The 55,204-nt window shown below is 73.3% G+C and carries 51 protein-coding genes (1 of these 51 only partly in view); 14 read left to right on the top strand and 37 right to left on the bottom strand.

All coding sequences use genetic code 11. The annotated features are described in order from the left end of the window. Window positions 1–568, top strand: partial view of a dTDP-4-dehydrorhamnose 3,5-epimerase family protein gene (locus ACH4OW_RS37695; RefSeq protein WP_360137340.1) — the 3' portion only. Its footprint begins 38 nt before the window's first position; the window shows 568 of its 606 coding nt (coding positions 39–606); its start codon lies off the left edge, out of view; it ends in the stop codon at window positions 566–568. Between the two features lie 74 nt (window positions 569–642). Here the strand turns inward: ACH4OW_RS37695 and ACH4OW_RS37690 are convergent, their stop codons facing one another. Genes ACH4OW_RS37690 through ACH4OW_RS37670 form a run of 5 tightly spaced genes read right to left on the bottom strand, consistent with a single transcriptional unit; the run spans window position 643 to window position 6,203 of the window. Further along, on the bottom strand, window positions 643–2,304 hold the full coding sequence (locus ACH4OW_RS37690; protein WP_398033168.1) for an FAD-dependent oxidoreductase: 1,662 nt from the start codon (window positions 2,302–2,304) through the stop codon (window positions 643–645). After that, window positions 2,301–3,341, bottom strand: coding sequence for a dTDP-glucose 4,6-dehydratase (gene rfbB / locus ACH4OW_RS37685; RefSeq protein ID WP_360137334.1), 1,041 nt, complete (start codon window positions 3,339–3,341; stop codon window positions 2,301–2,303). The genes ACH4OW_RS37690 and rfbB overlap by 4 nt, the downstream gene beginning before the upstream one ends. After that, the gene (locus ACH4OW_RS37680; protein ID WP_360137331.1) at window positions 3,338–4,405 is read right to left on the bottom strand and encodes a glucose-1-phosphate thymidylyltransferase; all 1,068 of its coding nucleotides are present in this window, start codon (window positions 4,403–4,405) and stop codon (window positions 3,338–3,340) included. Before ACH4OW_RS37680 ends, rfbB begins: the two co-directional genes overlap by 4 nt. Window positions 4,406–4,451: 46 nt before the next feature. Next, window positions 4,452–5,015 (bottom strand): NADPH-dependent FMN reductase, encoded by a 564-nt coding sequence (ssuE, locus tag ACH4OW_RS37675; RefSeq protein WP_398033164.1) that lies wholly within the window; start codon window positions 5,013–5,015, stop codon window positions 4,452–4,454. Between the two features lie 27 nt (window positions 5,016–5,042). Then, window positions 5,043–6,203: a MupA/Atu3671 family FMN-dependent luciferase-like monooxygenase gene (locus ACH4OW_RS37670; RefSeq protein WP_360137325.1), complete on the bottom strand. Its 1,161-nt coding sequence runs from the start codon at window positions 6,201–6,203 to the stop codon at window positions 5,043–5,045. A 209-nt stretch (window positions 6,204–6,412) separates the two neighbouring features. Between ACH4OW_RS37670 and ACH4OW_RS37665 the strand changes: the two genes are divergently transcribed. Together ACH4OW_RS37665 and ACH4OW_RS37660 are read left to right on the top strand one after the other, a co-directional pair. Beyond that, window positions 6,413–7,957 (top strand): class I adenylate-forming enzyme family protein, encoded by a 1,545-nt coding sequence (locus ACH4OW_RS37665; RefSeq protein ID WP_360137322.1) that lies wholly within the window; start codon window positions 6,413–6,415, stop codon window positions 7,955–7,957. A gap of 36 nt (window positions 7,958–7,993) precedes the next feature. Further along, a complete protein-coding gene (locus ACH4OW_RS37660; RefSeq protein ID WP_360137319.1) occupies window positions 7,994–8,266 on the top strand; it encodes a phosphopantetheine-binding protein in 273 nt (90 codons plus the stop codon). 199 nt (window positions 8,267–8,465) lie between these two features. On the opposite strand, the gene ACH4OW_RS37655 is transcribed toward ACH4OW_RS37660, so the two are convergent. The 10 genes from ACH4OW_RS37655 to ACH4OW_RS37610 all read right to left on the bottom strand — a co-directional run bounded on the left by ACH4OW_RS37655 (window position 8,466) and on the right by ACH4OW_RS37610 (window position 22,093). After that, complete coding sequence (locus tag ACH4OW_RS37655) at window positions 8,466–9,632, bottom strand: nucleotide disphospho-sugar-binding domain-containing protein (RefSeq protein WP_398033162.1); 1,167 nt, start codon at window positions 9,630–9,632, stop codon at window positions 8,466–8,468. Then, complete coding sequence (locus tag ACH4OW_RS37650) at window positions 9,520–11,247, bottom strand: MFS transporter (protein ID WP_398033159.1); 1,728 nt, start codon at window positions 11,245–11,247, stop codon at window positions 9,520–9,522. The genes ACH4OW_RS37655 and ACH4OW_RS37650 overlap by 113 nt, the downstream gene beginning before the upstream one ends. After that, window positions 11,244–12,413 carry a nucleotide disphospho-sugar-binding domain-containing protein gene (locus tag ACH4OW_RS37645; RefSeq protein ID WP_398033156.1) on the bottom strand — a complete coding sequence of 390 codons (1,170 nt, stop codon included), beginning with the start codon at window positions 12,411–12,413 and terminating at the stop codon, window positions 11,244–11,246. The genes ACH4OW_RS37650 and ACH4OW_RS37645 overlap by 4 nt, the downstream gene beginning before the upstream one ends. Next, window positions 12,401–13,567, bottom strand: coding sequence for a nucleotide disphospho-sugar-binding domain-containing protein (locus ACH4OW_RS37640; RefSeq protein WP_398033154.1), 1,167 nt, complete (start codon window positions 13,565–13,567; stop codon window positions 12,401–12,403). Before ACH4OW_RS37640 ends, ACH4OW_RS37645 begins: the two co-directional genes overlap by 13 nt. Beyond that, window positions 13,555–16,716 carry an amino acid adenylation domain-containing protein gene (locus ACH4OW_RS37635; protein WP_398033151.1) on the bottom strand — a complete coding sequence of 1,054 codons (3,162 nt, stop codon included), beginning with the start codon at window positions 16,714–16,716 and terminating at the stop codon, window positions 13,555–13,557. Before ACH4OW_RS37635 ends, ACH4OW_RS37640 begins: the two co-directional genes overlap by 13 nt. Window positions 16,717–16,718: 2 nt before the next feature. After that, the gene (locus ACH4OW_RS37630; protein WP_398033149.1) at window positions 16,719–17,915 is read right to left on the bottom strand and encodes a nucleotide disphospho-sugar-binding domain-containing protein; all 1,197 of its coding nucleotides are present in this window, start codon (window positions 17,913–17,915) and stop codon (window positions 16,719–16,721) included. 135 nt (window positions 17,916–18,050) lie between these two features. Then, window positions 18,051–18,764: an ABC transporter permease gene (locus ACH4OW_RS37625; protein ID WP_398033147.1), complete on the bottom strand. Its 714-nt coding sequence runs from the start codon at window positions 18,762–18,764 to the stop codon at window positions 18,051–18,053. After that, window positions 18,764–19,693, bottom strand: coding sequence for an ABC transporter ATP-binding protein (locus ACH4OW_RS37620; RefSeq protein WP_360137295.1), 930 nt, complete (start codon window positions 19,691–19,693; stop codon window positions 18,764–18,766). The genes ACH4OW_RS37625 and ACH4OW_RS37620 overlap by 1 nt, the downstream gene beginning before the upstream one ends. Before the next feature lie 43 nt (window positions 19,694–19,736). Next, window positions 19,737–20,906 carry a nucleotide disphospho-sugar-binding domain-containing protein gene (locus tag ACH4OW_RS37615; RefSeq protein WP_398033145.1) on the bottom strand — a complete coding sequence of 390 codons (1,170 nt, stop codon included), beginning with the start codon at window positions 20,904–20,906 and terminating at the stop codon, window positions 19,737–19,739. Next, window positions 20,891–22,093 (bottom strand): glycosyltransferase, encoded by a 1,203-nt coding sequence (locus ACH4OW_RS37610; protein ID WP_398033144.1) that lies wholly within the window; start codon window positions 22,091–22,093, stop codon window positions 20,891–20,893. Before ACH4OW_RS37610 ends, ACH4OW_RS37615 begins: the two co-directional genes overlap by 16 nt. Before the next feature lie 206 nt (window positions 22,094–22,299). On the opposite strand from ACH4OW_RS37610, the gene ACH4OW_RS37605 reads away from it, so the two are divergent. From ACH4OW_RS37605 to ACH4OW_RS37595, 3 genes are all read left to right on the top strand, one after another. Beyond that, the gene (locus ACH4OW_RS37605) at window positions 22,300–23,367 is read left to right on the top strand and encodes a ketoacyl-ACP synthase III family protein (protein WP_360137285.1); all 1,068 of its coding nucleotides are present in this window, start codon (window positions 22,300–22,302) and stop codon (window positions 23,365–23,367) included. A 32-nt stretch (window positions 23,368–23,399) separates the two neighbouring features. Then, window positions 23,400–24,173, top strand: coding sequence for an NAD-dependent epimerase/dehydratase family protein (locus ACH4OW_RS37600; RefSeq protein ID WP_360137282.1), 774 nt, complete (start codon window positions 23,400–23,402; stop codon window positions 24,171–24,173). Window positions 24,174–24,251: 78 nt separating this feature from the next. Next, window positions 24,252–24,938 carry an antibiotic biosynthesis monooxygenase gene (locus ACH4OW_RS37595; protein ID WP_360137279.1) on the top strand — a complete coding sequence of 229 codons (687 nt, stop codon included), beginning with the start codon at window positions 24,252–24,254 and terminating at the stop codon, window positions 24,936–24,938. Between the two features lie 57 nt (window positions 24,939–24,995). Here ACH4OW_RS37595 and ACH4OW_RS37590 read toward each other — a convergent pair whose 3' ends face one another. Genes ACH4OW_RS37590 through fabG form a run of 7 tightly spaced genes read right to left on the bottom strand, consistent with a single transcriptional unit; the run spans window position 24,996 to window position 32,130 of the window. Next, entirely contained in the window at window positions 24,996–26,228 is a 1,233-nt protein-coding gene (locus ACH4OW_RS37590; RefSeq protein WP_398033139.1) for an FAD-dependent monooxygenase, read from the bottom strand. Further along, complete coding sequence (locus ACH4OW_RS37585) at window positions 26,225–27,055, bottom strand: SRPBCC family protein (protein WP_398033137.1); 831 nt, start codon at window positions 27,053–27,055, stop codon at window positions 26,225–26,227. Before ACH4OW_RS37585 ends, ACH4OW_RS37590 begins: the two co-directional genes overlap by 4 nt. 11 nt (window positions 27,056–27,066) lie before the next feature. Further along, window positions 27,067–28,095 carry an aldo/keto reductase gene (locus ACH4OW_RS37580; RefSeq protein ID WP_398033134.1) on the bottom strand — a complete coding sequence of 343 codons (1,029 nt, stop codon included), beginning with the start codon at window positions 28,093–28,095 and terminating at the stop codon, window positions 27,067–27,069. A 22-nt stretch (window positions 28,096–28,117) separates the two neighbouring features. Beyond that, window positions 28,118–28,735, bottom strand: coding sequence for an antibiotic biosynthesis monooxygenase family protein (locus ACH4OW_RS37575; RefSeq protein ID WP_398033132.1), 618 nt, complete (start codon window positions 28,733–28,735; stop codon window positions 28,118–28,120). 32 nt (window positions 28,736–28,767) lie between these two features. Next, complete coding sequence (locus tag ACH4OW_RS37570) at window positions 28,768–30,300, bottom strand: class I adenylate-forming enzyme family protein (protein WP_398033130.1); 1,533 nt, start codon at window positions 30,298–30,300, stop codon at window positions 28,768–28,770. Further along, complete coding sequence (locus ACH4OW_RS37565) at window positions 30,293–31,240, bottom strand: aromatase/cyclase (protein WP_398033128.1); 948 nt, start codon at window positions 31,238–31,240, stop codon at window positions 30,293–30,295. The genes ACH4OW_RS37570 and ACH4OW_RS37565 overlap by 8 nt, the downstream gene beginning before the upstream one ends. Window positions 31,241–31,296: 56 nt before the next feature. Continuing rightward, on the bottom strand, window positions 31,297–32,130 hold the full coding sequence (gene fabG / locus ACH4OW_RS37560) for a 3-oxoacyl-ACP reductase FabG (RefSeq protein ID WP_398033125.1): 834 nt from the start codon (window positions 32,128–32,130) through the stop codon (window positions 31,297–31,299). Window positions 32,131–32,326: 196 nt separating this feature from the next. Here fabG and ACH4OW_RS37555 point away from each other — a divergent pair, with 196 nt between their 5' ends. After that, on the top strand, window positions 32,327–32,770 hold the full coding sequence (locus ACH4OW_RS37555; RefSeq protein WP_398033123.1) for a nuclear transport factor 2 family protein: 444 nt from the start codon (window positions 32,327–32,329) through the stop codon (window positions 32,768–32,770). 205 nt (window positions 32,771–32,975) lie between these two features. Here ACH4OW_RS37555 and ACH4OW_RS37550 read toward each other — a convergent pair whose 3' ends face one another. The 6 genes from ACH4OW_RS37550 to ACH4OW_RS37525 form a co-directional block, all read right to left on the bottom strand. Then, window positions 32,976–33,239 carry an acyl carrier protein gene (locus tag ACH4OW_RS37550; protein WP_360137252.1) on the bottom strand — a complete coding sequence of 88 codons (264 nt, stop codon included), beginning with the start codon at window positions 33,237–33,239 and terminating at the stop codon, window positions 32,976–32,978. 56 nt (window positions 33,240–33,295) lie between these two features. After that, window positions 33,296–34,579, bottom strand: coding sequence for a ketosynthase chain-length factor (locus tag ACH4OW_RS37545; RefSeq protein ID WP_398033120.1), 1,284 nt, complete (start codon window positions 34,577–34,579; stop codon window positions 33,296–33,298). Beyond that, a complete protein-coding gene (locus ACH4OW_RS37540; protein ID WP_398033118.1) occupies window positions 34,576–35,844 on the bottom strand; it encodes a beta-ketoacyl-[acyl-carrier-protein] synthase family protein in 1,269 nt (422 codons plus the stop codon). Before ACH4OW_RS37540 ends, ACH4OW_RS37545 begins: the two co-directional genes overlap by 4 nt. A 60-nt stretch (window positions 35,845–35,904) precedes the next feature. Then, window positions 35,905–36,732 (bottom strand): thioesterase domain-containing protein, encoded by an 828-nt coding sequence (locus ACH4OW_RS37535; RefSeq protein WP_360137243.1) that lies wholly within the window; start codon window positions 36,730–36,732, stop codon window positions 35,905–35,907. Beyond that, window positions 36,729–37,499, bottom strand: coding sequence for a cyclase family protein (locus tag ACH4OW_RS37530; RefSeq protein WP_398033116.1), 771 nt, complete (start codon window positions 37,497–37,499; stop codon window positions 36,729–36,731). Before ACH4OW_RS37530 ends, ACH4OW_RS37535 begins: the two co-directional genes overlap by 4 nt. A 248-nt stretch (window positions 37,500–37,747) precedes the next feature. After that, a complete protein-coding gene (locus ACH4OW_RS37525) occupies window positions 37,748–38,566 on the bottom strand; it encodes a BTAD domain-containing putative transcriptional regulator (RefSeq protein WP_398033114.1) in 819 nt (272 codons plus the stop codon). 287 nt (window positions 38,567–38,853) lie between these two features. Here ACH4OW_RS37525 and ACH4OW_RS37520 point away from each other — a divergent pair, with 287 nt between their 5' ends. The 4 genes from ACH4OW_RS37520 (at window position 38,854) to ACH4OW_RS37505 (ending at window position 44,475) form a co-directional block, all read left to right on the top strand. After that, window positions 38,854–39,015: a hypothetical protein gene (locus tag ACH4OW_RS37520; RefSeq protein WP_360137234.1), complete on the top strand. Its 162-nt coding sequence runs from the start codon at window positions 38,854–38,856 to the stop codon at window positions 39,013–39,015. Next, a complete protein-coding gene (locus ACH4OW_RS37515; protein ID WP_398033112.1) occupies window positions 39,015–41,303 on the top strand; it encodes a TOMM precursor leader peptide-binding protein in 2,289 nt (762 codons plus the stop codon). Before ACH4OW_RS37520 ends, ACH4OW_RS37515 begins: the two co-directional genes overlap by 1 nt. Window positions 41,304–41,340: 37 nt before the next feature. Beyond that, window positions 41,341–41,967: a hypothetical protein gene (locus ACH4OW_RS37510; protein WP_360137228.1), complete on the top strand. Its 627-nt coding sequence runs from the start codon at window positions 41,341–41,343 to the stop codon at window positions 41,965–41,967. A gap of 114 nt (window positions 41,968–42,081) precedes the next feature. Next, window positions 42,082–44,475: a sensor histidine kinase gene (locus tag ACH4OW_RS37505; protein WP_398033110.1), complete on the top strand. Its 2,394-nt coding sequence runs from the start codon at window positions 42,082–42,084 to the stop codon at window positions 44,473–44,475. 61 nt (window positions 44,476–44,536) lie between these two features. On the opposite strand, the gene ACH4OW_RS37500 is transcribed toward ACH4OW_RS37505, so the two are convergent. Further along, window positions 44,537–45,151 carry a response regulator transcription factor gene (locus ACH4OW_RS37500; RefSeq protein ID WP_360137222.1) on the bottom strand — a complete coding sequence of 205 codons (615 nt, stop codon included), beginning with the start codon at window positions 45,149–45,151 and terminating at the stop codon, window positions 44,537–44,539. 337 nt (window positions 45,152–45,488) lie between these two features. Between ACH4OW_RS37500 and ACH4OW_RS37495 the strand changes: the two genes are divergently transcribed. From ACH4OW_RS37495 to ACH4OW_RS37485, 3 genes are all read left to right on the top strand, one after another. Beyond that, window positions 45,489–45,779 (top strand): DUF6059 family protein, encoded by a 291-nt coding sequence (locus ACH4OW_RS37495; RefSeq protein ID WP_360137219.1) that lies wholly within the window; start codon window positions 45,489–45,491, stop codon window positions 45,777–45,779. A gap of 225 nt (window positions 45,780–46,004) precedes the next feature. Continuing rightward, window positions 46,005–47,735 carry an acyl-CoA dehydrogenase gene (locus ACH4OW_RS37490; RefSeq protein WP_398033106.1) on the top strand — a complete coding sequence of 577 codons (1,731 nt, stop codon included), beginning with the start codon at window positions 46,005–46,007 and terminating at the stop codon, window positions 47,733–47,735. Further along, a complete protein-coding gene (locus ACH4OW_RS37485) occupies window positions 47,732–48,559 on the top strand; it encodes a 4'-phosphopantetheinyl transferase family protein (RefSeq protein WP_398033104.1) in 828 nt (275 codons plus the stop codon). The genes ACH4OW_RS37490 and ACH4OW_RS37485 overlap by 4 nt, the downstream gene beginning before the upstream one ends. A gap of 409 nt (window positions 48,560–48,968) precedes the next feature. Here ACH4OW_RS37485 and ACH4OW_RS37480 read toward each other — a convergent pair whose 3' ends face one another. From ACH4OW_RS37480 to ACH4OW_RS37445, 8 genes are all read right to left on the bottom strand, one after another. Beyond that, window positions 48,969–49,463 carry a toxin-antitoxin system YwqK family antitoxin gene (locus tag ACH4OW_RS37480; RefSeq protein WP_398033102.1) on the bottom strand — a complete coding sequence of 165 codons (495 nt, stop codon included), beginning with the start codon at window positions 49,461–49,463 and terminating at the stop codon, window positions 48,969–48,971. A 74-nt stretch (window positions 49,464–49,537) separates the two neighbouring features. After that, complete coding sequence (locus ACH4OW_RS37475; RefSeq protein ID WP_398033101.1) at window positions 49,538–49,954, bottom strand: hypothetical protein; 417 nt, start codon at window positions 49,952–49,954, stop codon at window positions 49,538–49,540. Between the two features lie 118 nt (window positions 49,955–50,072). Then, on the bottom strand, window positions 50,073–50,555 hold the full coding sequence (locus ACH4OW_RS37470) for a DoxX family protein (protein ID WP_398033099.1): 483 nt from the start codon (window positions 50,553–50,555) through the stop codon (window positions 50,073–50,075). Between the two features lie 870 nt (window positions 50,556–51,425). Next, the gene (locus ACH4OW_RS37465; protein WP_398033097.1) at window positions 51,426–52,271 is read right to left on the bottom strand and encodes a TauD/TfdA dioxygenase family protein; all 846 of its coding nucleotides are present in this window, start codon (window positions 52,269–52,271) and stop codon (window positions 51,426–51,428) included. Further along, complete coding sequence (locus ACH4OW_RS37460) at window positions 52,258–52,692, bottom strand: lasso peptide biosynthesis B2 protein (RefSeq protein WP_398033094.1); 435 nt, start codon at window positions 52,690–52,692, stop codon at window positions 52,258–52,260. Before ACH4OW_RS37460 ends, ACH4OW_RS37465 begins: the two co-directional genes overlap by 14 nt. After that, window positions 52,689–52,943, bottom strand: a complete 255-nt coding sequence (locus ACH4OW_RS37455) for a lasso peptide biosynthesis PqqD family chaperone (protein ID WP_360137197.1) — start codon at window positions 52,941–52,943, stop codon at window positions 52,689–52,691. The genes ACH4OW_RS37460 and ACH4OW_RS37455 overlap by 4 nt, the downstream gene beginning before the upstream one ends. Next, a complete protein-coding gene (locus ACH4OW_RS37450) occupies window positions 52,921–54,810 on the bottom strand; it encodes an asparagine synthase-related protein (RefSeq protein ID WP_398033091.1) in 1,890 nt (629 codons plus the stop codon). Before ACH4OW_RS37450 ends, ACH4OW_RS37455 begins: the two co-directional genes overlap by 23 nt. 86 nt (window positions 54,811–54,896) lie before the next feature. After that, on the bottom strand, window positions 54,897–55,010 hold the full coding sequence (locus tag ACH4OW_RS37445) for a lasso RiPP family leader peptide-containing protein (protein WP_360137191.1): 114 nt from the start codon (window positions 55,008–55,010) through the stop codon (window positions 54,897–54,899). Window positions 55,011–55,204: the final 194 nt, after the last annotated feature.

Below are 55,204 nucleotides of genomic sequence, written 5' to 3'. Positions count from 1 at the left end.
CATCACTCCCCAGCTGCTGCCGGATCCGCGCGGCACCTTCCACGAGTCGTACAGGTACGACCTCCTCGCCGCGGCCACCGGCCACCACTTCGTGCCGCGCCAGGTCAACTACTCGGTCTCGGCGCGCAACACGGTGCGCGGACTGCACGGGGTGGCGCTACCGACGGGTCAGGCCAAGCTGGTCAGCTGTGTGCGGGGGGTGCTGCTGGACGTCGTGGTGGACATCCGCCTCGGGTCGCCGACCTTCGGCGAACACGCGTGCACGGTGCTGGACGCGCGGGAGGGCCGGGCGGTGTACGTCGCGGAGGGGCTGGCGCACGGCTTCGTGGCGCTGGCCGACGACACCTGCATCAGCTACCTGTGTTCGACCGAGTACCGGCCGGGCACGCAGCTGGACCTGCGGGCCTTCGATCCGGAGCTGGGGCTGCCGTGGGCGGGCTGGCTGACCGGCGAACCGCTGCTCTCGGAGAAGGACGCCCAGGCACCGACCGTCGCCGAGGTGGCGGAGCGTGGCCTGCTGCCGGAGTACGAGGCGTGCTTGGAGCGGTACCGGGCCAACGGAAACTGAACGCGCAGGAGGTGCGCAAGAAGGCCCGCCCCGGTATTGCCGGAGGCGGGCCTTGTCGCGTGCCGGGGCCCGGCTCAGCGAGCGCCGGCCTCTTCGGTGGCCTTGGCGGCAGGGCGCAGGCCCAGGGCCGTGAGGGCGGCCGCCGGGCCTGCCGGGGACGCGCCGCGAGCGGCGAGGTAGCCGTCCGGCCGCACCAGCAGCCAGCCGCCCGGCGCCACGCCGAGGCCGGCGGCGAGCCGGCCTTCCGGGTCGGCCAGCGGTTCCGCACCGTCCACCGGGGCGCCGCCGACGGTACGTACCCGGACGCTGTCCCCGTACCGCCCGGCGATGTCCCGCGCGTCCCGCTCGGTGTCGGCCGGCAGCCCGCCGAAGGTGAGCAACGACCACCCCGGGCGCCGGAGTTCGTCCGTGAGCTGCTGCCAGCCCGCGTCGGCCGCGTGGTCGGCGCCGTCCACCCGGCCGACCCGCTCGCCCGGGCGCAGCGCGCCGTCCGCGACGCCCGGCCCGGCCGCGTACGCGAGCGGGCCCTCGGCGTACGACAGGCCCAGCGCCGACATCCCGCCCATGATCTTGCGCTGGATGCGGGACTTCAGCGGGCGCAGCGTGCGCAGCACGGTGAAGGCCGCGCGCAGTCCCGCCGCGGCCCGGCGGCTGCGCAGCTGCACCAGCATCGTGGCCATGCGGGTGGTGCGCAGCAACTCCGCGCCCACCGGCACCCGTTCCTCGCTGTAGGTGTCGAGCAGGGCGTCCGCGGCCTCGCCGCGCAGCACGGCGGCCAGCTTCCATGCGAGATTCACCGCGTCCTGCACACCGGTGTTCATGCCCTGCCCGGAGGCGGGGCTGTGCACGTGTGCGGCGTCGCCCGCCAGCAGGACGCGGCCCTGGCGCATCGTGCTGATCATGCGCTGCTGGATGGTGAACACCGACACCCAGGTGGGCTCCTCGACCCGGGCCGGCCGGCCCGTACCGGTGGCGATCTTCGCGGCGAAGCGCCGGGCCACCATGGCGTCGTCCCCGCCGTACGAGGTCTCCGCGGTGTCCAGCAGCCGCCACTTGCCGGGCTCGGGGAACGGCACCATCATGACCGTCCCCGCGGGCGTGCGCATCCAGTGGATGCTGTCCTGCGGCAGGTCGCAGTCCACATGGGCGTCCGCGATGAGCCAGGTCTCGCTGCTCTCGCCGGTCAGCTTCAGACCGAGCTGCTTGCGCACCGTGCTGTGGCCGCCGTCGCAGCCGACCAGCCAATCCGCGGTCACGGTCTCGGCCCGGCCGTCCGGGTGGCGCAACCGGGCCCGGACGCCGCCCGTACCGAGGTCCTCGAAGTCCACCAGGCGCACGCCCCATTCGACCGTGACGCCGTGCCGGGCCGCCGCGGTGCGCAGCACCTCCTCGGTGACCGCCTGGTCGACCATCAGGGTGAAGGGGAAGCGGGTGGGCAGCCTGCTGTAGTCGGTGTCGAAGCGGATCAGACAGCGGCCGTTCTGGTGCAGGGTGAAGTGCTCGACGCGGCGGCCGCGCGGCAGCAGGTCGTCCAGCACTCCCATCTGGTCGTAGGTCTCCAGGGTGCGGGCGTGGGTGGCCAGCGCCCGGCTGGTGGTGGCCGGGCCGTGCGCCGCGTCCACCAGCCGGACCCGGGCGCCGTGCCGGGCCAGTTCGTGGGCGGCGCTCAGGCCGACCGGCCCGGCGCCCACGACCAGGACCTGCGGTCCGGGCGCCGTCTCGTCGGTCACGGTCATGCGCGGTGCTGCCTCTCGGTGTCGTGCCGGTCCCGCTGTTCGGCGCGGGACGGGGTGTCGTGCTGCTCCTGCGCGTCCCGTGCCGCCTTCCACCAGCCCGGGTTGTCGCGGTACCAGGCGGCCGTGGCGGCGAGGCCGTCCTCGAAGGGGATCCGCGGCGCGTAGCCCAGCTCCGTGCGGATCTTGCTCTCGTCCAGGGAGTAGCGCAGGTCGTGGCCCTTGCGGTCGGCGACCCGCACGACGTGCGACCAGTCGCAGCCGGTCAGTTCCAGCAGCCGTTCGGTGATCTGCCGGTTGGTCTGCTCGTTGCCGCCCCCGACGTTGTAGATCTCGCCCGCCCGGCCGCGCGTCAGTACCAGCTGGATCGCCCGGCAGTGGTCGTCCACGTGCAGCCACTCGCGGATGTTGCCGCCGTCCCCGTACAGCGGGACCGTGCCGCCCTCCAGAAGGCTGGTGACGAAGCGGGGGATCAGCTTCTCGGGGTGCTGGTACGGGCCGTAGTTGTTGGAGCAGCGGGTGACGGAGACGTTCAGGCCGTGGGTGCGCCAGTAGGCGCGGGCCACCAGGTCCGAGCCCGCCTTGGACGCGGCGTAGGGGGAGTTGGGCAGCAGCGGCCACTCCTCCGTCCAGGAGCCCTCGTCGATCGAGCCGTACACTTCGTCCGTCGAGACGTGCACCACGCGCGGGACACCGGCGCGCAGGGCCGCCTCCATGACGTTCTGGGTGCCGCCCACGTTCGTCGCGACGAACTCGGCCGCGGACTCCAGGGAACGGTCCACGTGCGACTCGGCGGCGAAGTGCACCACCGCGTCGTGGCCGGGGAAGACGTCCAGCAGCAGCGGCAGGTCGCAGATGTCGCCCTGTACGAACGCGAGCCGGGGGTGGGCGGCCGGCAGGTTGTCGCGGTTGCCCGCGTAGGTCAGCTTGTCGAGGACGGTGACCTCGGCGTCCTCGTACTCCTCGTAGCCGCCCTCCAGCAGGGTGCGGACGTAGTGCGAACCGATGAACCCGGCGCCGCCGGTGACCAGGATCTTCACGCGGCGACCTCCACGCGGGTGTGATCGCCGACCACCAGGCGGTGGTGGCGGTGGGCGACGGTGGTGCCGGTGACGGCGGCGGACCGGCCGAGCAGGGAGCCGTGCAGGCCCCGCACTCCGGAGACGGTCACGCCGTCCAGGGCGATGGAGTAATCGAGGTGGGTGCCGGTCAGGACGCAGTCCCGGCCGATGGAGGTGTGCGGTCCCACATGGCTGTTCTCCAGCACCGTGCCCGCGCCGATCACCGCCGGGCCTTCGACGAAGGACCGCCTGATCCGGGCCCCGGGCTCCACGACCACCGCTCCGATCAGGACGCTCTCGGCGTCCACGTCGCCCTCGACGCGGCGCTCCATGCCGTCCAGGAGCCACTGGTTGCACTCCAGTACGTCTTCGACCTTGCCGGTGTCCTTCCAGTACCCGGCGTACTCCTGGGCCCGGACGGTGGCGCCGTGCGACACCAGCCACTGGATGGCGTCGGTGATCTCCAGCTCGCCACGCGCGCTCGGCTCGATGGCGTCGACCGCCTCGTGGATGGCGGACGTGAAGAAGTACACGCCGATCAGGGCCAGGTTGGAGCGCGGCACCGCCGGCTTCTCCACCAGGCGTTCCACCACGCCGCCGGCGTCCACCTCGGCGACGCCGAAGGCGCGCGGGTCGGCGACCTGCTGGACCACGATCTGGGCGGCCGGGCGCAGGGCACGGAACTCGGCGGCGGCCTCGGCGATGCCCTGCGGCAGCATGTTGTCGCCGAGGTACATCACGAAGTCGTCGTCGCCGAGGAAGTCCCGGGCCAGGGTCACGCACTGGGCGAGGCCGGCCGGGCTCTCCTGCGGGATGTAGGTGATCGCGACGCCGAGCCGGGAGCCGTCGCCGAGGGCGTCGGCGATCTCCTTGGCGTGGTGGCCGACGATCACCCCGATCTCGGTCACGCCGAGATCGCGGATGTTCTCCAGCACCCGTTCCAGTACCGGCTTGTTGGCGATGGGGATGAGCTGCTTGGGCATGGAGTAGCTGAACGGGCGCAGACGGGATCCCGTCCCGCCGGCCAGAACCAGAGCCTTCATGGGTCCTCTTCTGTGGTGTCGGTGTTGTCTGTCGGGGCGCGGCGGGTCAGGCCGCCAGTGCCTGCCGTGGAGCCGGGTGGCGGACGGCGAGCGCGTCCACCAGCGCGGCGAACCGCCCGGTGACGCCGTCCAGCCGGGCGCCGGTCTCCGGGTCGAGGCCGCCGGAGCCTTGCCGGGACCGGTCGGCGTGTACGAAGAAGCTCTCCGCCACCGCCGCCGGGCGCATCGACATCAGGACCGGCCGCAGCCCGTAGTCGAGGGCCAGTACGTGCGCCGGCGAGCCGCCGGTGGCGAGCGGCAGCACCACCTTGCCCGCCAGCGCGTACTGCGGCAGGACGTCGAGGAACGCCTTGAGCAGCCCCGAGCAGCCGGCCTTGTAGACAGGTGTGGCCAGCACGACGGCGTCGGCGCCGGCGAGGCGCGCGGCGGCCGCGGCGAGCTGCGGGTCGGTGGTGTCACCGGCCAGCAGCGGCGCCGCCGGCAGGCCGCGCACGGCGAGGGTGTCCACCTGGTGGTCGCGCTCGCGCAGCCGCTCGGCGGTCAGGGTGAGCACCTGGTGGGTGAAGGAGACCGGCGACGGGCTGCCGGAGACGGCCAGGATCGTCGGCATGGGACAACCTCCTGTGGGAAGCGGGGTTCAGCCGGCCGGCGTGCGAACGGCGGGCGCCGGGGACGCGCCGTCCGCCGCGGCGGGGTGCGAGGCGGCACGGCGCACCTCGTCGAGCAGTTCCAGCGAGGCCAGCACCTGCCGCGGGTCGGGCACGAAGTCGACCAGGCAGGCGATCTCGTCGGCGCCGGCGGCGCGCACCCGGCGGGCGGTGGCGGTGCACTCCTCGACCGAGCCGATCAGCGCGTTGCCGGACAGATAGCGGTCCACGGCCAGCCCCGCCAGCTTGCGCCGGGCACTGTCGGCGGCGAGCACGTCGCTGCCCTCCTTGCCGCCGCTCATCCGGCCGCCCGCGCCCACCGCACGGGCCTCCAGGTCGATGGCGGTCAGCAGGTACTCCTTGAGGCTGCCGCCGCCCACGCGGCGGGCCTCGTCAGGGTCTGTGGCGACATAGGTGTGCATCATCACCGTGACCTTGCCGGGTGTCTCCCAGCCGGCCTCCACGCGGGCCGCCCGGTACAGCGCGGTCTTCTCCGCGAGCGCGTCCACGTCCTGGTTCTCCAGGTGGGTGAGGATGTTGCAGCCCATACGGCCGGCCTCGCGGAAGGTGCCCTCGCTGCGGGACGCGGTCACCCACACCGGCAGCTCGTCCTGCACCGGGCGCGGGTAGACCGGCAAGGTGGCCTCGGCGCCCAGCGGGTTGGTGCCGGTCCACCGCCCGGTGCGCCACGCCCGGCGGATGTCCGCCACGTCCCGGACCATCTGCTCGCGCCGGTTCGCGTACTTCTCCGGAGCGAGCACGAAGTCGTTGACGTTCCAGCCGGACCCCACCGAGATGGCGACGCGCCCGCCGGACAGGCCGTCCACCACCGCGAAGTCCTCGACGACGCGGGCGGCCGGGTGCAGCGGGGTGACCACGCTGCCCGCCCGGATCTGGATCCGGTCGGTCACCGCGGCGATGGCCGCCGAGGTGACGGCCGGGTTGGGGAAGGCACCGCCGAAACGGTGGAAGTGCCGCTCGGGCGTCGACACGAAGCCGAAGCCCAGCTCGTCGGCGCGGCGGGCCGCGTCCAGCATCAGCCGGTAGGTCTCGTCCGCCCGGTCGCCGACCGCGGCGAAGAAGAAGACACCGAGGTCCAGCGGCTTTTCGCCCGCGTCCGCACCCGGGGTCCGCCGGGATTGCGCGTTCATCCTGTGCTGCCTCCTTGCCCGTCGGACGTCGTCGCGGCGGGGTCGTCTTAATCGGGCTTGCTGTCCGCGGTCACCATCGGGCGGCCGCCTCGCAGCCCGCTTGAGCCCGGGCAGGCCGCCGGGGGACCAGCGCGGCTCAAGTCCGGCTCCAGCGGCCCGCGGAAGAGTCGCCGGGGATCACACCGACCCGAGCCGACCGAGGTTGCTGGATGACGACTCAGACACTGGTGGCGCCCGACACCGACACCGGCACGGTCCACGGACTGCTCGCCGCGGCCGTCGCGGCCCGGCCCGGCGCGCCCGCGGTGCGCGACGCCTCGGGCAGCTGGACCTACGCCGAACTGGACGCCTGGTCGCGCGCGTACGCCGACTGGCTCGACGCGCGCGGGCTGCGCCGCGGGGACCGGATCCTCGTACGAATGGGCAATGTCCGCGCGTTCACCGCGCTGTTCTTCGGAGCGCTGCGCCGGGGCATCGTCTTCGTGCCGGTCAACCCGGCGATGAAACGGTTCCACCTGGCGACCGTGGTGCCCGACTGCGAACCCGCGCTGCTCGTCGCGCACGACGCGCAGGACGCCGCCGTACTCCGCGAGCTGACCGACCGCCCCGTGCACACACCCGAAGAGGTCCACCGGGCCGCCGGGGACCTGTACGCGGCCGGGCCGGCCGGCCACGACGGCACCGGCGGCGGGGCACGGACCGACGACCCCGTCCTGCTGATCTACACCTCGGGCTCCACCTCGGCACCGAAGGCCGTGCTGAGCACCCATGCGCCCGTCGTGTTCGCCACCAGGGCGATCGCGGCCCGCCTGCGCTACCGCGCGGACGACGTCGTCCTGGTGGCCGTGCCGCTCTCCTTCGACTACGGGCTCTACCAGATCCTGCTGTCCGTGTTCGCCGGCGCCGAGGCCGTGCTGACCGAACCCGACCGGCACGTCCGGCTGCTCGGCACCCTGCACGACCACCGCGTCACCGTCGTGCCGCTGGTGCCCTCGCTCGGCGAGATGCTGCTGAAACTGGCCGCCCGCGACCGCAGGGAAGCGCCGCCCGTGCGCCTGTTCACCAACACCGGCGCGGCGCTCACCGCGCCGGTCATCGCCCACCTGCGCGCCGCCTTCCCGCACGCCGCGATCGCCCCGATGTTCGGCACCACCGAGTGCAAGCGCATCACCGTGCTGGAGCCCGACGGCGACCTGGCACGCCCGGGCTCGGTGGGCCGTGCCCTGGACGGCACCGAGGTGCTGATCCTCGACGACGACGGACGGGCGCTGCCGCCCGGCACGGTCGGCGAGATCGCGGTGCGCGGCCCGCACGTCATGTCCGGCTACTGGCGCGCTCCCGAGCAGACCGCGCTGCGCTTCCGGCCCGACCCGGCGACCGGCGACGTCACCCTGCACACCGGCGACTACGGTCATCTCGACGCCGACGGGCACCTCTACTTCGAGGGCCGCCGCGACGACCTGTTCAAGCGCAAGGGCGTCCGGATGGGCACCCTGGAGATCGAGACGGCCGCCCTGGACATCCCCGGCGTCTCGGCCGCCGCGGCCCTCGCCCCGGACGGCGGCCACGACCTGACCCTGTACGCCGTGACGGACCTGACGGCCGACGACGTGCTGGCGCAGCTCGCCGACCGGCTGGAGGCCGCCAAGGTCCCCGCGGCCTGCCACCTGCTGCCCGCACTGCCGCTCACCCCGAACGGCAAGACCGACAAGCAGCGCCTGCGCCGCGAACAGGACGCCCGTCCCGCCGGCTGACCCACCCGTACACCCCGCACACAGAAGGAGATCACCATGACCACCGCAGACGTTCCGTGGGACGCCGGCTTCGAGGAACTGCTGACCTCGGTGCTGCCGCGCCGGGCCGGCGCAGGACCGCTCACCGGCGACCTCGACCTCAAGAAGGCCGGCCTGGACTCGATGGCCACCATCGAGTTGCTGGTCCGTCTGGAGGCCGGCTACCGCGTGGAGTTCCCCGAGGACGCCCTCACCGCCGCGACCTTCGCCACCCCGGCGGCGCTCTGGGCGGTCCTGACCGCGCAGCGCACCGCCACCGTCACCGCCTGACCCGTACCCCGACCGCACCCCTGTCCCTCCCGGAGGACCCCCATGAGCCACCTCTTCATCGGTCTCGGCATCACCGTCGTCGCCTGCCTCATCATGAAGTTCGGCGGTGACGCGCTGAAGAAGCGCCGCCGCTGAACAGCTTGTACGGCAGTGAGCCCCCGGCCTTCCGGCCGGGGGCTCTGTTCGTGTGTGCCGGAGGTCAGCCGGCGGCCAGGCGCTCCAGGTCCGCCACGACGCGGGCCGGGCTCGGCATTGCCGCCATGTCGCGGCGCAGCTCTGCGGCGCCGCGGAGGTAGCGCGGGTCGTCCAGTACGTCCCGTACGGCTTCGCGGACGCGGGCCGGGTCGTTCTGCGGCGCGGCCTCGGCGAGGACGCGCGCCGCACCGGCCTTCTTCAGGTGCTCGGCCGAGGCGAACTGGTCGACCAGCTGCGGCAGGACGACCTGCGGCAGTCCGAAGGCACAGGCCGTCATGGTGGTGTTGGCGCCACCGTGGTGCACGACGGCGTGGCAGTCGCGCAGGAAGAGGTTGAGCGGTACGGGCTCCACGACCCGCACGTTGCCCGGCACGTCGCCGAAGCCCGCGTGGAACTCCGGGGCCGCGGTGACCACGGCCGCCACGTCCGCCAGCCCCTCGAAGGCCGCGATGATCGAGCGGAACAGGCCGGTCCCGTTGAGTACGAGCGTCTGGCGGCCCAGGCAGACCGCCACCCGGCGCACCCCGTCGGCCGGGGGAACGCGCAGCCACGCGGGCGCGCTGCCGGCGCCGTTGAACGGGACGTACCCGATGGGCGCGCCCGGCGCCGCGCTCGGGTGGCGCAGCGCGGGCGGGCACGGGTCGAGCAGCAGGTCGGGGTCGGGCAGCCCGGCCAGACCGAGCCGGGTGGCGGCCCCGTGCAGGAAGTGGCGGGCGGACGTGCGGGACGGGCCGCTGAGCGGATCGACGCCCCAGCGGTGCTGGACGGACGGGACGCCGAGGGCTCCGGCGACGATCTGCCCGGCCAGCTCCATCTGCTCGGAGACGATCAGATCGGGCCGCCAGTCGCGGGCGAACTCCAGATAGGCGCCGAGCAGGTAACGGGCGTGGGTCTCCCACAGCTTGGCGCTGCCCGCCATCTTCTCCGGCGGGGTCGGGCCCATCAGCTCCAACGGGCGCTTGCCGGGCGGCAGATGGCGCAGCAGGACGTCCAGGCCGTGGAAGCGGTCGCCGATGTCGACGGCGGAGATCCCGGCCGCCCGTGCCGCGTCGGTGACGTCAGGCTGCGCCGCGACCGTCACCTCGTGCCCCGCCCCCTGGAGCGCCCAGGCCAGCGGCACCATCGGGGTGAAGTGGGTCGGAAAGGGGGTGCTCAGCATCAGTACGCGCATGGTCTTCTTCCTGGAGGGGGGCGAGGGGCGGGACGGTGCCGGTGGGCGGGTCTTCCGCGTCCGTGGTGTCGTTGACGTTGACGTCCTTCATCAGCAAGGCCGTCAGCAGCGCTGCCAGCAGCAGCCCGGCCGAGGTCAGCAGCACGGTTCCGGTGGCGTGCGCGAAGGCATCGGTGACCAGGCGGCGGTGGGCCGGGTCGAGGCCGGCGAGCCGGGCCGCGGCGGTGTCCGGGTCGCGGACCCCGGACTCACGGGCCGCCGCGGCGAACCGCGTGCTCAGGACGACGCCGAGCACCGTGCCGCCGATGGTGGTGCCCAGCATGGTGGCGAACCGGGACGTGGTGGTGACCACGCCCAACTGGCCCGTGGGCGCCGCCGACTGGGTCATGAACAGCGCGATCTGCGTGACGCCGCCCAGGCCCGCACCGAGCAGCAGGAGCAGCACGTCGAGCAGCCACGTGGGGGCGTCGGCCGCGGTGAGCCCGAGGGCGGCGGTGGCGGCGGCCGCGGTGGCGGTGGTGGCGACCAGGACGGCCTTGCAGCGGCCGGTACGGGCGACCACCTTGCCCCAGCCCAGGAAGACCAGGACGACGCCGACGGCGAGCGGTATCAGGTGCAGGCCGACCGCGTCGAGGTCCACACCCCGCACGATGTTCAGGTGGTTGACGAGGAACACCGGCAGCGACAGCAGCGCGAAACCGCCGGTGAACTGGAGGATCGCGGCGGGCCTGAACACCCGGTCCTTGAAGAGTGCCGGCGGCATCAGCGGATCCGCGGCCTTCAGCTGGCGCGCGACGAACGCCCCGGCCATCATCACGCCGCCGTAGAAGTACGGCAGGACCGGCCCGGAGAAGGAGTTCTGCTCGCCGTACGTCTTGACGCCCAGCAGCAGCGCGCAGGTGGCAGCCGCGATGAGTACCGAGCCGAGGACGTCGACGCGCTGCCGGGTGCCCCGGACCGGCAGCCGCAGCGCCCAGGCGATCCCGGCCAGGGCGAGGCCCGCGACCGGCACGTTGAGCAGGAAGATGCCGCGCCAGGACAGCTCCTGGCTGATCGGGCCGCCGATCATCGGGCCCGCGATGATGCCGGCCGCGATGAGGATGCCGCCCGCGTTGGAGCGCCCGGCGCGGGACTTGGGCGGGTAGAGCGTCGCGATGACGATCAACGTCATGCTCATCAGCCCGCCGCCGCCCAGGCCCTGCACCGCGCGGAAGGCGATCAGCTGGGTGAGGGATCCCGCGGTGGCGCACAGCGCGGACCCGGCGAGGAAGGTGGCGAGCGCGGCCAGGTAGACGCGGCGCGGCCCGAAGCTGTCGCTGAGCCTGCCGTACAGCGGCTGGGCGGCCGTGGCGGCGAGGAGGTAGGCGGTGATCAGCCAGGGGAAGCGCTCGATGCCGTGGGCCGGGTCGAGGTCGCGCACGATCGGCAGCACGGCGGAGGAGACGATCGAGCCGTCCAGCAGGGCCAGGCCCATGGTCCCCATCGCGCACACGACGAAAACCAGCACCTGGATGTCGCTCATGCCGTACGGGTTCGGCTTCTTCTCCTTGGCGGACCCGGCCGGTGCGGACCCCTGCGCGTCCCCGGCGGACTTGACGGGAGCTTCCGTGCTCATGCCTTCACCCCCTGCCGGGCGGCCAGCTGTTCCAGTACGGGGACGGTCTCGGCCGCCGACGGCATCGCCGCGGTCTCCGCGCGCAGCCGCCCGGCGGCGTCCCGGTACGCAGCCCCGGTGAGCAGGGCGGTGAGGGCTTCGGCCACCCGGTCGCCGCTGTTCTGCGCCTCGGCGTTGTCCAGGGTGATCCCGGCACCGGCAGCGGCGACCCGGTCGCCCGCGACGAACGCGTCACCGAGCTGCGGGAGCACGAGCTGCGGCACACCGAGGGCGGCCGCCCCCAGCGTGGACCCCGCCCCGCCGTGGTGCACCACGAGGTCGGCGCCGGGAAAGAGCAGGCCCGGCGCGGTACGCGAGGTGTACGTCATGCCTTCGGGCAGGGCGCCCACCTCGTCCCGGTGCCCGGGCGCCGCGGAGACGACAGCCTCCACCTGCCCGGCGGCGGCCAGCGCGTCGACGACCCGGCGGAGCAGCGGCGCGCCGCCGAGGTCGAGGGTGTGCCCGCCGAGCGCCACCGCGACCCGGCGCCCCGGGGGCGCGGTGTACGCCCAGGGCGTGCCGTCGCCGGTGTGCGGCTCGGGGCGCACCGGCCGGGCGGGCGGCGCCTGGGTGTCCGCCAGGGCGGGCGGCGCCGGGTCGAGGACCAGGTCGGGAACGGGTACGGTGGCGAGGCCGAGCCGTGCGCACAGCGGGCCGAGCCACATCCGGGTCTGGCCGAGCATGAACGTACTCGTCGGATTCACGCCCCAGCGGTGCCAGACGCTCGGGATGCCGAGCACCGCGCCGACGACCGCGCCCGTGTAGTCCATGTGGTCGGACAGCACCAGGTCGGCGCCCCAGTCGCGGGCGGTCTCCAGGTAGTCGGGCAGGACGTACGGGGCGTGGTTGCGCCACATCTGGGCGGCGCCGTCGATCTGCCGGGCAGGGGGACGGCCGGTGACCTCGATGGGCCGCAGCCCCGCAGGGCGGTTGCCCCGGCGCAGGTCGAAGGCGTGGAAGGGGTCGCCGACGGTGACGGTGGCGAGCCCCGCCCCGGCGGCCGGCCCGGTGATGTCGGGCTGCCCGGTGACGAGCACCTCGTGCCCGGCGCCGGCCAGCGCCCGTACCACGGGCAGCAGCGGCAGGAAGTGGGTCTCGACGGGGCTGCTGATGATCAGTACGCGCATCGGAGGTTCTCCAGGTCTCGGACGACGGCGGCGGGACTCGGCATGGCGGCCATGGAGCCGGCCAGGTCCCTGGCACCCTTGGTGAAGCGCTCCTCGGCCAGCAGGGCGCCGACGGCCGCGGCCACCTGGGCCGGGTCGTTCTGCGCGCCGGCGGTGCCGAGAGCCAGCCCGGCCCCGGCGGCGGCCAGCAGGTCGCCGCCCTGGAACTGGTCGACGAGCTGCGGCATGACGAGCTGGGGCACGCCCGCACCGGCCACGGTGAGCAGGGTGTTGGCGCCGCCGTGCGAGACGACCGCGTCGCAGGTGTGCAGGAAGCCGCTGAGTGGCGTCGGCGGGACGAGGGTGACGTTGGCCGGGACGGTGCCGAGGTCGTCGAGGAACTCCTCCTGCACGGTCATGACGGCCTCGGTCTCCGGCAGCGCGCCGAACGCCTCGATGATGCCGCGGAACATCGCCAGGCCACCGAGTGCGATGGTCTGGCGCCCCATCGAGACGCAGACCCGGGGCCGTTCGCCCCGTTGGCGCAGCCAACCGGGCACCGGACCCGTCCCGTTGAACGGGACGTGGCGGATCGGGGTGCCGGCCGGTGCGCCCGGCACCAGGAGTTCGGGCGGCGCCGGGTCGAGCAGCACGTCGGGCGAGGGCAGGCCGCCCTCGATGCCGAGCCGTTCGGCGGCGCCGCGCAGCAGGTCCTCCGCGGTGGCCCGCATCAGGTGGCTCATCGGGTCCACGCCCCAGCGGTGCGAGACCACGGGGATCTTCAGGGCGCCGCCGACCAGGCACGCGGCCCAGTCGAAGATCTCCGAGACCACCAGGTCGGGCCGGAACTGCCGGGCCACCTCCAGGTAGCGCGGCGCCAGGTAGCGGGAGTGCAGCACCCACACCCGCGAGCCGATCAGGGTCATCTCGGGAGTGAGCGGGCCGACGACCTCGATGGGCCGCTTGCCGGGCGGCAGCGGCGGGGTCAGCAGGTCCTTGCCGTGGAACTCGCGGCCCACCGTGACGGTGTTCAGGCCCGCCGAGCGGGCCGCCGGGACGATGTCGGGCTGGCCGGCGACCAGCACCTCGTGCCCGGCGCCGCGCAGCGCCCAGGCCAGCGGCACCACGCAGGTGAAGTGGGTGGATTCGGGACTGCTCAGGATCAGTACGCGCATGCGGTGTCCTCGGACGGGGTGGGTACGGTCGGGCTCTGGGCGTGCGCGGCGGGGCCCCGGCGGACGGCAGCGGCGTAGGCGCGCACGAGCCGCCCGGCGGTGGCGGCGGGCAGCCGGTCGGTACGTACGGAAGCGGTGACGGCGAAGCCCTCCGGCACGGCCCGTACGTCCAGCTCCAGTTCGGTGAACATCGACGGACTGCCGATCCGCGACACCTCGCAGACACAGCCGGGGAGGTCGAGCCGGGGATCGGGGTCGTCCTGCATCAGGAAGCTGGGCATCGGGCGCAGCGCCTCGCCGCCGCCGGTCAGCACCAGGGTGCGGGCCAGCCGGGCGCCGCCGGTCTCCTGCGCGGCGAGCGCGTCGTCCACGTTCGCCACCGCCTGCTCCAGCAGGCCGCGGTCCGTGTCCTGGTGCGGCGGCCAGAAGCGCAGGTACAGCAGGTCCACGCGGCAGCTGACGGCGGTCGCCAGTACGCCGCTGCCCCGGCGGGCCACCGGCACCTTCACCGCAATGTCCTCCTGGCCGCTCAGCTCCCGCAGGACGTGCCCGAACAGCGCGGCGAGCACGGCGAACCGGGTGGTGCCGAGCGTGCGGGCGTGCGCGTCCCAGCGGGCGACGTCTCCGGCGGACACCACGGCCGAACGGGAATGGCCGGGACCGGCGTTGCGGTCGGTGTCGGTACGGCCCGGCAGCTCCAGGGGTTCCTGGAGTTCCAGGTGCTCCTGCCAGTACTCCTGCTGGGCCGCCAGGTCCACCCGCGCAAGCACCCGGCGGTGGTCGGCGCAGACCTCGGCGAGGGTCGCGGCGGGCGCCGGGAAGACGGGCGCGCGGCCCGCGAGCCGCGCGGCGTAGGCCAGCCCGAGATCGGCGGCGAGCACCGTCTCGGACGCGCCGTCGAAAGCGACGTGGTGCACGACCAGGCCGAACAGGGTGCGCCCGGTGGCGGCGTCGCGCACCGCGGCGCACCGCCACACCCGCGCGTCGTGCACCGCCAGCGGCCGCAGGGCCGCCGCGAGCCAGGCGGCGACGGCGGCCGCCCCGTCCGGCGCGTCGGGCAGGCGGACCATCTCGGCGTCCGACGGGTCGTCCGGCACCACGGCGTAACCGGTCTCGTTGTCCCGGATCAAGTACCGCGCGTGCAGCGCCTGGTGGCGCCGGTGCACGTCACCGACGGCCCGTTCCAGCGCGCCGGGGTCGAGGGGCCCGTCGATCCACCAGGTCACCCGGCACAGCCCGCCGAGCCCTTCGGTGTCGTGGGCGCCGGCGAACAGGAATCCGGCCTGCTCGGGCGGGAGCGGCAGCTCGCCGGGCCCGAGGCCCGCGACGGGCCCGGTGCCGTCCGTGGCGGCCGGCGCGGTGGCGTCCAGCCACGCGGCGAGTCCGCTGACCGTCGGCGTACGGAAGACCTGGGAGGGCTGGACGGCGGCGCCCAGCGCGGAGTCGAGGTGCTGGCACAGCCGCGCGGCGTCCAGCGAACTGCCGCCCAGTTCGAAGAAGGACGCGTCGGCGGTGACCCGGCAGCCGTCCAGGACGGTACGGAACGCATCGGCGACCACGGCCGCCGTGCCGTCGAAGTCCTCGTCCGGTTCCGTGGCGCGGTCCTGCTCGGCGCGGACGAGGGCGGCGAGTGCCTGGCGGTCGATCTTTCCGTTGGGCAACTGCGGGAAGGAGTCGAGGCGGTGGACGCGGCGCGGCACCAGGTACTCCGGGAGGCGCCCGGCGAGCCGGGCGCGCAGCGCGTCCGGGTCCGGGCCCGCCGCGTCGCCGCGCGAGTAGAACAGCGCGAGCCCCTGGTACGAGCCGTCGGGTCGCGGCACCGGCACCACCGCGGCACCGGTGACCGAGGGCACCCGTTCGGCCGTGCGCTCCACCTCGGCGGGCTCGATCCGGTGGCCGCGGACCTTGATCTGCCGGTCGGCCCGCCCGGAGTAGTGGTACACCCCCACGGCGGACCGGTGCCCCAGGTCGCCGGTGCGGTACAGACGCCGGCGCACACCGTCCACCTCGGCCGTCACGAACGCGGCGTCGGTCAGCGCGGGGTGGCCGAGGTAGCCCCGGGCCAGCCCGGGGCCGCCCAGGCACAGTTCGCCCGTCTCGCCGGGTGCGCACCGCCGTGTGCCGTCCAGGACCAGTACGTCGGTGTGCGGCAGGGCGGTGCCCAGGGGGATGCCCGCCGGGTCGTCGCAGTCCTCGGGCCGTACGGTGTGGGCGGTGACCAGCGCGCCGCACTCGACGGGCCCGTACACGTTGATCAGTTGGGTGCCCGGGTGGGCGGCGAGGAAGGCACGCATCCGCGGGGGCGCGGCCCGTTCGCCGCCGATGGCCACCCACGCCATCCCGGCGAAGGCACCGACGTCGGTGGTGACGAGCATGTTGAACAACTGGGTCGTCAGGAAGGCCGCGTTGACGCCTTCCTCGGCGATCAGCGCGCGCAGGGTGCGCGGCACCAGCACCTGCTCGTCCAGCAGAACGGTCGTCCCGCCGGTCAGCAGCATGCTCCAGCAGTCCAGCGTGAAGCCGTCCCAGGTGGGCGGCGCGGTCTGCGGCATCACCGTGCCGGGGCCGAGCCGGGCGAAGGTGGCGGTGTCGAAGAGGCGGACCGCGTTCTCGTGGGCGGCGACCACCCCCTTGGGTGCTCCGGTGGACCCCGAGGTGAAGAAGACCGAGCAGGCGTCGGCGCCGGTCACCTCGACCGGCGCCGGGCGCGCCCCGCGCGCGGCGGTGACGGCCAGGCTCTCGGCGGGCGGACACCACGTCGGCACCGGCCGGTCACCGCCGGCGGTGGTCACCAGCAGCCGGGCGTCCAGTCGCCCGATCTGCTCCGCGACCCGGTCGGCGGGCCAGCGCGGGTCCAAGTACGAGTACGCGGCCCCGCACTTGAACAGCGCCAGCAGCACCGCGATCAGCGGCGCCCCGCGCTCCATGAGCACCGGCACCAGGTCGCCGCGGCGTACGCCGCGCGCTTGGAGGAGGGCCGCGTACCCGTCGGAAGCGGCATCCAGCTCGCGGTAGCTGGTGGTGATCCCGCGGTGGGACAGGGCGGTCGCACCGGGGAAGCGGCGGGCCGCGTCCTGGAAGAGGCCGTGCATCGTGCTGCCCCGGGTGAACCGCGCCGTGTCCGCCGCGGGTTCGAGGAGTGCGGTCATCGTCAGTCTGCCTTCCGTGGTGTGGGGACGTCCGTGTGACCGGCCCGTACGCACTCCTCCAGGAAGCCCACGAGCCGGTCGGGGGCGGGCATGGCGGCGATCTCGTCCCGCAGCGACCTGGACCGCTCCCGGTAGGAGGGGCGGGTCAGCAGGTCGCGGACGGCGGCACCGACCGCGTCCCCGGTGGCGCCGGCGGGCAGTGCGCTGCCCGCGCCGGACTCCCTGACCAGGTGCGCCCAGTGCTCCTGGAAGGCGTTGCGGGGGAGCAGGAGCTGCGGCAGGCCGCGGGTGACGGCGATCAGGCCGCTGCCGACGCCGCCGTGGTGCACCAGCGCGTCACAGTGCGCCAGCAGCACGTCCAGTGGGAAGGACTCCACCATGCGGACGCCGTCCGGCAGCGGGCCGGTGGCGCGGGCCTGCTCGGCGGTGACCGCGAGGACCACCTCGGCGCCCTGTTCCCGCAGGGTGGCGACCACCTGGTCGCGGACCTCGTCGAGTGCGGTGGTGGTCACGCCGCCGGTCACACAGACCAGCGGCCGCCCGCCGGATCGTTCCTCGCGCAACCGGCGCGGCACTTCGGCGGGCCCCGCGTACGGTACGTAGCGCATGTCGGCGCGGCGCACCCCGTGCGGCGGGCGCAGGCCCGGCGGGCACGGGTCGATCCAGACCGAGGGGCCGACCAGCGGCGCGACGCCGAACCGCTCGAAGAGCCGGGCGTACGAGGGGCGCAGCTCGCTCTCCCGCTCGCAGTGCACCCCCAGCGACACACCCCAGGTGTGGCCCACGGCGGGCACCTTGAGGACGGCGGCGGCCACCTGCCCGGCGGCGGCCGCGGTGTCGTGCACCACGATGTCGGGGCGCCAGAAGCGGGCGAAGGCGACCAGGTCGTCGGTGAGGGTGTCGGCGACCGCGATCATCTTCTCGACCAGCGCCTCGGCCAGGTCGGTGTCGAGGGCCGCCATGGACGCGCCGGTGGCCTTCAGCCGCCCGGGCCCCAGGTCCAGCCGGCGGGCCGCCGCGGCGCCCGCCACGGCCTCGTCGCCGACCGGCACGGCCACCAGCCCGGCCTTGGTGACCGGTGCGGTGCACTGCGGCCGCACCGCCACCCGTACGTCGTGGCCCGCGAGCCGGCAGGCCCAGGCGAGCGGAATGATCCAGGGGACATGGGCCGGACCGTGGCCCACGAACAACACGCGCATGGAAGGTTCCTCACTCTTTCGCGTACGGCCGGTGGCAGCAAAAGGGTGCGGCCGGCCGCTCGAATGCGGCTCGCATCCGCCACGAACGCGAAAGTGCCCGTGGGGACACCTCCCCACGGGCACCGGTGAAACAGGTCAGGCGCGGCGGCCGCCCCTGCGGTAGGCGAACGCGGCGAACGCCGCGAGCAGCGCCGTCCACAGGGCGAGCACACCCAGCCCCGCGGCGCTCGGCGCGGTGTGGTCGGCCGCGTGCCAGGACAGCTCGGCGTAGCGGTAGACCGGCGTCTCCTTCGAGATCGGCTGGAGCCACTCGGGCAGCGTGTCGGTGGGCATCATCAGCCCGCCGAGCAGCGTCAGCGACAGGTAGCAGACGGTGCCGGCGATCTGCGCGAGCTGGGCCTTGAACAGGTAGCCGATGCCGATGCCGAGCATGGCCAGCGGCGCGATGCCGACCCACAGCAGCAGGAAGATCTCCAGCCAGGTGCCGGGTCCGAGGTCGATGCCCCGGTAGAACTTGCCGATCAGGCCGATGACCACGATCGGCAGGATGCCCAGGCAGGTGGCGACCGCGCCGCGCGCCACCACGACCTGCACGGGGGAGAGCGGGGTCAGCCGCAGCTGCCGCAGCCAGCCCAGTGCCCGGTCCTCGGCGATACCCGTGCCGTTGGTGATGACCACACCCAGCGCGCCGAAAGCCGCCGCGCCGACCATGGCCCGTACCATCGACTCCTGGTCGGGTCCGCCGCCCGCGAGGGTGACGTAGAGGCCGACCGGCATGATGAGGCTCATCATCAGGTAGCCGCCGTTGCGGATCAGCCGCAGGATTTCCAGACGGATGTATCCGAGCATCAGTGGGTCCGTCCTTCCGGAGCGGGCTCGTGGCGCGACCGGTGGGTCAGCGCGATGAAGGCTTCCTCCAGGCCGACGCCGGAGACTTCGAGGTCGGTGAACGCATCGGCGCGCGACAGTGCGTGCACGGTGCTGTCGGAGTCGTTGCTGCGCAGGTGGACGCGGCCGCCGTGGAACTCCACGGAGCTGACGCCCGGCAGCAGCGCGAAGTCGTCGCGGTGCCCGCCGCGCGGCACGAAGCTGACCGTACGACCCTCGATCATGGACTTGATCTGCGCCGGGGTGCCGTCGGCCACCACCTGCCCGGCCGCGATCACCACGACGCGGTCGGCGCTCTCGTCGGCCTCCTCCAGATAGTGGGTGGAGAACAGGACGGTGTTGCCGCGCTCGGCGTAGCGCTGCATCGCCGCCCACAGCTCGCGCCGCGACTCCACGTCCAGTGCGGCGGTCGGCTCGTCCAGCACCACCAGGTCGGGGTCGCCGGCCAGCGCGAGGGCGAACCGCACCCGCTGGGCCTGGCCGCCGGAGAGCCGGTCCACCTTGCGGTCCGCGATCTTGGTGAGCTGGGCCAGCTCCAGGATCTCCGCCAGCGGCAGCGGCTTGCGGTAGGTCTGGCGTACGAAGCCGACCAGTTCCCGCACCGAGACCCGGGGAATCATCTTCCCCTCCTGGAGCATGGCACCCAAATGGCCCGCGCGCATGGCCAGTTCGGGTTTCTTGCCGAAGACCTCGATGGTGCCCTGCTCCGGCGGAAAGAGCCCGAGCAGCATGTTGATCGTGGTGGACTTGCCCGCGCCGTTGGGGCCGAGGAGGGCGACCGTCTCGCCGCGCCGGATCGTCAGATCGATGCCGTCGACGGCACGGACGGAGCCGTACTCCTTGACGACGCCCTTGAAGACGACCGCCGGCGGGCCGTGGTGTTCTGCCATGGGGGATGGCACCTGCTCCCTTTCCTGGGTGAGTGGGGTCATGTCAGATCAGCCCTTCGACGGTGCGGACCAGTTCGGCGGGGCCCGGCAGGGCCGCGATCTCCGCGCCGACCCCGAGCGCGGCGGTGCGGTACCGCTCGTCGGCGACCAGGTCCGCGAGGGCTTCGTGCACGAGCCGGGCAGCGTGCTGCTCGGGCTCGGAGGCGAGCGTGCGGCCCGCCCCGGACTCCGCCACCAGCCGCCCGGTGGTCTGCAGGAACGGCTTGTCGCCCGGCAGGACGAGCTGCGGCACGCCGGACGCGAACGACGTCATGCTGGTACCGCTGCCACCGTGGTGGACGGCGACGGCCGTGTGCCGCATCACCGGCCCGATCGGGAAACGGTCGACGACCTTGACCGAGGACGGGATGCCGGACAGCGCCGGGTGGTACTCCGCGTCGATCGGGAAGAGCACGTCGAGGCCCTGCGCGGTGCAGGCGTCCAGCACATGCCGGAAACCCAGCGGCAGCTCACCGGTCTCCGCGAGCACCCGGCCGTGCCACATGCCCAGGCACAGCAGCACCCGCGGCCGCTCCGGCCGCCGGACCGCCCAGTCGGGCAGCTCGGCGGTGCCGCAGTAGGGGACGTAACGCGTCAGCAGGCCCGGGACGTTGTCGCCGCCGGGCAGCAGCGAGGTGGGACTCGGGTCGACCACCAGCGCCGGGTCGGGGAAACCCGCGGCGCCGTGGGACACGCTCAGGTCGTGCAGCTGCTCCTTGGCGCGGCGCAGCAGCGGGCTGGTGAAGTCGTCCGGGCCCCAGCGGTGGACGACGCCGGGCACACCGAGCGCACCGGCCACGATCAGGCCGCCGAACTCCACCGGGTCGGTGACGACGAGATCGGGCTCCCAGTCCCGGCCGAGCCGGACGAAGTCGTCCAGGTAGCCGCCGAGCCGGGTGCGCCAGCGCTCGCCGACCGCGTCCCACTCGCCGTCCGCGCGGCGGTCCATCGCCGCCCGGTCCGGCATCCGCACCGCGCCCGGCCGGGTCAGCCGCTGCCGGATCGTGTCACCCGCGCCCACCAGGCGCGTGTCCAGCCCCGCGGCGGCGGCGAACCGCACCAGTGCCGCGTCGCCGGCCACCAGCACCTGGTGCCCGGCGGCGCGCAGGGCCCAGGTCAGCGGCACCATCGGCACGAGGTGGCTGGGGACCAGGGCCGTCAGCAGGACGCGCATGTCTCCTCCTGGGCCGCCGCGGCGGCGAGTTGTTCGAGGTCGGCGACCAGCTGCTCCACGGGCGGGCAGGCGAGGATCTCGCGCCGCACCACCGCCGCGCGCCGCCGGTACGAAGGGTCGGTGAGCAGCGCGCCGAGGGCGTCGGCGACGGTCTCGCCGGTGGCGACGTAGCTCGGCAGGTTGATCGCCGAGCCGATCGCGGCACAGCGTTCGGCGGCGTGCGGCTGGTCGTCGTACATGGGGGTGACGAGCATCGGGGTGCCGCTGCGCAGGCCCTCGCGGATGCTGCTGTGACCGCCGTGGGTGACGAACACGTCGGCGGCCTCCAGCAGTACGTCCTGCGGAACCCACTCGGTGACCAGCCGCACATGCTCCGGCACCGGCCCGAAGTCCGCCGGGTCGCGGCCCACGCCGATCGAGACGACGGCGGAGCAGTCGGTGGCGGACAGCGCCTCGATCACGGCGTGCAGGAGGTCGTCCGAGCGCCATGGCATCGACGGCGCCATGGTGCCGATCGACGCGTACACCAGCGGCTTGTCCTCGGGCAGGGCGGCGAGCCAGGGCAGGGTCACATCGTCGCTGCGGTACGGGGTGGTCTGGCGGTAGTGGCGCAGGGTGCGCGGGGCCAGGTCGTCGCCGGTGCAGCGCGGTGGCAGCCAGCTGACCAGCAGGTGCTTGTAGGCGGTGTGGTCGTCCGGGTCGGCGGGGAGGCCGAGTTCGGCGCGCAGGGCGTTGAGCCGCTCGTGCACCACGGCGGGCGGCAGCAGATGGGTGGAGCCGCCGGCCACCGCGACGTGCGGGATGCCGAGGGCCTCGGCGGCCAGGTAGCCGCCGATCTCCTCCCCCTCGCGCACGATCAGATCGGGCTTCCAGTCCGCGGCGATCTTCAGGATGTCGCGGGCGGCCAGCAGCGCGGGCGGCCCGAGCACACAGTCGACCAGGCCGTCCTCGTACGCCTCCTGGTCGCCCTGGAAAAGCGGCAGCGCGATCGCCTCGACGCAGAACGGGTCGGTTGCCCAGTCGCATCCGGCGGGGAAGAACCGGAGGCCGTACTGCGCGCACTCCTCGCGCATGGAAGCGTCGTCGGCGACGGCAACGGTGTGCCCGGCCCGTACGGCGGCCTGGGCCAGGGGGATCAGCAGCCGCAGATGCGACTTGCCCGCATGGGCGGTGAACAGGATGCGCACGACGGGTCTCCGAAAGGGGTGGGGACGGCGAGCCGCCCGTTCGGTCAGGCCCGAGCGTGACCGCCCGCGCTCGAGTCCCCCTTGAGCCGCACTGGGCCGCGCGCTCCCCTGCCGGATTCGAGCACGGTTCGAGAGCAGGCCGTGAGGGTGGGCGCATGCCGTATGCCCGAAGTACCGCCGAACCCGGCGAGTAGGGGAGCAATTGGATGCGTTGGGACGAGATCTATGTCGCCGGTCTGGGCACCTGGCTGCCCGAACCCGTACCGGTGCGCGAAGCCGTCGAGGCGGGTGAGTGCGGGCAGGAGTGGATCGACGACTTCGGTTACGAGGCTGTCCGTATCGCCCGCGAGAGGCCGGGGGAGCCGTGGACGGCGCCGCCGGACATGGCGGTCGCCGCCGCCCGCCGGGCCCACGAGCGGTCCGGCCTCGACCGGTCCGCCTACTCTCTGCTGCTGCACGGCAGCACGTGGTTCCAGGGCCTGGACATCTGGCCGGCCGCCTCGTACATCGCGGGTAAGACCGTCGGCAGGACGGTGCCCGCACTCGACGTGCAGCAGCGCTGCAACATCGGCATCAGCGCCCTGGACCTGGCCGCCTGCCATCTGAAGGCCGGATACGGCACGGGCAGCGCGGTCATGGTCACCACCGCCGACCGGTTCGGCGGGCCCGGCGCCGACCGCTGGCGCCTGCGCCACGGCAACGCGTACGCCGACGGCGGCACCGCCGTGGTCCTCTCGGCCACGGACGGCTTCGCCCGCCTGCTGGCCACCGCCACCGTCGCCGACAACGGCCTGGAGCCGATGGCCCGCGGCGACGAGCCGTTCGGCCCCGTCTCGCGCGCCGCCGACCGGCAGATCGACCTGACCGCACGCGGCGACGCCCACAAGGCGGTGAGCGACGAGACCCTCACCAACATCCGCTTCGGCAAGGCGATGAACGAGGCCAAGCAGGCCGTCCTCGACGACGCGGGCCTGTCCATGGACGACATCGCGTCCGTCGTCATCCCCGCCACCGGACGGATCGACGGCCCCTTCCAGATCCACCACCTGCTCGGCGTCGACGCGTCCGAGACCACCTGGGAGTTCGCCCGCCGCAGCGGCCACGTCGGCGCCGGCGACTGGGCCGCCGGCCTGGAGAACCTGCTGCTCACCGGCGCCCTCGGGCCCGGCGACCACGTGATGCTCTTCGGCGGCGGCGCCGGCTACACCCTGACCGCCGCCGTCCTGGAGATCTCCCGGATCCCCGGCTGGGCCACCGGGCCCGCCGCGGCCTGAACCCCGTCCACCGCAAGGAGTTGGCACAGCCCATGGAGATCGTCGGCAGGGGGTTCCTGGCCGGGCACCTGGCGGGCATCAGCGACCACCACCCCGATGTGGTGGCGCTCGCCGCCGGTGTGTCGGCCGCCGGAGACATCCCGCCCGAGCAGTACACCCGGGAGTCCGCGCGCCTGTACGAGGTGCTGCGGTACTGCGAGAAGCACAACAGGCGCCTGGTGTTCTTCTCGACGGCGTCCGCCGGCATGTACTCGGTGCCCGGCGCCTCGCCGGGCCGCGAGGACGGCCCGGTCTACCCGGCCACCCCGTACGGACGGCACAAGCTCGCCTTGGAGGCGGTGGTCAAGTCCTCCGACGTGGAGTACCTGATCCTGCGCCTCTCGCACGTCGTCGGGCGCCACCAGCCCGCCCACCAGCTGCTGCCCGCCCTGGTGCGGCAGCTGGTCGCGGGCCGGCTGCGGGTGTACCGGGGCGCACAGCGCGACCTCATCGACGTCGAGGACGTCGTCAAGATCGTGCACACGCTGCTCGTCGACGGCCGCACTCGCGACGTCGTCAACGTCGCCTCCGGACACGCCCCGCACATCGAGGACATCGTCGCCCACATGGAGAACCTGCTCGGCACCCGCGCCGAGAAGACCTACGTGGCGGCGTCCGGCGCCCAGCCCGTCTCCATCGACAAGCTCTGCCGGCTCGTCCCGCCGGTGTACGGGCTCGGCTTCGGCCCGGACTACTACCGCGGCGTCCTCGACAAATACGTACCCGCCTACGCGGCCGGAGCCGGGCAGCGGCTCCTGTCCCGCTGACCGGCCCCACCCGTTCCACATCCCACAGATACCCCCTGTCCCACCGATACCCCTGTCCCACCAATGAAAGGCACCGTCATGACCGAGACCACCCCGGCCGCCGACGCCCCGGTTGTCGCCGTCGCCCACTTCGTCCTCAAGGACAAGCACAAGGCCAAGGGCGCCGAGTTCGAGAAGGCGTACGCCAAGTACCGGAAGACCGTCGCCACCAAGGACGGGCTGCTGCGCACCGCCCTGCTGCGCGGCCTCGGCGCGCCCGACACCTTCGTCATCCTGACCTGGTGGCGGGACGCCGACGCGCACCGCACGGTGGTCGGCGACTGGCAGTTCTTCACCGCGGTCAGCAGCCGCTTCGTCTACCTGGCCGCGATCACCAGCGTGCACGGCCGGGTGCTCGCCGGACAGGCCGCGGCGGACGGCCTCGGCGGCGGCGCGGCGCCGGGGCAGGAGGCGGCGGTCGCGCTGACCACCTTCACGCTCAAGGACGGAGCCGACCGGCAGGCGTTCGAGAGCTCCTTCCTCGGCCACCTCTCCTTCGTGAAGGGCCACGACGGCTTCCTGGACCACCAGCTGGTGCACTCGGACCGCGAGGCCGGCGCGTACGTCAACATCGGCTGGTGGAGCGGGGCCGAGGCGTACCGCCCGGTGCTCGGCAGCCCGGAGATGGCGGCCGACGCCCGGGCCATGGCGGCCCACGCCGACGTCCGGGGCGGCCTGTTCGGCGTCGTGGTGGACTCGGCGCGTGCCGAGGCCGTCGCGGTCTGACCACGGGTGAAGGCGGGCCGGGTCGAAGGACCCGGCCCGCCTTCCGTGTGTCCGCGGTCAGCCGGTGAACAGGTGCTCCGCCACCTGGACGGAGGGGTTGCCGAACGCGATGGTCCGCAGGATCTTGCGGTAGACGGGCGTGTGCTTCACCACGGCCGCCAGCCGCGGCCGGATCCGGCCGACGAGCCCGCCGGACCCCAGCATCGTCCTGCTCTGCATCTCCTGGAGCCGCATCACGGCGGCGATGTCCGGCGCCCGCCGCTCCTCGAACCGGGACAGGAACGCCGCGCTCGTCCTGTCCTGTGTCACGGCCTCCACCAGCAGCGGGTGCAGCACGACCGCGTCCTGTACGGCGAGGTTGATGCCCTGCGCGCCGATCGGGCTGTGGGTGTGCGCGGCGTCACCCATCAGCACCAGCCCGTCGGCCGCCCAGTGCTCGGCGCGCCCGGAGAAGACGTCCAGCAGGGTCAGGTCGCGCAGTGAGGTGATCTGCTCGCCGATCAGGCCGGCGTACTCCGGTACCGCGCGCGCCAGCTGCTCCTTGACGTGGTCCAGGCCGTGCCGGACGACGTCCCGGTAGCCCTGGTGCGGCAGCGTCCAACCGACCTGCACCCGGTCCGGCCAGGACCCGTACACCAGCACCGGGCTGCCGCCCTCGCTCCGCAGCACCCGCACGTCCCACGACCGCGGCGGCCCGGCGTCCGCCGGCGGCGTCAGCTTGAACCACAGGACGTCCTGGTCGAACGCCTCGGTACGTCCTGCTCCGATGCCCGCCAGCCGGCGGACCTTGGAGAACCGGCCGTCGGCGCCCACGACGACGCGCGCGGGCACGGTCAGGTCGTCCGCCGTGACACCGGTGACCCGGCCCTGCCCGTCGCGCAGCAGACCGTTGACGCGGTGGCCCTCGAAGTACCGGAAGCCCTCGAACGCGTCACAGTGCAGGCGCAGCCCGGCCAGCAGATGGGGCTGCGGCAGGGACAGCAGGTGGTCGTACGGTGCGGGCAGGGCCCGGTAGTCGACGTCCAGCAGTACCCGGTCCCGCTCCAGCAGCCGGAACCTGGAGTGCTCGTGGCCGCCCGCCGCCCGCGCCCCGGCGAGCACGCCGAGCCGGTCGAGGACGGCCATCGCGCCCGGCTGCAGGATCTCACCGCGGAAGTCCCGGTCCTGCGACCGGGACTTCTCCACGACGGTCACCCGCAGGCCGGACCTGAGCAGCAGAAGGGCCAGCGTCAGGCCACCGGGACCGGCGCCGACCACGCACACGTCGGCCCGCTCCTGCGCCGCGGTCACCGCTGCCCGGCCAGTGCCAGCGCGGCGCGTACCCCGGCGCCGGCCAGTTCGCGCACCCGGTCGCGGTGGTCCCCGACGACCGCGAGCACGTCCGCAGTGACCCGGGTTCCGCCCGGCTCCTCGGCCAGCCGCCAGCGGAGCCGGTAGAGCCGCGCGGGCTCCGGCGGTGTCAGGAACTTCTGCACGAGGGTGTGCTCCTCGTGCGCGATCTGCACGGTCGGCGTGCCTTCCACGGTGCCGAACCAGGCACTGTCCGTGCCGTCGCGCTGCGGCAGCGCGTCCAGCAGCCGCGCGCGGACCGCGGCAGCCGGGCCGGGGAGCAGCACACTGCCCTGGGCCCGTACGACATCGTCCGTCAGCGTTTCGGGGTGCTCCGTCCGGTCTTTGAGGGTGCGCATCTGGAGCGCTCCGTGCCGGTCCAGTTCCCCGGCGGTCTCGGCCGGGTCGGCGTCGGTGGTGAACCAGTGCCCGGACACCACCCGGCAGCCGCCGTCCGGGCGGGGCAGGAATTCCCAGGTGCCGCCCAGCTGCCGGATCGGCCCCACCGATCCCTGCTGCTCGAATTCCATGCGCAGCGCCACCGGGTCCACGGTGCGCCGTGACGTCCACACGCGCAGCCCGCCCTCGGGCCCCGGCCGCACCGCCCAGAACTTCACCTCGTCGTGCGGGCCCTGCCGGGACAGCACTTCGGTGTGGGCGATCCAGGGGTAGAGCACCGGCCAGCCGCCGACGTCGGTCAGGGCCCGGTGGACGGCGGCGGCCGGGGCGTCGATCCCGACCTCGGCACGGGTGCGGTGGACGGGGGAAGAAGCAACGGTTGTGCTCACAGCGGTACCTCTCAGGTGGTGGCGGTACGGGCGGGCGTCCTGGCCCGGAGCATCCGGCTCAGGGTCAGCTCGGGGTCGCGGACCACGACGGGGCCCAGCGCGTCGTCGATGCGGCGCAGCAGCCCGGGGTCGAGCACGGCGTCGGCCGCCGCGAGGTTGCGGGCGATCTGGCCGGGCGACGAGGCGCCGATGACGGCGCCGGTGACCCGGGTGCCCCGGAGCACCCAGGCGAGGGCGAGCTGGGCCGGTGTCAGCCCGGCCTCGCCGGCGAGCGCCGCCACCCGGGCGACGGCCTCCAGGACGTCGTCCTCCAGGAACCGCCAGCGCCCGATGGACACGTCACCGCCCTTGGCGGCGACGGCCCGGGACCCGGCGGGCGGCCGCTGCCCCGGGCGGTACTTCCCGGTCAGCACGCCACCCGCCAGCGGGGACCAGACGAGCTGCCCGATGCCGAGCCGCTCGCAGGCCGGGGCCACCTCGGCCTCGACGACCCGCCACAGCATCGAGTACTGCGGCTGGTTGCAGACCAGCGGCACGCCCAGGTCGCGGGCGAGCGCGGCGGCGCGTTCGATCTCGTCGGCGGCCCACTCCGAGACGCCGACGTAGCGGACCTTGCCCGCGGCGACCGCGTCGGCGAAGGCCCGCATGGTGTCCTCCAGCGGGGTGCTGTCGTCGTAGAGGTGGGCCTGGTAGAGGTCGATGTGCCCGGTGCCGAGGCGCCGCAGCGACCGGTCCAGGCTGCCGGCGATCCGCGCCGGCGACAGCGCGCCCGGGCCGCTGCCCGGGCCACCCCTGCCGACCTTGGTGCAGACCACGACGGAGTCCCGGTCGACCCCGGCCAGGGCCGCGCCGAGCAGTTCCTCGGCGCGGCCGTCCGCATAGGCGTCGGCGGTGTCGAACGTGGTGATGCCCGCGTCGAGGGCGGCCCGTACGCAGGCGGTGGCGGCCCGGTCGTCCAGTTGGTTGCCCGCGGTCAGCGAGTTCCCGAACGCGATCCGGCTCACCAGCGGCCCGTTCGTGCCGAGACGGCGGTACTCCATGGGTCAGTCCTCCCCGGCGCCGTCAGGCGCCGGCCGGCGCGAAGGGCACACCGTTGCCCGCGACGTGCGCGGCGGGCACGGCCCGCACCTCGGCGAGCGCGGTGACGGCGGCGTACTCGGGCAGGGAGCGTGCCGCCTCCCGGTCGGCGGTGCCGCGCCAGCGGGTGGCGGCGGTGTAGCCACCTGGCCGGGCGAACAGCGACTTCGCCAGCTCGGCGCCGACGAAGCCCTCGGCAGCCGCTGCCGCCTCGGCGTACGCGCGGTAGGCGGCCTCGAACGCGGCGGTGTCACCGGTGACCGTGACGTACTCGACGAGCAGTGCGTCCCCGGGCCCGGCCGCGGCGCCGGTCCGGCGCAGGAGTTCCGCCGACGGGTCGGCGTCGACGTCCACGATGCGGTGGAACTCGGCGGCGTGCTCCTGGAAGACCGGGTGGGCCAGTACCTGCTGGAAGTCCTCGGCCGACGACCAGCGGCCGAGGTTGACGTACACCTCGGGCCGGTCCGCCGAGCGGACCGCCTGGTGGGTGACGAACCCGGGCCGGGCGCGCATCCACTCCACGTGGGAGAGGAAGCGGCGCTCGAACTCCTCGGCGCCGGCCGGGTCCTTGAGCGTGAAGGTGTTGACGACGGTGAAGGTCATGGATCCTCTTTCGGTATGCGGGGCGCCGCCCGTCAAGCGGGCTGACGTGCCGTCAGTTGCTGTGCCAGCAGGCGACGCTGGATCTTTCCGTTGCCGGAGCGGGGGATGGCGTCGACGGTGATCGCGTCCCGTACGTGCTGGTAGTACGGGAGCCGGTCGTTCGCGGCGGACACGACGGACGCCAGCGTTCCGGCACCGTCCGACGCCCCCTTGGCGAGCACCACCAGGGCGCCCGCCACCGCGCCGTGCGCGGCGTCCGGCACCTCGACCACCACGGCGTCCGCGACCAGCGGGTGGTCCAGCAGGACGCGCTCCACGTCCGACGGCGCGACCAGGAAGTTGTCGCACTTGAACACGTCCTTGAGCCGGTCGACCAGGAAGAGGCGGCCGTCCTCGGCGATCCGCCCGACGTCCCCGGTGCTCAGCCAGCCGTCCGGCTCCAGCCCCGTCCCGTCCGGGCCGCCCGCGTACCCCCGCATCACCTGCGGCCCGCGCAGTTGCACCTCGCCGGCGGCCCCGGAAGGCAGCACGGCGCGGGTGTCGACGTCCACGACCCGGCACCGCGTCCCGGCCACCGGCCGGCCCACCGAACCCGGAACCGGGTCGGCGGGATCGTCGCAGTGCGTCAGCGGCGAGGTCTCCGCGAGGCCGTAGCCCTGGAAGACGGGGACGCCCAGACGCCGCGACAGCGTGCGCGCGGCCGTGGCGGGGAGGCCCGAGCCGCCCGACGCGACATGCCGCAACGCAGGCACCGCGACACTCTCCAGTTCCGGGTGGGCCGCCAGCCGGGACAGCCGCACCGGCAGGCTGTAAAGGATCGTGGCGCCCTCCCGCGCGGCGGTGGTGAGCGCGGTGTACGGGTCCGGCGCCGGGCACAGCACCTGGACCGCACCGGCGGCGACCGCCGAATTCAGGTGCATCGGGTGGTAGGTGGGCAGGTGGTTGAGGGTGACCGACCCGCCGTCGAGCAGGTGGGCGCCGGCGACCTGGGCCGCGTTGACGGTGACGTTGCGGTGGGTGAGCCGGACCGCCTTCGGACGGCCGGTGGTGCCACTGGTGAACTGCAGGACGGCGGTGTCCTGCGGACCGGTGCCCGGGTCGGGCACCGGCCCCTCGGCGCCGTACGTGCTCAGCCGCCCCTCGGCCCCGTACACCACCACCTCGCGCAGCGCGGGCAGCCGGTCGCGCACCCGCTCCAGCCGCTCGCCCAGCGCCGCGTCGACGAAGGCCACCCGGGCGCCGCCGAGCGTCAGCACGTGCAGCAGGTCCTCCTCGCGCAGCAGCGGGTTGACGACGGCGGCGGTCAACCCCGCCCGCGCCGCCGCGTAGTACGCCACGGCGAAATCGGGGTGCAGCACGGACGCCACCGCGACCACGTCACCCGGCTCCGTACACCCGCGCAAGGCGGCTGCGGCGGCGGTCACCCGGGCGTCGAGCGTGCCGTAGTCCACGGTCAGGCCGCCGCTGACGACGGCCCGGCGCCCGGGGTGGGCGGCGGCGGACCGGGCGAGCAGCCCGTCCAGCCGGTCCGGTACCTCGGGTATGCCCCCGGCCGGCTCAGCCACGGCGGGCCTCCGCGTAATCCCGGGCCAGCTTCAGGGTGTTGGTGCTGTTGGTGCTCAGCGCCCGGTGCACGTACTCCCGCGCGTCGGCGACGGTCCGGCCCGCGCCGAGCACCTTCTCGACCGCGGACGGCTTGAGGGTGACGGTGTGCCGCGAGGTCACGTCCACGCCGTCCCCGGCGGGCTCGATGGTCCAGCGCCCGGTGTGGGCGGTCATCAGCGCGGGGACCGTGGTCTGCTTGTAGACGATGCGGTCCCGGCCGAAGACCACCCGCACCGACTCGGTGGTGTGCACCGAACCGTCCGCCGCGCTGGTGTCCATGGCCATCACCTGCACACCCGGCTCGTCCTCGGTGAGGTCCAGGCGGGCCACGTGCGGCAGCCGCTCGGGCCACAGGTCGGCCCGGTTGAGGAAGTCGAAGACATCGGCGCCGTCGGCCGCCATGTGCACCGTGTCGTCGAACGTGAAAACCAGCTCGTCCAGGTCACCGGCCGCCTCGGCCAGCTCCTTGATGCCGTCCAGCTCCGCCGCGCTGTTGCGGTCCACCGCTGCGGTGATCCACTCGACGCCCGCCGGGTCGTCGCCGACCGCGTCGAAGTCGTGGTGCAGTTCGAGCAGGCACGCGGCCTCCCCGGCCGGAGTGACGACCCAGGCGCCGCCCATCGCGGCCACCGGCGGCTGCGAGACCTCCTGGCGGAAGTCGACCCGCAGGCCGGCCGCGTCCAGGGTGCGGCGCGAGGTCCAGCTCTTGACCTCGCCGTTGGCGGTGGCCCAGATGCGGATGCGCTCGGTGTCCGCCGTCCGCTCCAGGTGCTCGACGTGCACGTTGGGCGCGAAGTACTGCGGCCAGGTGGTGACGTCGGCGACGATCCCGTACACGGTCTCGGCGGGCGCGGCGATGGTGATGCTGTGCAGGGTGCGGTGCTTTCCGGGCACTGACACGTGACAAGTCCTCTTCTGCTGTACGGCGGTGGGTCGGGGGGAGGGGCGGGCGGCGGTCAGAAGTTGCCCAGGCCGCCGCAGACGTTGAGCGCCTGCGCCGTGATGGAGGCGGCGGTGTCGGTGGCCAGGTAGCCCACCAGGCCCGCGACCTCCTCGGGCGTGGAGTAGCGGCCGAGCGGGATCTTCGCCTGGAACTTGGTCAGTACGGCGTCCTCGGACGTGCCGTACGCCGCGGCGTACCCCTCGCGGACCCGCTGCGCCATCGGCGTCTCGACGTACCCGGGGCAGACCGCGTTGACGGTGATGCCGGTCGGCGCCAGCTCGTTGCCGAGCGCCTTGGTGAAGCCGACGACACCGTGCTTCGACGCCGAGTACGGGGCGCCGAGCACGACGCCCTGCTTGCCCGCCGTGGAGGCGATGTTGACGACGCGGCCCCAGCCGCGCTCCCGCATGCCGCCCTTGTTGAGCACCTCGCGGGTGAGGAGGAAGACGCTGGTCAGGTTGGTGGCGATCACGTCGTGCCACAGCTCGTCGGGCACGTCGGCGGTGACGCCGCCGCCGCTGCGGCCCGCGTTGTTGACCAGCACGTCGATCCGCCCGTACGCCGCCAGCGCGGCCGCCACCAGTTCCTTGACCGACTCGGGGCTGCGCACGTCGGCCGTGGTGCCGGCGGCCTCCAGCCCCTCTTCGCGCAGCTGCTTGACCGTCAGCTCCACCGACTCGGCGCTCCGCGCACAGACGAACACCGCGTGCCCGGCCGTGGCCAGGGCCCGCGCCGCCGCCAGGCCGATGCCGCTGGTACCACCGGTGATCAGCGCGACCCGGCGCTCCGCGGCGTCCTCGTGTGCCGCGGCGTCCTCGGTGCGCACGGCGTTCGCGGTCTTCGACATCTCGACTCTTTTCGCTAGGCGGCCGGTCCCTGCGGACCGGCAGGTATGCGCCCCACGGTGCCCAGTCCCGCTCGAACCGGTATCGAGCACCGGTGGACGCCCGCGCCGGTCCGCCGGTCCAGGCGCCCACCAGCGCCTTTCAAGTCCCGGCGGCCACAGTGGCCGAGCAGCAGGAACCACAGGAGAGGACCACCCCATGACCGTCACCGCGCCGGCCTGGACCACCGCGCCCGCCGAGCTGTACCAGGAGATCCAGCAGTTCTACGCACAGCAGATGCACCTGCTCGACGACGGCCGGGTCGCGGAGTGGGCCGGCACGTTCACCCCCGAAGGCGTTTTCGCCGCCAACGCCCAGCCCGCCCCGGCCGTCGGCCGTGACGCCATCACCGAAGCCGCCGCCAAGGCCACCGAGGCGTACGCCGCGGCCGGCGTCCAGCGCCGCCACTGGCTGGGCATGGTCGCGGTGACCGGCGGCACCGGGGACACGGTCACCGCCCGCTGCTACGCACTGGTCATCGAGACCCCGCGCGGCGGCCGCCCGGAGATCAAGGCCAGCACCCTCTGCGAGGACGAACTCGTCCGCGCCGAGGGCACGTGGCAGGTACGCGACCGCCGCATCACGCGGGACGACCTGATCTGACCCGCAGCGGCCGCCACGGCCGCCTCAGTCCAGTGCCCGCACGCAATCCCCCGGCGTGCGGGCACTTCCCTGTGTTCCGGCGGGCCGCGCGTCGCAGGTCACCTCCGGGGCCCTTTCCGGGCTCCGCGTCCTTGTGGACCGGTGCGCGGACAGCAGACGGCTGCCGGGTCCCGACCGGGACCCGGCAGCCGTCTGCTGTTGCGGTTCAGGCTGCCTGGGCAGGCGCCTCCGCGTCCAGGCACGCGTTGATGAACTCCAGCAGCAGGCGCGGCGTCGACGCCTCGGCGACCGTGTCGTCGGGCAGCTGGATGCCGTGGTCGCGCTCGATCACACCGGTCGTCTGGAGCACCGCCAGCGAGTCGTACCCCAGGTCGTCGAACGGCACGTCCAGTACGTCACCGTCCAGGTCGACCCCCTCGTCGACGCCCGCGCACTCGCGCAGCAGCGTGGTCAGTTCCTTCAGCGTCATGGTCGTCGCCTCTCTCACAATCGTCCTCGTGGTCGTGCTCACGGTCCCGCTCGCCATCACGCGGTGGCGGCCGGTGGGTTGTCTTCGGCGGTCACCACGGCGGCGGCGTTGAAGCCGCCGGTGCCGCGGGCCAGCACCAGGGCGGTGCGCAGCGGGCCGCGCCGTGCCTGCGTCACCAGGTCGAGCCCGTCGGCTTCGACCGGGTCGGTGACGTTGACGGTCGGCGGTACGACCTGGTCGCGCAGCGACAGCAGCGCCGCCGCCAGGTCGAGCGAGGCGCCGCCGGCCGACAACCGCCCCGTCATGGTCTTCGGCGCCGTCACCGGTACCCCGCGCGGGCCGAACAGCGCGCCGAGCGCGGCGGCTTCCTGCCGGTCCAGCTCGGGTACGCCGGACGCGTCCGCGAACACCACGTCCACGTCCGCCGGCGTCAGCCCCGCCTCGTTCAGGGCCAGTCCGGCGCAGCGCCCCAGCCCCGGTTCGCCGCCCCGGCCGGGCGCCGGGTCGAAGGTCGCCGCGTACCCGGCCAGGTGTCCGTACACGCGGGCGCCGCGCTCGCGGGCCGCCGCGGCGTCCTCCAGGACCAGGATGGCGCCGCCCTCACCGGCGACGTACCCGGCGGCCCGGGTGTCGAAGGGCAGGAACGCGCGGGCCGGGTCGGCGACGGTGCTCATCCGCCCGCCGGCCAGCTGCGCCGTCCAGCCCCAGGGGCAGATCGCGCCGTCCACCCCGCCGGTGACGATCAGGCGGCTGCCCTTGCGCAGCTGGCGCCGCGCCTGGGCGACCGCGTCCAGGCCGCCCGCCTGCTCGGTGACCAGCACTCCGCTCGGCCCGCGCAGCTTGTGCCGGATGGAGATCTGGCCGGTGTTGACCGCGTAGAACCAGGCGTACGACTGGTACGCGCTGACGTGCTGCCCGCCCTTGGCGCACAGCGCCTGCAACTCCCGCTGCCCGAACTCGAAGCCGCCGGCGGACGCGGCGGTCACCACACCGGCGGAGTACTCCGGCAGCTCGGCGGGGTCGGCGCCGCTGTCCTCCAGCGCCTCCTTCGCGGCGGTCAGCGCCAGCCGCGTCATGTGGTCGGTCTGCGGCAGCAGCCGGCTCGGTATGTGCTCGGCCGCGTCGAAGCCGGGCACCTCGCCCGCCAGCCGCGCCGGGTAGCCGGTGGCGTCGAAGCGGGAGACGGGCCGGATGCCGCTCTCGCCCGCGAGCGTGGCCCGCCACCACGCTTCGGTGCCCAGGCCGTTGGGGGCGGTCACCCCGATGCCGGTGAACACCGCCGTGGGGCGCGCGGCCCCGGGGCGCACGTCCGCGGTGCGTTCGGCCGTCTGCGTCGTCATGCCGTCCTCCGCTCGGGCTTGGTGAGCACGATCGCGCTCTGGAATCCGCCGAAACCGCTGCCCACGCTCAGCACCGTGCCGATCTCCCGCTCGCGCGCCGTGACGGGCGTGTAGTCGAGGTCGCACTTGGGGTCAGGCTCGTGGAGGTTGGCGGTGGGCGGCACCACGCCGTGCTCGATGGCGAGCGCGGACGCGGCGATCTCCAGCGATCCGATGGCGCCCAGCGAGTGGCCGATCATCGACTTGATCGAGGACACCGGGGTCGCGTACGCGTGGTCGCCGAGGCTGCGCTTGAACGCGGCGGTCTCGTGCCGGTCGTTCTGCAGCGTGCCGGAGCCGTGCGCGTTGATGTAGTCGATGTCGGTGGCGGGCACCCGGGCCTCGGCCAGCGCGGCGGTGATGGCCTCCGCCATCTCCGCGCCGTCGGCCCGCAGCCCCGTCATGTTGTACGCGTTGCTGCGCGAGGCGAACCCGGCGATCTCCGCGTAGACGTGCGCGCCGCGGGCCAGCGCGCGGTCCCGGTCCTCCAGGACGAAGACGGCCGATCCCTCGCCGAGCACGAAGCCGTTGCGGGTCCGGTCGAACGGCCGCGACGCGGTCTGAGGCTCGTCGTTGCGCGCCGACGTCGCCTTGATCGCGTCGAAGCAGGCGACGGAGATCGGCGAGATCGGCGCCTCCGTGGCGCCGGTGATCATGACGTCGGCGCTGCCCTCGCGGATCAGCTCCACCGCGTGGCCCACCGAGTCCAGCCCGGAGGTGCAGCCCGTGGAGACCACCGCGGTCGGCCCCTGCGCGCCGAATTCCCAGGCGACCTCGGCCGCGAAGGAGCTGGGCACGAAGTAGTCGTACAGGTGCGGCACCGCCCGCTCGTGATCGACCAGCCACTCGGCGCCGTGGTCGCTGACCGCCGCGTACTCGGTGTCCAGACCGGTCGTGGCGCCCACCGCGCTGCCGATGGCCACGCCCGTACGGAACGGGTCGGCCGCCTCCCACGCGATGCCGCTGTCGGCGACCGCCTCCCGCGCCGCCACCAGCGCGAACTGGGCGGCCCTGTCGAGCCGTCCGGCCTGCTCGGCGGTCAGCCCCTCGGCCACCGGATCGAAGTCGACCTCGGCGGCGATCCGTGAGCGGAACGCCGAGGCGTCGAAGAGCGTCACGGCCCGGGTGGCGGTCCGGCCCGCGGTCAGCAGGGACCAGTACGCCTTGGTGCCGACACCTCCCGGGGCGACCACCCCGATTCCGGTGATCACTACGCGGCGGCTCACCCGGCCTCCTCGGCGCGACGGTCCTGGGGGAGTACCCCGGGAGAATGCAGCATGGCTGCGTCACCTCTCTGTTCGGTCCGCTGTTGCGACCAGCGTCGCCTGGTCCTCTTGATGCCCGCTCGACTCGGGTTGGACCGGCGCTCGCGTCTCGCCGGCCACCGTGCGCAGCAGCTCGGGCACGGTCTGCCCGCGGACGAAGTAGTGGCCGCCCGGCAGGGCTTCGAGCCGGAACCCGGCGCTGGAGTAGTCGGCCCACTCGGCCATCTCCGGCAGCGGCGCGACCGGGTCGTCCCGGCCGGCCAGCGCCGTCAACGGGGTCCGTACGGGGGCCCGCGCGTTGACGCGGCACAGTGCCTCGCCGAGCCGCAGGTCGTCGCGGAGCGCGGGCATCACGTGCCGCTGCCACAGGGACGCGTCGCGGCCGACCGCCTCGGGCGGCGCCGCCCCGTAGCGCACCAGTACCTCCAGCAGCTCCCGGTCGGGGAGCCCGGCGCCGCGCAGCAGCGGGTTGCGCAGGTGCGGCGGCGGTACGGCGCCGATGACCACCCGTTCCGGCGGTGGCTGCCCGTCCTCCTCCAGCGCCCTGGTCAGGGCGTGCGCGACCAGTCCGCCGAGGCTGTGCCCGTACAGCAGGTACGGCCGCTCGCCGAGCAGCGGGGTGATCAAGGCGCGGAGTTCGGCGAGCAGTTCGCCGGGGTCGGTGATCCGGCGCTCCTTCGCCCGGGGGCCGCGGCCCGGCAGCAGGACCGGTACGACCTCGGCGGCGTCGCCCAGCACCCGCTGCCAGCGGGCGAAGGAGGAGACACCGGCTCCCGCGTGGTGGAAGCAGAACAGCCAGGGGGCGGGGCCGGGGGAGCGGGCCGGGGCGGCGGGGTGGGTGGGGCTCACTCGTCGATCAGGGCGACGGCCCGGGTCCAGCCCGCTCCCGCACCGGTGATCTTCACGGGGAAGCACGCCACCCGGAACCCGTGCGCGGGCAGGGCGTCCAGCTGCGCCAGCCGCTCCACCTGGCAGTACTCGCGGCGGCGCCCCGCGAAGTGCGCCGGCCACAGCACCGACCGGTCGCCGGTCTCCCGGAAGGTGCGGATCATGTGCCCGAAGGGGGCGTCCAGGCTCCAGGCGTCGGTGCCGATGACCCGTACGCCCAGGTCGAGCAGGTAGTCGGTGGCGGGCCCGTCGAGGCCCGCGAAGTCGGTGAAGTACCGCTGGGTGCCCGCGTGCCGGGACGCGCCGGTGTGCAGCAGCACGATGTCCAGCGGCTGCACGTCGTGGCCGGTCGCCGCCAGCGCCTCGGCGACCCGGTCGGCGCCGATGACGCCGGTGCCCGCGTCGCGGACGTCCAGCACCACGGCGGGCCGCAGGAACCAGTCCAGCGGCATCTCGTCGATGTGCCGCGGCCGGCCGTACGCGCCGTGCGAGCCGTAGTGCGACGGCGCGTCCACGTGCGTGCCGGTGTGGCTGGTCAGGGTGAGTGTGTCCAGCGACAGCAGTTCGCCGCCGGGCAGGTCGGCCGGGTCGAAGTCCAGGCCGAAGTGTTCCTTCATCTCCGCCGCCATGTGCACGGCGCCTTCGGCGGGCGTCATGATCTCGTGGACGACCGGGTCCGGCTCCCAGCCGGACGCGTCCACGGGTGACGACAGGTCGATGACTCGCAAGATAACCCCCAGGTGTCGGTCGGGTCCCGGTCCGCGGACGGCGGAGGGACCCTGCCGGGCACTGTGCGGGTACGCCCTGGAGAGCCGATCGAGCCGCGCCCGCGCCGGAACCCGCCCCTGTGGGAGGCCGGAGCCCACGTCGGAACCACGGCCGGGCGGCGGGCGCCGTGCCGGGGCTCGGAGACGGGCTCCAAGGGCGGGGTCCGCGCGGTGGGCGCGGCGGGGGTGCCGGGGTGCGCGGCGGGCCGTCAGGCGGCGAACAGGTCCAGGGCCGAACGCCGTCCGTCGGACGCGAAGTCCAGCGCCGGGTCGCCGGCGAGCACCGCGCGGTGCAGCTGCCGCAGCCGCACCGACGGGTCGAGCCCCAGCTCGTCGGCGAGCCCGCGGCGCAGGTTCTGGTAGACGTCCAGCGCCTGCCACTGCCGGCCGGAACGGTAGAGCGCCACCATGCACTGCGCGTGCAGCCCCTCGTGCAGCGGGTGCCGCGCCGTCAGGGACGTCAGCTCCGCCAGCAGCTGCATGTGCCGCCCCAGCCGCAGGTCGGCGTCGATGCGCTGCTCCAGCACGCCGAGCCGGCTCTCCTCCAGCCGCACCAGCTCGATTTCGAGCAGCGGGCCGAGCCGTACGTCCACCAGCGCGGGGCCGCGCCACGTGGCGAGCGCCTCGCGGTAGAGCGCGGCGGCGGCCTCGTCGTCGCCCCGGTCCGCCGCGTTGCGGCCGTCGGCCACCAGCCGGTCGTACGCGTGCACGTCCACCGAGCCGGGCCGGACGTCCAGCAGGTACCCGCCGTGCCGGGTCGCCAGCACGTCTCGGGCGGTGCGCGGACTGTCCGGGCCCAGGGCCGCGCCGATGAGGCGGCGCAACTGGAGGATGTACGTCTGAAGCGTGGTGAGCGCGCTGCGCGGCATCCCGTCGCCCCAGATCTCCTCCATCAGCGTCGGCACGGGCAGGACCTGGTTGGCGTTGACCGACAGCAGCGCCAGGATCTGCCGGGGCTTGCCGGCGCTCGGGACGATCGACGTGCCACCCGTCTCGGCCACCAGGGGGCCGAGCACCTTGATCTCCATTAGGGGTTCCTCCGGTGTCGGTTCTGCCGGTTGACCCGATGGTTTCGGACCCGGCTTCAACTACCCGGTGAACCTCTCACCGTGGGGCTGTTTCCGGCCAGTGCCGGGCTCCTGAACCCGGCATGTGGCTCTACCGGGGCCGGGTATGAAAGTTTCATGTGCATCCCGTGATCACGGCACTGGGGGCGGTCCGGCCGCCGCGGCAGAGTTCTCCACGTCGGCTCGACCGGAATGCGAGCGCCGACTGCCGTAGCCCCCACCCGACCTCCGAGCAAGGGATGACGACCATGCAGACGCACACGACCTCCACCACTGCGGTCCACGACGACCTGGTGATCGAGGAGTTCGGGCGGCAGGCGTTCACCGGTCCCGCCACCCGCCTGTGCCTGGCCTCCCACGTCGCCCCGGTGGCCGTGCCGGCTGCCGAGACCGCCGGGTACGCCGCCTGATGGCCGTCGCCGAGACCGCTGCCCCGCTGCTGGGGTTCAAACCGCACCTGAGGGTCGAACAGGTGCCGGGTGAAGCGGTGTACCTCATCTCCGACCAGCGGGTGACCGCGTTGCACGGCGAACAGATCGCCCGCCTCGCGCCCCTGCTCGACGGCACCAGGCCGCTGGACCTGATCACCCGCGAAGCGGCGGACGCGCTGCCCGGCGGACAGGCCGCACGCCTGGTGTCCCGGCTGACCGGTGCCGGACTGCTGTACGGCCGCAGCCGACCGGCCGTGTCACCGCAGGAGGCCGCCGAGCAGGCGTACTGGGAAGCGGCCGGTGTGGACGGCGCGGAGGCGGCGTCCGCGCGTGCCGGCGCAACGGTCCGCGCTCTCGCGGTCGGCAGCGCCGACGCGGGGGAACTGTCCGCCTGCCTGGCGGCCACCGGCCTCGCCACCGCCGCGCCGGACGCCGGTGCCACGGCCGCCGCCCTGACCGTGGTCCTCTGCGACGACTACCTCGACCCCGCACTCGCCGTGGTGGACGCCGAACTGCGGGCGGCGGGCCGCCGTTGGCTCCCGGTGAAGACCGAGGGCACCGAACAGTGGATCGGCCCGTTCTTCGGCGGCCCCGACGGCCCGTGCTGGTCCTGCCTGGCCGAACGCCTCTGGCGCGCCCGGCCGGTAGAGGCCCACGTCCAGCGCGTACTGGGCCGGTCGGGACCCGTGCCGCGCCCCGCCTGCGCGCTGCCCGCAGCCCGGCTCGCCGCGCTGCAACTGGCCGCCCTGGAAGCCGCCAAGTGGCTGTCCGGCTACCGCCATTCCAGCCAGCAGGCGCTGCGCACCCTGGACGGGCTGACCCTGTCCGGCGCACTCCACCCGGTACGGCGCCGGCCCCAGTGTGCGTCCTGCGGCGACCCCGGCATGACGGCCGCACAGGTGCAGGCCCCGGTGGTGCTCCGCCCGCGCCTCAAGCGCGACACGTCGGGCGGCGGCCACCGCACCCTCACGCCTGAACAACTCCTCGACACGTACGCGCACTTGCTCGACCCGCTCACCGGCCTGGTCCGCGACGTCCGCCGCGACCCGCGAGGCCCGGAGTTCTTCAACTCCTTCACGGCGGGCACCAACCCGGCGGCCGGCTTCCAGGGACTCGGTGCGGTACGGGCCGGACTGCGCGCCACCTGCGGCGGCAAGGGCACCACCGCGGCACAGGCCAGAGCCGGCGCGTTCGCCGAAGCCCTGGAACGCCACTCCGGGCACTACGAAGGAGGCGAGGCGACCGTACGCGGCAGCTACCGTGCCCTGGCCGCCGACGCGGTCCACCCTGACTCCGTGCAGCTCTACGACCCGCGCCAGTACGCGGGCCGGGACCGCTGGAACGCCGCGCACGCGCCCTTCCAGCACGTCTGCGACCCGTTCGACGAGGAAGCGGAGATCGACTGGACGCCGGTGTGGTCGGTGACCGCGCAGCGGCAGCGGCTCCTGCCGACCGCGCTGCTGTACTACGGCACACCCCAGCCGCCCGGCCGGTTCTCCTGCCTGGCCACCTCCAACGGCACCGCCGCCGGCGGAACACCGGAGGACGCCGTGCTCCAGGGTTTCCTGGAACTGGTCGAACGCGACGCGCTCGCCCTGTGGTGGTACAACCGCACCCGCCAGCCCGGCGTGGACCTCGACGCGTTCGACGATCCGTGGATCACCGAACTGCGCCGGGTGCACGCCACGTTGCACCGCAGGGTGTGGGTGCTCGATCTCACCGCCGACCTCGGCATACCCGTGATGGCGGCGGTCTCCCGCCGTACGGACCCGGGAACCGAGGACATCATGTTCGGGTTCGGCGCGCACTTCGATCCGCGGATCGCGCTGCGCCGCGCACTGACCGAGCTGAACCAGATGATGCCGCACGTGGTGGACGCACGCGGGGGTGCGTTCCGAGCCGCGGCCGACGATCCCGACCTGGCGGACTGGCTGCGCACGGCGACGGTCGCCGCCCACCCGTACCTGCTCCCCGGTGACGCTCCTGCCACCGGCCCGCACACCCACCCCTACACACCGCGCGACGACCTGTACGAGGACATCACGGCGGCCGTGGAACTGCTGCGGGCCAAGGACATGGAGCTGCTCGTGGTGGACCAGACCCGGCCCGACGTGGGACTGCCGGTGGTCAAGGTCGTGGTGCCGGGCCTGCGGCCGCACTGGGCCCGGTTCGCCCCCGGCCGTCTCTTCGACGTCCCCGTCGCACTCGGCCGGCTGGCCGCGCCGACCCGCTACGAAGACCTCAACCCCGTACCGATCTTCCTCTGAAAGCACCTCCCGCTCCCCCCACCGTGGAAGGACCCCCATGCGTATCGACCGCCTGGCGGCGCCGGAACTCGCCGAGTTCTGGTCGCTGCGCGAGGACGTCACCGTCGATTTCGGCGAGCGCACGGTCCTACGGACACCCTGGGGGGAGCTGGCGGCGGACAGACCCGGCCCGCACCTGCGCGAGGCGCTGCGCCGGATGCTGCTGGGGCCGGTCTCGCTGGGCAACGTGGTGCCCGGGTTCCCGAGCTTCGACGTGCCCGAGGACCGGTGGAACGACGCGTCGCGGGAGCTGCTGGCGGCACTGGCGCAGCTGCAGCACGTGGTGGCCCGGCACCTGATCGTCGGTGCCGCGCCACTGCTGAGCGTGGTGCCGCTGACCCGGCACGCCCGCTTCTGCCCCGCCGCGGCAGCGCCGGGGCGCGGGGCCCGGCTGCGGGACGACGTGTTACTGCGGCCCTCGGGGCCGGACCAGGTGCTGCTGTCGGAGCATTCCCACCACCGTGTCGAGCTGCACGGCCCCGACGCGGACCAGTTGCTGGCGCATCTGCGCAGCGGGCACGGCGCTCCCGCCGTGCCCGGTACGACGCCACTGCCGCCCGCCGCCGTGCGGGCGGCACGCAGTTTTGCCGACGCCGCCGGGATGCTGGCACCCGGCGGCGTCTGAGACGTCTTCCACCTGCGCGGGGACCCGCTACGGCTGTTGGCGTTCGATCCGGATTCCTTATGATCCGGGATAGCAAGAGTGCTTCAACCGAGCACAGCGGAAAATGGGGGATATGTGACGACTTCTGTAGTCGTTCGACCGGGCGGTGACATCACAGAAGCGGACAGACGGACGCTGCCGCCCCGCAAGGCGGTCGTCATCACCGCCGTGGTGCTGGTCGGCTTCTTCGTGATCGACGGCTCCTTCGTCTGGGCGGAGAACCCGCCCGAGTGGGAGCGCGTCGGCGCGGTGCTCGGTTTCGCCCTGACCATGGCGTTGCAGCTCAGCCACTCCTTCCCGCGGCTGCTGCCCCGGCTGACCCGGCACCGGTACGCGACCTGGGGCCTGCAGGCCCTGCTCGCGTACGCGCCGCTGAGCGTGTTCGGGGACGCCTGGGGCGGCATGATCTCCTTCCTCAGCGCCTCGGCCGTGCTGGTCTTCCCGGCCACCGTCGGATGGTCGCTGTTCGGCGTGACGGTGCTCAGCAACTGGGCCATGTTCCGGTACCTGGGATACGACGCCAACACCACCGCCTACAACATGGTCGAGGCGGTACTCATCCCGCTGATCGTCATCGGACTGTCCCGGATGTCCGAGATGATCGGCCAGTTGCACCACTCCCGCGCGGAACTCTCCCGCCTCGCCGTCGCCGGCGAGCGCCTGCGCTTCGCCAAGGACCTGCACGACGTACTGGGCTTCAGCCTGTCCGCCGTCACGCTCAAGTGCGAACTGGCCTACCGCCTGCTCGCCGACGCGCCGGACAAGGCACACGCCGAACTCACCGACGTCCTCGACACGTCCAGGAAGGCCCTCGCCGACGTCCGCTCGGTCAGCCGCGGCTACCGCGAGATGTCGCTCACCGGCGAGGCCGAGGCCGCCGTCTCGATGCTCTCGGCCGCCGGCATCCGCACCCGGATGACATGCGACTGCGCCGATCTGCCCGAGGCCGTGGACAGCGCGCTGGCCGCCGTGCTGCGCGAGGGCCTGACCAACCTGCTCCGGCACAGCAAGGCCGAACGCTGCGTGATCAGCGCCGCCCGCCGGGACGGCGCGGTGCTGCTCACGGTGGCCAACGACGGCGCCGGACGCGCCGGCCGGTCCGCGAAGACCGGCCAGGACGGCGGGCTCGCCGCCCTCGACAGCCGCATCAGGTCCCTCGGCGGCTCCCTCACCCGGGACTGCGACGACGGCTGGTTCCGGCTCCGCACGAGGGTGCCCCTCAACGAGACCGTGCCGCTCCAGGAGGACGTCCCGGACACCGCGGACGGCGCCCGCACGAAGAGCCGGCTCACGGACGCGGCCGGCGAGCCCGCCCGGACGCGGCGCCGGCGGCCCGGCCACCCCGACCTGGTGCCGCGCGCCGCGAGCGCCATCACGCTGGCGGTGCTGGTCGGCTACTTCCTGGCGTGCTCGGTGATGGCGATGTCCTACCGGCCGTCCGCGCCGGTGCTGGCCGCCATGGGGGTGTTCCTGTCCGCCGGGCTCGTGGTGCAGCTCGTGCAGTCCTTCCACTGGCGATCCGCCCGTACCGCGCACTGGCCCGCCCACCTGCGCTACGGACTGCTCGGCCTCCAGGCGCTGCTCCAGTTCGTGCCCTACCGCTTCTTCGGCCCGACTTGGCTGGGGCTGCCCGGCTTCCTGGCCGGGGGCGCGCTGCTGGCGCTGCCCGCGCTCGCGGCCTGGCCGGTGATCGTCGTGGTGACCGCGTGCAGCGACGCGACCCTGTACGCGGTGGGCAGCTCGCTGACGGACATCGTCTACCAGTCCGCCTACACCGTCATCTGCGGCCTCGTCGTCTTCGGCCTCTCCCGGATGGCGCAGCTCGCCACCGAGCTGCACTGGTCACGGGCCGAGATCGCCCGGCTGGCGGTGACCACCGAGCGGCTGCGGTTCGCCCGGGACCTGCATGACCTGCTGGGGTTCAGCCTGTCGGCGATCACGCTCAAGTGCGAACTGGTGCGGCGGCTCGCGCGGCAGAAGCCGGAGCGGGCACGGACGGAGCTGTCCGAGGTGCTGCAGGTCGCCCGGCAGGCGCTCGCCGACGTCCGTACGGTGGCTGGCGGGTTGCGGCGGATGAGCCTGACGGCGGAGGCGGAGAACGCCACGGCCATGCTGGCGGGGGCGGGCATAGCCGCCACCGTGGAGCTGGAGTGCGGGGACCTGCCCGGCGACGTGGACACCGTCCTGGCGACCACGCTGCGCGAGGGGCTGACCAACATGCTGCGGCACAGCAAGGCGGAGCGGTGCCGGATCACCGCGCGGCGGGCGGCGGGCGCGGTGCGGCTCACGCTCGTCAACGACGGCGCGGACGGGACGAAGGAGACCGCGCCTGCGGCGCGTGCCGACGGCGGCAGCGGCATCGGGAACCTGACCAGCCGTGTGCAGGCGGTCAACGGGCGTTTGACGGCCGGGCCGCGTCCCGGCGGGTGGTTCGAGCTGACGGCCGAGGTGGAACTGGCCGCGGCCTGAGGGCGGCGCGGAACGGCCGGTGCAAGGGGGCCGCGCCGCCGGTGCGGCCCCCTTGTACCCGTCACACCGGGTGCAGCCAGCCCGCCTCACGGGCGATGCGGATCGCGTCCACGCGGTTGCGGGCATTGAGCTTGGTGACCGCCGCGGTCAGGTAGTTGCGCACGGTGCCGGACGAGAGGTGCAGCTGTCCGGCGATGTGGGCCGCTTCCATGCCTTCGGAGGCGAGCTGGAGCACTTCCCGTTCCCGCTCGGTCAGCGGCGAGGGGCCGGAGTCCAGGGTGGCCAGGGCGAGCTGCGGGTCGATCACCCGCTCGCCCTTGGCGACCTGCCGGATCGCGGCGCACAGGCTGTCCGGGTCGGAGTCCTTGGGGAGGAAGCCGGAGACATGGGCGGCCAGCGCCCGTCTGAGGTTCCCCGGTCTGCCGAGGCTGGTGAGGATCAGGGTGCGGCACTCGGGGACGCTGGTGTGCAGCGCGGCGGCCGCGGTGATGCCGTCGGTGCCGGGCAGGTCGATGTCCAGGACGGCCACGTCGGGGCGTACCGCCACCGTGGTGGGCACGATGTCGTCACCGCTGGAGAGCTCGGCGACGACTTCGAGGTCGGGTTCCAGCTCGATCAGCGACACCAGCGCTTTGCGCAGCATGTGCATGTCCTCGGCGATCAAAACTCGCACCATCACGTTCCCCCGTTGCGTTCGGACTTGCCTGAGTCGGCATCAATTCCGCCGGACTTCATGACAAATGCTACCGGTCTGCGCCAAACCGTCGTTCTCCACCGAGACCCCGGACGCATCGGCCGCCCCGCAGGCCCCCACGGTCCGCGCGGACCGGTCCGCGTACGGCCCGTCCGGCGCCGCACCCCGCCCGCTCATGTGTCCGTCCACCGCGCCCCGACCGGCCCTTGAGCCGGCCCGCTCACACTCCCTGCCACCCCGGCTGCGTCCGCCACCGGGAACGAAGGAAGAGGTGACGTGCACATGAATGAACATCGCGCTCCGGAAGGTGTCGTCTGACATGGCCCGCCGGACGACACCGGGCAGCCGGCGCGGCCTGCTCGGACGCCTGCTGCGCCACGTGGGCGAGGGGTTCGTGGCCCTCGGCAGCGCCGAACTGCCACTGTTCGCACGCCCCGTCCCGGCGCGGCCGCGATCCCTCGACAGCGGCTTCCACCTGACGCTGCCGGACGGCGCGGACGGACCGCCCCCCGGCCACCCGGAGCGGCTGCGCCCGGACATCCCGCTCAGCGGCCAGGAGCTGCGGCTCCTGCACGAGCTGCTGAACCGGACGCCGGGGCACGGACGGTGATCTTACGGGCGCCCCCGCACTGCCGGGCTTCAAGTACGGGTCAAGGGGCGGCATGGAAAGTGGAAAGCCGGATCCGCCGGGCGAGCGGCGGCCGGCCGCGCCACGGCACCGCCCACCGCGCCGCGGCCACCTGGTACGGGTCCTGCACGGGACCGCTCCCCGCGCGGCGAACCCCGCCCGCTGTACACCTCGGCGGCCCCCACACCGCGGAAAGAGACCGAGTGCATGCTTCCCACCTGTGACACCCGCCCACCGGACGACACCGCATCCCGGGCCACAGACCTGGAGTACGCGTTCGGCGACCCGTGCGACCCGGCCAACCCGCTCGGGTTCAAGGCCCTGCTCACCGCCGACGGCGACGGGGAACTGCCGCGCGCAGCCGAACGGCTGCTCGACGAGGCGGGCTTCGGCGCCGAGCTGGTGCCGGCCGGGCTCGGCGGGCGGCTGCACGACGCGGCCGGGCTGATGCGGATGCTGCGGCCGGTCTTCCGCCGCGACGTCGCCCTCGGGTTCGGCTACGGGATCACCTCGCTGTTCGCGGCGGCCCCGGTGTTCGCCGCGGGCACGCCCGCCCAGCGCGCAACCGTCGCCCGCCTGCTGACCGGGGGCGGGCGCGCGGCCATCGTGCACCGCTCGCTCGCCCACGGCACCGCGTTGCTGCGCGGCGAACTCACCGCCATGGAATACTCCGGCGGCTACCTGCTCCAGGGTCGCAAGGACGTCGTCATCAACGCCGAACGGGCCGGCGCCGTCGTCGCGTACGTCAGGACCGACCCGGCCCCCGGCCCCGCCGCCCACTCCGTCTTCTTGCTCGACCCTGACCGGCTGCCCCCGGACGGGCTGCGGCTGCTGCCCCGCCGCCCCACCACCGGACTGCGTGGCTGCCGGTTCGCCGGATACGAATTCACGGACTGCCCCGTACCGGCGGACTCGCTGGTCGGCGAGCCGGGCGCGGGCGTACGGCTCGCCCTGCGCACCTTCCAGCTCAACCGCACCCTGATCACCGGCGCGGTGCTCGCGTCCGTGGACACGGTGCTGCGGGCCGCCGTCCGCGCCACCCTCGCCTCCGGCGGCCCGCGCGGACGCCAACGGACCGTGTTGGCAGGCGTGTTCGCCGGGCTGCTGGTGGGTGACAGCATGGCCGCCGCCGTGCTCCGCGCCCTCTCCCTCCTGCCCGGCAGCGCACACCTGGCAGCGGCCGGCCTGAAATACCTCGTACCGGACCTGCTCAGGGACGACCTGGAAGAGCTGGCCACTGTCCTCGGTGCCGGCGGCTACAGCCGGGACACCGACCAGGGAATGCTGACCAAGCTGCTGCGCGACCTGCCAGCCGCCGGTCTCGGGCACGCCGGCACGGCCGCCTGCCAGGCGGTGGTCATCCCCCAACTGCCGCTGCTGGCACGCCGGTCCTGGGGCACGGAAGCGGAGCCGCCGGACGCGCTGTTCACCGCCGGGCCGCTGCCCGCACTGGACCTCGCACGCCTGGAGGTGGCGGGCGGAGGCGACTTCCTGATCGCCGCGCTGAAGGCGGCCGCGGCCCGGTTGTCCGATGCCGGTGCCCCGGGCCCGTACGACGGCACCCTGCGCGCCTTGGCGTCCGCCTTCGAGGATGCCTTGCGTGAACTGCGGGAGAGCTGCCTGGCCTTGGAGCCCGGCGACCGGACGGCGCTGGCGAGCCCGGCGCTGTGCGCACTCGCCGACCGGCACGCGGTCCTGTCCGCTGTCGGCGCGGCCCTGGCCACCTGGGAACGGCACCGGCACACCGGCTCGTTCCTCGCCGACCCCGCCTGGCTGGTCCTCGCCCTCCAACGGTACGGGCGCCGACTCGGCCTGAACCTGCCCCCGCTGCCCGACCCGTGCGTCGAACGGGTGGCGGAGGAACTGCTGGCGCGCTTCCGCGCCGGCCGCAGCTTCGACCTCCACGACACCCCGCTGGCGGAAGCAGGTACCCCGTGAACCGTCCGGGCATCGCGGAACCCCTCCTGATGCCGGGTCCCGGCAGCCCCTGGAGCCGGGTCCGCCAGTCCATGGCCTGGCACGGCCATGTCGTCGTCCAGGCCAACTGGCGCGACTGGCTGCCCGCCGCCTTCACCGACCCCGAACTGCGCCCGCTGCTCGGCGCCCGCGACTGGCGGCGCCTGCGCACCCTGCGCGACCCCGAGGCACGCGACCGCTTCGCCGCCTCCCGGCTGCTGGTGAAGTACACCGCGGGCGCGGCCCTCCAGGCGGCGCCCGACACCGTCGAACTCGCCTACAAGGCCGGCGGACGGCCGTATCTGCGCGGCTGCGACCAGATCGAGGTGAGCCTGAGCCACACCGGCGACCTGCTGGTGGTGGGCCTCAACCGGCGCGGCCGGATCGGCGTGGACACCGAACGGGCCGACCGCCGCATCCAGTACTCGGCCATCCACCGCCACCTGTGCACCCCGGACGAACGCCGCAGGCTCGCCGGGCTGCCGCAGGCCGAACAGCAGCACCGGTTGCTGCGCACCTGGACGCTGAAGGAGGCGTACACCAAGGCACTCGGCCAGGGCATGCGGATGGGCTTCACCCAGTTCGGCTTCGACGCCGACGCCACCAGCCTGCTCACCCCGCAGGGCGCGCCCGCCTCGCACGGCGAGTGGACGTTCGCGACCTTCGTGCTGGACGGCGGCTACCTCGTGGCGGTGGCCTGCCATGACGCGGGCCTGGACCAGGAGGGGGACACAGCGGTGGGCACCATGCTGGACGAAGGGTTCCTGGGCGAGGTGGTCGACCTGGTCAGCAGGGCGGAGCGCTGAGAGGTGGTCACCACGTAGGAGACTCCCTTGAAGTGCGACGTCCTCACCGCCATGACGTATGGGGCGGGGTACGGAACCGGCTGCACCAGGTAGTGCCGACCGAGCCGCACCCGGCCGGGAAGCTGGAGCGGCCCCCAGCCGCCGCGGCCACTACGTGGCTTCGTCAGGATTGGGGCGGGAGCCGGCTGCGGTACAGGGCGATGACCGCTTCCGGGGGGAAGTTGGGGACGGTGGTTGTCCCGCCGGTGTCCTTGGCCACCACGATGTTTGCGCCGCCGGACGGGGGAGGCGTTGGCGGGGCTGCCGGGTCCACCGGTTCGGTGGGAGGGAAAGTGGCGTAGACGAGGTAGCCGACGTCGAACGGGCTCCCCGGCCACGGAAGCCGGCCAGGGGCGCCTGGTAGCGGCGGTCAGCCCGAAAACGTCCTGTCCTCGGTGAGGTTGCCTTCCCTGTCCCATTTCTGACGACTTACCCGCCTGCCCTGTTGGTTGAAGACGGTATGTTCGGCGAGTCGGCCATTGGGGTACCACTTGCGCCAGTCGCCCACGGCCAGGCCGTATCGGGTAAGCCCTTCGAGCTTCTTGGCCCCGTCCGGGTGCCACGCGAACTGCGGCCCGGACGGAACCCCCTCGTGGTAGGAGACGAGGCTGGTGATTCGGCCTTCCTGGTCGCGGGAAACGACTTCACCCGTGACGAGGCCGTCTTCATACAGCACGCGCGCGGCATCATCCCGGTAGGTGTCTTCGTATTCGATGCGTACGGTCATTCCGTGGCAGTTCGGGCAGGCCGGTGCTGATTGGCCGGGAAGATGAATCACGGCCCCCCTGGTCTTCTTGTTCTTGGAAATCGCCTCTTCGATCCACCGCGGGTCGAATCGCATGTCACTCAGGGCGTCGCGGCTCATCGGAGGCGGCGTCGAGCTCCGCGACGGCAGGGTTGGCCGCGGTTGCCGGACCGAGGCTCATCGTGTCGGACGAATCAGGGCGTACTCGGACGCTGCAATCGGTGGTAGAACTCCACGGCTGACTCGATCGGATAGTTGGGCAAGAACGTCACTTCGCCGTCGGCCTTGGAGATGACGACGTTGCTGCCTCCGGGGCAGGGCGGCGGACTATTCGGGTCTTCGTGGACTGGGTAACCGGCGTAGATGAGGTAGCCGATATCGAATTCGTGCACGTAGACCCCGACCGGGCCGTTGGGGGAACCGACCGGGGGGAAATGCGTGCGCCCGATCTCCAGGGCGTGGCCGGCATCGGCCGGGACGATCGGTGGCGGGGACGGGGGGAGGGGCGGAGGATACGGCGGTGGGGTGAGCGGCTGGGAATGTGCGTCGCCGCCCGGGGCCCCTGTAGTTTTTCCCACCGGATTTTCGCCCGTGTTATCCGGGTCCGTCATGGAACTTTCTCCCCCTTGTGCGAGCTTGTGCGAGCGTGACGATGACCTGGGTGGAAGCCTGGGTTCAACTTAACGGACGCGGATGAGGCGGCTGTGGTTTCAGGGGGCGGCGTGCAGGTCAGGGGTGCTTCGCGGCTCGGGGACGCCGGGCCGGTGTTTTGCGCAGGAGGTTGGTGACGGACAGTGGGCCAGGACCGGTGAAGACGAGGAGCAGGAAGGCCCAGCAGAAGATCGCGGCCGGTTCGCCTCCGTTTTGCAGTGGCCACAGTGCCGTCGGCTGGTGTGCCTCGAAGTAGGCGTAGGCCATGGAGCCCGAGCAGACCAGTGCGGCGGTCCGCGTGCCGGCCCCGGCCATCACGAGGATTCCGCCTACAAGCTGGATCACCGCCGCGTACCAGCCCGGCCAGGTGCCGGCCTCGACCGTGCCGCCGGTGCCCGCGACGCCGCCGAGCACGCCGAAGAGGGCCGCGGCGCCATGGCAGGCGAAGAGCAGGCCGATGACGACGCGGAAGAGGGAGAGGGTGTAGGGGCGGGCTGCGTCGAGCTGGCGGGATAGTCGGGTGAGCGGTGTGGCGGGTGGCGTGGTGGAGTTGTCGGGCATGTCGGCCTCCTGGTGGGAGTGGTGGGCGGAGGTGTCCTGCCGCCTTCCACCGTTGCCGATCTGCCACGGCCTGCGCGTCGTGCGGTGGGCGGCTTGTGTCGTACGGCGTCGGGAGTACGAGTGCCGCTGCTGCGCAAGGCGGTTGACTCGGGTTCTCCGGCGGTGGTGGAGGCCCTCTTGCAGGACGGGGTCCGGTGGCGTCACCGTGAGGCCGAGTTGCGGGGGTTATCGATGAGCTTTCGCTCGGCGGATTGACGGTACGCGAGGGGCATGCGGCGATACCAACGCAGTTGGAGGCCGCTTCCGGTGTCCGCACCACCTTTGCGGAATTGATGGGACGTGCGTTGTCCTGCTCTGAGCAGAAGCATGCCGTCTGGTCGAGTTCCACGATGTTGCTCGCGGATCGGTGCGACAGGGAAACGTGGGACGCCGCTGCGGCCCTGCGCACCCATTCGAACCCGGTCCACCGGCTGTTCGGCGCCGAAGGTCGCCTCCGGCCTCAGTACGTGGCCGCAGACCTTTTCTCCCGCGGTGCGGGAAGCGTTGCTGGTCCTGATGGGCGACCTTGACGCAACGGCTCGGCACGTCGTATGAGTGTTGTGTCGAGGAAGTGGTGCGGTACAGGATGCGTCGCGACGAAGATTATTTGCGCTGCTGTTCTCGACGGCGCCCCTGTGTACCTGATCACCCTGGCCCAACGGCACCTGGCTGCACGCTGTTTGCGTTCCGTCTGCCCCGTCGCCGCCTCAGACGGAGCCGTACGCAAAGTCGGCCCGGTGGCCTTCCCGTTCTTACCGGGAGCTGAGTGAAAAGAACGATGTCGTGACGGCCGGGGCTTCCTCCCGGCGCCTCAGGATGGACTGGCAGCGCTCACCCGGGAGTGCCGGCCCCTTCGGCGATGGTGCACCGATACGTCACCTTCCGGGTGCCGTTTGTGGCGGGTAGTGCCTTGTGCATGACCAGGGCGTTGTCCCAGACGAGGATGTCGCCCTCGGTCCACGTGTGGCGGTAGACGTTGCTTTCGCGGGTTGCCGCCCCGTACAGGGTGGAGAGGAGCTGCTTGCCGTCGGCGGCGGGCAGTCCCTCCACCTCGGCGAGCCAGTGTTCGTTGAGGTAGAGCGCCTGCTCGCCCGTGACGGGGTGCCGGCGGACGAGCGGGTGGTGCAGGTTCTTCAGTTCGGCCAGCTTGGCTTCCTGCTCCTCGTCCGACATCACCACGGTGCGCATCATGCGCGCGCGTTGCATGTCGCGTCGGGCGATCTCCTTGGCCGGGTAGTACCCGCGGTGGCTCGCCGCCTGGGCGCGTACCTCGTCCGGGAGGGACGCGAGGGCCGCGCGCATGTCGGCGAAGAGGGTGTCACCGCCTGACGCCGGTGCCTCGACGCACAACAGGGCCGTCACGGCGGTCGGCCGTTCGGCGAAGGCGCCGTCGGCGTGCCAGTAGCGCCCGCCCGCGCTCGCGCCGAGGCCGTTGACGTTCGACTGCAATCGCAGTACGGCGTGGCCCGCGACCTGGTGTGCTTCCGGGAACACGCCTTCCGGCTCGCCGAACTGCTGGGCGAACGCGACGAATTCGCCGGGGGTGGGTGCGAGGCCGGGTAGAACGAGAACACCGTGGTGGTGGAGGAGGTCGGGCAGGTCGGGGCCATTGTGGCGAGCCGGCCGGCCGTCCAGCCGCAACCCGAATCCAGTGGGGGTCAGTTCACCGGTGTGCACTGCGCTCCTTCGGCGGGATGCGGATCAGGGCGTGGTGGTAGCCGGCGGGCTGGGGCTCGTCCACGGGTTCGCCGTCGACCTCCACCCACGCGTGCGCGAGGAACGGCATCACCCGTACGCCCGAGCACCAGGTCGGCCACGACCCGCGTGCCCGGCACAGCAGGGCGGTGGCGATGGCCCGCGGCAGGCAGCCTTCTCCCGCGCAGAACGTGCTCACGGTGACCACCTCGGCGCGTGCCCGCGCGGCCTCCTCGTACGTCGAGGGGCGGGCGTTGCCGCGCAGCCGGACCAGGACGCTGCGGATCTTGGCCGGCGGCCGGTTCGCGAGCGTTCTGGCCACCAGCACCGCGCACCAGGGCAGCAGCAGGCGGTGCCAGGACGTACGCCGCCGGCCCGGCCTGATCGTCACGGGGGCGCTCATGACACCAGCCCGCCGGCTTTGAGCTGCTCCAGCAGCGCCTTCGCGTCCGCGTCCGCCCGCTCCCGGTCCACCCGGTAGCGCTCGACCACGGCCTGGGCCGCGTCCGTCAAGGTCCCGCCCTGGAGCAGGACGTCGAGGATCAGCGCTCCCGACCTGTTGAGCTGCCAGTACTTCCCCGACCGCTCGTCCAGGAGCACCGACCCCAGGTCCGACGTGGCGATGGACACCTCAGCGCGCAGTTCGACCGGCATTGCCCTCTCCCCATTCCTGCCATAGCTCGTTCTTGGTCCGTTCCTGGGCCCGCAGCCAGTTCTCGACTGCCATGGACGTGTCGAGGGCGGCCATCGGCAGCCCGGGCGGGTACGCCGACAGCGCGGCCCGCCGGAGCTGGTCGACGTCGACCAGCCCCAGGCGCCCGACGACCGGGTCGTCGAAGAGCGTCGCCAGCTGGTCCCGGTGCCGGTGCAGCCCGCGCTGCAGGTCGTCGGAGAACTCCCCCTTGGTGCCGCGGCGCAGCGAATCGGCCGGCATCCGGTCCTTCATCGCCTCGGCCATCAGCGGCTTGTACGTCCAGGGGCTCGTGCGTTCCTCGCTGCGCACGGACAGGCACGCCTCGACGACCCGGTCGTCCAGGTACGGCGCGTGCAGCGGGGTGCCCACCGATCCCGTCACCAGCTGGCCCTGCCGCACCGCGGCACCGACCTGGCGCACCAGGTCGATCGTCAGGTGCGGGGCCCGGTCCTGGCTGAAGGGCCGTACGGAACCGGCGGCCTCGCGTACCCGGCCGGCCGCCGCCCGGTTCGCCTCGGCCGACGCCCACGGCGGCATGCGCAGGGGGTACTCCCACCCGAAGGGCGGGGTGTGCGGTGAGGGGAACGCGTCGGACAGCAGGGTGCTCTGCTGCCGCAGCCACTGCGGGTACGAGCTGCGGTCGGCGAGTTCGCGTACGCCCGCGGCCAGGGACCAGCGCTTCATGGCGCGCAGGGCGGCGAAGTGCCGGCGGGCCAGTACGGGCCTGCGCCGCGTCAGGTCGTGCAGGTAGTTGGGCTTGGCGACGAGGACCTCGTCACCGCCGTGCCCCGTCAGGTGCGCCTCGGCGCCGTTCCCGGCCAGCCACTTCGCGGTGAAGCGCAGCCGCTCGATGGAGCGGATCCAGCGGACGGGCTCGTCCACGCCGGTGATCGGTTCGCCGACGGCCGCGAACATGTGGGGCACGTCCTTGGTGGTGAACACGTGGTGCCGGACGTCGCCGTCCGCCAGCGCGCTCGCCGCCCGGGACGCCCAGACGTGGTCGTCGTGCGCGGGGTCGTCCACCGCGATGCGCAGCGTGGTCAGCCGCCCGCCGGAGGCGGCCGCCGCGTCCGCGGCGAGGAAGCACAGGGGGGTCGAGTCGAGCCCGCCCGAGAGGTCCGCCCCCAGGGAAGCGGTACGGCCGGCCCGCGCGGCGACCGACTGTTCGAGGGCCGTGTGCAGCCGCACCGCGCCTGCTTCCAGGCCGAGTTCCGGCTGCGGCGGGGTCCAATAGGGGACGACGTCCGCGCGGCCGTCGGTGTCCAGCTTCAGGTACGAGTCCGTGGCGAGCATGTCGATGCCGCGCCACACCGGCCGGGCGAGCGCCGAGGACGACATGATGAGCAGCCGCACCGCCAGGCTCGCCTCGTCCAGCTCTGCCCCGGTGACGGCGGCGAGCACGTCGGCGCGGTCCGACGCGAGGGTGACGCCGCGGTGCACGGCGTAGTACGCGCCGCGGACGCCGGACACGGTGCCCTGGAACCGTACGGCTCCGTCGACCGACGCCAGGAGGTGCTGGCTGCCGTGCAGCCTGGCGGCGAGCTGGTCGATATCCGCCAGGGAATTCACTTTCTCCGCCCAGCGGCCGAGTTCGCTTTCGCCGATGGTGGACCAGCCGATGACGGCGAGCCGTGTGGTGCCGGCCGAAGCGGATATCAGGCCGTCGCCTTCACCGAGCTTTCCGGTCTTTTTCGGGGCGACCAGCCACGGGCGTCCCGACGGGTGCGTGAGCACCTGGAAACCGGAGTCGACGCCGCTTGTGGGGCACTGTGCTGCGGCTTCGTCACAGTCGGGCAGCACCAGAAACCCGGACAGTTCTTTCTGCACCCTCGCCGGCCTCTCTCGCGAAAATCCTGGCAGCAAGATTTCGGCAGTGCGGTGTGGCGCCACACCGCACTGCCGGGCTTCGCTGATTAGTCGAAGTGAATGAAGAAGTCGGCCAGCGGGAAGCCAACGCCCCTGGTCAGGTCCTCGTAGTCACCCAGCTCGACGAGCTGCGGAGCCTCGTACTCAAGCTCGCTTTCCATGACACCTCCAGTTGCTGCAGAGAGATGAATCGCAACGCTCTTGCGTCACGGAAAGCAACTTAAGCGGCCGGATCCGGAAAGGGCAATGGCCATATCGGAACGGCGGTGGGGGGGGGGGGGGGGCCCCCCCAACCCCCCCCCCCCGCGGGCGGGCCGCCGGGCGGGGGGCCCCCCTAAATTGGCCCGCGCCCCCC

It is taken from the genome of Streptomyces sp. NPDC017056, from assembly GCF_044332485.1.
Lineage (GTDB): Bacteria > Actinomycetota > Actinomycetes > Streptomycetales > Streptomycetaceae > Streptomyces.
Note: the sequence above shows the minus strand (reverse complement) of the source record. Positions and strands in the feature narration are given on the sequence as shown.

Excerpts from the sequence above, each read along its gene's own strand:
- ACH4OW_RS37690 (WP_398033168.1), bottom strand. The coding sequence starts at position 2,304 with ATGACCGTGACCGACGAGACGGCGCCCGGACCGCAGGTCCTGGTCGTG.
- ACH4OW_RS37680 (WP_360137331.1), bottom strand. The coding sequence starts at position 4,405 with ATGAAGGCTCTGGTTCTGGCCGGCGGGACGGGATCCCGTCTGCGCCCG.
- ssuE (WP_398033164.1), bottom strand. The coding sequence starts at position 5,015 with ATGCCGACGATCCTGGCCGTCTCCGGCAGCCCGTCGCCGGTCTCCTTC.
- ACH4OW_RS37670 (WP_360137325.1), bottom strand. The coding sequence starts at position 6,203 with ATGAACGCGCAATCCCGGCGGACCCCGGGTGCGGACGCGGGCGAAAAG.
- ACH4OW_RS37665 (WP_360137322.1), top strand. The coding sequence starts at position 6,413 with ATGACGACTCAGACACTGGTGGCGCCCGACACCGACACCGGCACGGTC.
- ACH4OW_RS37660 (WP_360137319.1), top strand. The coding sequence starts at position 7,994 with ATGACCACCGCAGACGTTCCGTGGGACGCCGGCTTCGAGGAACTGCTG.
- ACH4OW_RS37655 (WP_398033162.1), bottom strand. The coding sequence starts at position 9,632 with ATGCGCGTACTGATGCTGAGCACCCCCTTTCCGACCCACTTCACCCCG.
- ACH4OW_RS37650 (WP_398033159.1), bottom strand. The coding sequence starts at position 11,247 with ATGAGCACGGAAGCTCCCGTCAAGTCCGCCGGGGACGCGCAGGGGTCC.
- ACH4OW_RS37645 (WP_398033156.1), bottom strand. The coding sequence starts at position 12,413 with ATGCGCGTACTGATCATCAGCAGCCCCGTCGAGACCCACTTCCTGCCG.
- ACH4OW_RS37640 (WP_398033154.1), bottom strand. The coding sequence starts at position 13,567 with ATGCGCGTACTGATCCTGAGCAGTCCCGAATCCACCCACTTCACCTGC.
- ACH4OW_RS37635 (WP_398033151.1), bottom strand. The coding sequence starts at position 16,716 with ATGACCGCACTCCTCGAACCCGCGGCGGACACGGCGCGGTTCACCCGG.
- ACH4OW_RS37630 (WP_398033149.1), bottom strand. The coding sequence starts at position 17,915 with ATGCGCGTGTTGTTCGTGGGCCACGGTCCGGCCCATGTCCCCTGGATC.
- ACH4OW_RS37625 (WP_398033147.1), bottom strand. The coding sequence starts at position 18,764 with ATGCTCGGATACATCCGTCTGGAAATCCTGCGGCTGATCCGCAACGGC.
- ACH4OW_RS37620 (WP_360137295.1), bottom strand. The coding sequence starts at position 19,693 with ATGGCAGAACACCACGGCCCGCCGGCGGTCGTCTTCAAGGGCGTCGTC.
- ACH4OW_RS37615 (WP_398033145.1), bottom strand. The coding sequence starts at position 20,906 with ATGCGCGTCCTGCTGACGGCCCTGGTCCCCAGCCACCTCGTGCCGATG.
- ACH4OW_RS37605 (WP_360137285.1), top strand. The coding sequence starts at position 22,300 with ATGCGTTGGGACGAGATCTATGTCGCCGGTCTGGGCACCTGGCTGCCC.
- ACH4OW_RS37600 (WP_360137282.1), top strand. The coding sequence starts at position 23,400 with ATGGAGATCGTCGGCAGGGGGTTCCTGGCCGGGCACCTGGCGGGCATC.
- ACH4OW_RS37595 (WP_360137279.1), top strand. The coding sequence starts at position 24,252 with ATGACCGAGACCACCCCGGCCGCCGACGCCCCGGTTGTCGCCGTCGCC.
- ACH4OW_RS37580 (WP_398033134.1), bottom strand. The coding sequence starts at position 28,095 with ATGGAGTACCGCCGTCTCGGCACGAACGGGCCGCTGGTGAGCCGGATC.
- ACH4OW_RS37575 (WP_398033132.1), bottom strand. The coding sequence starts at position 28,735 with ATGACCTTCACCGTCGTCAACACCTTCACGCTCAAGGACCCGGCCGGC.
- fabG (WP_398033125.1), bottom strand. The coding sequence starts at position 32,130 with ATGTCGAAGACCGCGAACGCCGTGCGCACCGAGGACGCCGCGGCACAC.
- ACH4OW_RS37555 (WP_398033123.1), top strand. The coding sequence starts at position 32,327 with ATGACCGTCACCGCGCCGGCCTGGACCACCGCGCCCGCCGAGCTGTAC.
- ACH4OW_RS37550 (WP_360137252.1), bottom strand. The coding sequence starts at position 33,239 with ATGACGCTGAAGGAACTGACCACGCTGCTGCGCGAGTGCGCGGGCGTC.
- ACH4OW_RS37545 (WP_398033120.1), bottom strand. The coding sequence starts at position 34,579 with ATGACGACGCAGACGGCCGAACGCACCGCGGACGTGCGCCCCGGGGCC.
- ACH4OW_RS37525 (WP_398033114.1), bottom strand. The coding sequence starts at position 38,566 with ATGGAGATCAAGGTGCTCGGCCCCCTGGTGGCCGAGACGGGTGGCACG.
- ACH4OW_RS37520 (WP_360137234.1), top strand. The coding sequence starts at position 38,854 with ATGCAGACGCACACGACCTCCACCACTGCGGTCCACGACGACCTGGTG.
- ACH4OW_RS37515 (WP_398033112.1), top strand. The coding sequence starts at position 39,015 with ATGGCCGTCGCCGAGACCGCTGCCCCGCTGCTGGGGTTCAAACCGCAC.
- ACH4OW_RS37510 (WP_360137228.1), top strand. The coding sequence starts at position 41,341 with ATGCGTATCGACCGCCTGGCGGCGCCGGAACTCGCCGAGTTCTGGTCG.
- ACH4OW_RS37500 (WP_360137222.1), bottom strand. The coding sequence starts at position 45,151 with ATGGTGCGAGTTTTGATCGCCGAGGACATGCACATGCTGCGCAAAGCG.
- ACH4OW_RS37495 (WP_360137219.1), top strand. The coding sequence starts at position 45,489 with ATGGCCCGCCGGACGACACCGGGCAGCCGGCGCGGCCTGCTCGGACGC.
- ACH4OW_RS37490 (WP_398033106.1), top strand. The coding sequence starts at position 46,005 with ATGCTTCCCACCTGTGACACCCGCCCACCGGACGACACCGCATCCCGG.
- ACH4OW_RS37480 (WP_398033102.1), bottom strand. The coding sequence starts at position 49,463 with ATGAGCCGCGACGCCCTGAGTGACATGCGATTCGACCCGCGGTGGATC.
- ACH4OW_RS37475 (WP_398033101.1), bottom strand. The coding sequence starts at position 49,954 with ATGACGGACCCGGATAACACGGGCGAAAATCCGGTGGGAAAAACTACA.
- ACH4OW_RS37470 (WP_398033099.1), bottom strand. The coding sequence starts at position 50,555 with ATGCCCGACAACTCCACCACGCCACCCGCCACACCGCTCACCCGACTA.
- ACH4OW_RS37460 (WP_398033094.1), bottom strand. The coding sequence starts at position 52,692 with ATGAGCGCCCCCGTGACGATCAGGCCGGGCCGGCGGCGTACGTCCTGG.
- ACH4OW_RS37455 (WP_360137197.1), bottom strand. The coding sequence starts at position 52,943 with ATGCCGGTCGAACTGCGCGCTGAGGTGTCCATCGCCACGTCGGACCTG.
- ACH4OW_RS37445 (WP_360137191.1), bottom strand. The coding sequence starts at position 55,010 with ATGGAAAGCGAGCTTGAGTACGAGGCTCCGCAGCTCGTCGAGCTGGGT.